Source organism: Bartonella sp. OT172YNZD (genome assembly GCF_042193725.1).
In the GTDB taxonomy this organism is placed as follows: domain Bacteria; phylum Pseudomonadota; class Alphaproteobacteria; order Rhizobiales; family Rhizobiaceae; genus Bartonella; species Bartonella grahamii_A.
In genome coordinates, this window is sequence record NZ_JBHILZ010000002.1 from 57,672 (window position 1) to 115,342 (window position 57,671).

The 57,671-nt window shown below is 37.6% G+C and carries 48 protein-coding genes and 2 pseudogenes (2 of these 50 cut by a window edge); 20 read left to right on the top strand and 30 right to left on the bottom strand.

From position 1 onward, the window contains the following. The 3 genes and pseudogenes from bafA (ACFIJS_RS01165) to bafA (ACFIJS_RS01175) all read right to left on the bottom strand — a co-directional run. Positions 1-1,554: the 5' portion of a BafA family autotransporter gene (gene bafA / locus ACFIJS_RS01165; protein WP_375649066.1), read on the bottom strand. Its footprint begins 1,017 nt before the window's first position; the window shows 1,554 of its 2,571 coding nt (coding positions 1-1,554); its start codon is at positions 1,552-1,554; its stop codon lies off the left edge, out of view. Positions 1,555-1,956: 402 nt separating this feature from the next. Continuing rightward, positions 1,957-4,524, bottom strand: coding sequence for a BafA family autotransporter (bafA, locus tag ACFIJS_RS01170; RefSeq protein WP_375649068.1), 2,568 nt, complete (start codon positions 4,522-4,524; stop codon positions 1,957-1,959). Positions 4,525-4,798: 274 nt separating this feature from the next. Continuing rightward, positions 4,799-9,899: pseudogene (gene bafA / locus ACFIJS_RS01175) on the bottom strand (BafA family autotransporter). 567 nt (positions 9,900-10,466) lie between these two features. Here bafA (ACFIJS_RS01175) and ACFIJS_RS01180 point away from each other — a divergent pair. Next, entirely contained in the window at positions 10,467-11,756 is a 1,290-nt protein-coding gene (locus ACFIJS_RS01180) for an MFS transporter (protein WP_375649070.1), read from the top strand. Here ACFIJS_RS01180 and ACFIJS_RS01185 read toward each other — a convergent pair. Beyond that, positions 11,753-12,016 (bottom strand): hypothetical protein, encoded by a 264-nt coding sequence (locus ACFIJS_RS01185; RefSeq protein WP_375649072.1) that lies wholly within the window; start codon positions 12,014-12,016, stop codon positions 11,753-11,755. The two genes, ACFIJS_RS01180 and ACFIJS_RS01185, sit on opposite strands and share 4 nt — an antisense overlap. Before the next feature lie 164 nt (positions 12,017-12,180). Beyond that, the gene (locus ACFIJS_RS01190; RefSeq protein ID WP_375649074.1) at positions 12,181-12,627 is read right to left on the bottom strand and encodes a DNA polymerase III subunit chi; all 447 of its coding nucleotides are present in this window, start codon (positions 12,625-12,627) and stop codon (positions 12,181-12,183) included. Positions 12,628-13,026: 399 nt separating this feature from the next. On the opposite strand from ACFIJS_RS01190, the gene lptF reads away from it, so the two are divergent. The 6 genes from lptF (at position 13,027) to rsmA (ending at position 20,563) form a co-directional block, all read left to right on the top strand. Then, entirely contained in the window at positions 13,027-14,217 is a 1,191-nt protein-coding gene (gene lptF / locus ACFIJS_RS01195) for an LPS export ABC transporter permease LptF (protein ID WP_375649077.1), read from the top strand. Then, on the top strand, positions 14,214-15,305 hold the full coding sequence (gene lptG, locus ACFIJS_RS01200) for an LPS export ABC transporter permease LptG (protein WP_375649079.1): 1,092 nt from the start codon (positions 14,214-14,216) through the stop codon (positions 15,303-15,305). Before lptF ends, lptG begins: the two co-directional genes overlap by 4 nt. Further along, complete coding sequence (locus ACFIJS_RS01205) at positions 15,306-17,663, top strand: LPS-assembly protein LptD (RefSeq protein ID WP_375649081.1); 2,358 nt, start codon at positions 15,306-15,308, stop codon at positions 17,661-17,663. Between the two features lie 109 nt (positions 17,664-17,772). Next, positions 17,773-18,729 (top strand): SurA N-terminal domain-containing protein, encoded by a 957-nt coding sequence (locus ACFIJS_RS01210; RefSeq protein ID WP_375649084.1) that lies wholly within the window; start codon positions 17,773-17,775, stop codon positions 18,727-18,729. Then, complete coding sequence (pdxA, locus tag ACFIJS_RS01215; protein ID WP_375649086.1) at positions 18,729-19,742, top strand: 4-hydroxythreonine-4-phosphate dehydrogenase PdxA; 1,014 nt, start codon at positions 18,729-18,731, stop codon at positions 19,740-19,742. Before ACFIJS_RS01210 ends, pdxA begins: the two co-directional genes overlap by 1 nt. After that, complete coding sequence (gene rsmA, locus ACFIJS_RS01220; RefSeq protein WP_375649088.1) at positions 19,733-20,563, top strand: 16S rRNA (adenine(1518)-N(6)/adenine(1519)-N(6))-dimethyltransferase RsmA; 831 nt, start codon at positions 19,733-19,735, stop codon at positions 20,561-20,563. Before pdxA ends, rsmA begins: the two co-directional genes overlap by 10 nt. Positions 20,564-20,592: 29 nt before the next feature. Here the strand turns inward: rsmA and gmk are convergent, their stop codons facing one another. The 7 genes from gmk to ACFIJS_RS01255 all read right to left on the bottom strand — a co-directional run bounded on the left by gmk (position 20,593) and on the right by ACFIJS_RS01255 (position 26,990). Beyond that, positions 20,593-21,270, bottom strand: a complete 678-nt coding sequence (gmk, locus tag ACFIJS_RS01225) for a guanylate kinase (protein ID WP_375649090.1) — start codon at positions 21,268-21,270, stop codon at positions 20,593-20,595. 288 nt (positions 21,271-21,558) lie between these two features. Continuing rightward, positions 21,559-22,668 (bottom strand): endolytic transglycosylase MltG, encoded by a 1,110-nt coding sequence (mltG, locus tag ACFIJS_RS01230; protein WP_375649302.1) that lies wholly within the window; start codon positions 22,666-22,668, stop codon positions 21,559-21,561. Between the two features lie 96 nt (positions 22,669-22,764). After that, entirely contained in the window at positions 22,765-24,027 is a 1,263-nt protein-coding gene (gene fabF, locus ACFIJS_RS01235) for a beta-ketoacyl-ACP synthase II (RefSeq protein WP_375649093.1), read from the bottom strand. A gap of 101 nt (positions 24,028-24,128) precedes the next feature. Then, complete coding sequence (locus ACFIJS_RS01240; RefSeq protein ID WP_004860281.1) at positions 24,129-24,365, bottom strand: acyl carrier protein; 237 nt, start codon at positions 24,363-24,365, stop codon at positions 24,129-24,131. A 261-nt stretch (positions 24,366-24,626) separates the two neighbouring features. Then, complete coding sequence (fabG, locus tag ACFIJS_RS01245; RefSeq protein WP_375649095.1) at positions 24,627-25,364, bottom strand: 3-oxoacyl-[acyl-carrier-protein] reductase; 738 nt, start codon at positions 25,362-25,364, stop codon at positions 24,627-24,629. Positions 25,365-25,380: 16 nt separating this feature from the next. Further along, the gene (gene fabD, locus ACFIJS_RS01250; RefSeq protein ID WP_375649097.1) at positions 25,381-26,325 is read right to left on the bottom strand and encodes an ACP S-malonyltransferase; all 945 of its coding nucleotides are present in this window, start codon (positions 26,323-26,325) and stop codon (positions 25,381-25,383) included. Between the two features lie 77 nt (positions 26,326-26,402). Continuing rightward, positions 26,403-26,990, bottom strand: coding sequence for an undecaprenyl-diphosphatase (locus ACFIJS_RS01255; RefSeq protein ID WP_375649099.1), 588 nt, complete (start codon positions 26,988-26,990; stop codon positions 26,403-26,405). A 324-nt stretch (positions 26,991-27,314) separates the two neighbouring features. Between ACFIJS_RS01255 and rpsF the strand changes: the two genes are divergently transcribed. From rpsF to ACFIJS_RS01300, 9 genes are all read left to right on the top strand, one after another. Beyond that, positions 27,315-27,722, top strand: a complete 408-nt coding sequence (gene rpsF / locus ACFIJS_RS01260; protein ID WP_375649102.1) for a 30S ribosomal protein S6 — start codon at positions 27,315-27,317, stop codon at positions 27,720-27,722. Further along, the gene (gene rpsR, locus ACFIJS_RS01265) at positions 27,722-27,970 is read left to right on the top strand and encodes a 30S ribosomal protein S18 (protein WP_012754957.1); all 249 of its coding nucleotides are present in this window, start codon (positions 27,722-27,724) and stop codon (positions 27,968-27,970) included. Before rpsF ends, rpsR begins: the two co-directional genes overlap by 1 nt. A 151-nt stretch (positions 27,971-28,121) precedes the next feature. Further along, on the top strand, positions 28,122-29,102 hold the full coding sequence (locus tag ACFIJS_RS01270) for a hypothetical protein (RefSeq protein ID WP_375649104.1): 981 nt from the start codon (positions 28,122-28,124) through the stop codon (positions 29,100-29,102). 25 nt (positions 29,103-29,127) lie between these two features. Continuing rightward, positions 29,128-29,724 (top strand): 50S ribosomal protein L9, encoded by a 597-nt coding sequence (gene rplI, locus ACFIJS_RS01275; protein ID WP_375649106.1) that lies wholly within the window; start codon positions 29,128-29,130, stop codon positions 29,722-29,724. A 612-nt stretch (positions 29,725-30,336) separates the two neighbouring features. Beyond that, on the top strand, positions 30,337-31,827 hold the full coding sequence (locus tag ACFIJS_RS01280) for a replicative DNA helicase (RefSeq protein ID WP_375649109.1): 1,491 nt from the start codon (positions 30,337-30,339) through the stop codon (positions 31,825-31,827). A gap of 6 nt (positions 31,828-31,833) precedes the next feature. Continuing rightward, positions 31,834-33,210, top strand: a complete 1,377-nt coding sequence (gene radA / locus ACFIJS_RS01285; protein WP_375649111.1) for a DNA repair protein RadA — start codon at positions 31,834-31,836, stop codon at positions 33,208-33,210. A gap of 142 nt (positions 33,211-33,352) precedes the next feature. After that, positions 33,353-33,934: a CvpA family protein gene (locus tag ACFIJS_RS01290; RefSeq protein WP_375649114.1), complete on the top strand. Its 582-nt coding sequence runs from the start codon at positions 33,353-33,355 to the stop codon at positions 33,932-33,934. A gap of 75 nt (positions 33,935-34,009) precedes the next feature. Further along, on the top strand, positions 34,010-35,503 hold the full coding sequence (purF, locus tag ACFIJS_RS01295; RefSeq protein ID WP_375622868.1) for an amidophosphoribosyltransferase: 1,494 nt from the start codon (positions 34,010-34,012) through the stop codon (positions 35,501-35,503). Positions 35,504-35,505: 2 nt separating this feature from the next. Further along, positions 35,506-36,255, top strand: a complete 750-nt coding sequence (locus tag ACFIJS_RS01300) for an SDR family NAD(P)-dependent oxidoreductase (RefSeq protein WP_375649305.1) — start codon at positions 35,506-35,508, stop codon at positions 36,253-36,255. A 71-nt stretch (positions 36,256-36,326) separates the two neighbouring features. Here ACFIJS_RS01300 and pssA read toward each other — a convergent pair whose 3' ends face one another. From pssA to cysS, 5 genes and pseudogenes are all read right to left on the bottom strand, one after another. Next, positions 36,327-37,166: a CDP-diacylglycerol--serine O-phosphatidyltransferase gene (gene pssA / locus ACFIJS_RS01305; protein WP_375649116.1), complete on the bottom strand. Its 840-nt coding sequence runs from the start codon at positions 37,164-37,166 to the stop codon at positions 36,327-36,329. 8 nt (positions 37,167-37,174) lie between these two features. Beyond that, entirely contained in the window at positions 37,175-37,873 is a 699-nt protein-coding gene (locus ACFIJS_RS01310) for a phosphatidylserine decarboxylase (protein WP_375649118.1), read from the bottom strand. A 115-nt stretch (positions 37,874-37,988) separates the two neighbouring features. Beyond that, a complete protein-coding gene (locus ACFIJS_RS01315) occupies positions 37,989-39,872 on the bottom strand; it encodes an ABCB family ABC transporter ATP-binding protein/permease (RefSeq protein ID WP_375649120.1) in 1,884 nt (627 codons plus the stop codon). 114 nt (positions 39,873-39,986) lie between these two features. After that, a pseudogene (locus ACFIJS_RS01320) lies at positions 39,987-40,657 on the bottom strand (DUF421 domain-containing protein). A gap of 45 nt (positions 40,658-40,702) precedes the next feature. Continuing rightward, on the bottom strand, positions 40,703-42,211 hold the full coding sequence (gene cysS, locus ACFIJS_RS01325) for a cysteine--tRNA ligase (RefSeq protein WP_375649123.1): 1,509 nt from the start codon (positions 42,209-42,211) through the stop codon (positions 40,703-40,705). 497 nt (positions 42,212-42,708) lie between these two features. Between cysS and ACFIJS_RS01330 the strand changes: the two genes are divergently transcribed. Continuing rightward, the gene (locus tag ACFIJS_RS01330; protein WP_375649125.1) at positions 42,709-43,077 is read left to right on the top strand and encodes a TIGR02301 family protein; all 369 of its coding nucleotides are present in this window, start codon (positions 42,709-42,711) and stop codon (positions 43,075-43,077) included. 418 nt (positions 43,078-43,495) lie between these two features. Here the strand turns inward: ACFIJS_RS01330 and ACFIJS_RS01335 are convergent, their stop codons facing one another. Then, positions 43,496-44,824: a dihydroorotase gene (locus ACFIJS_RS01335; RefSeq protein ID WP_375649128.1), complete on the bottom strand. Its 1,329-nt coding sequence runs from the start codon at positions 44,822-44,824 to the stop codon at positions 43,496-43,498. A 64-nt stretch (positions 44,825-44,888) separates the two neighbouring features. On the opposite strand from ACFIJS_RS01335, the gene ACFIJS_RS01340 reads away from it, so the two are divergent. After that, a complete protein-coding gene (locus ACFIJS_RS01340) occupies positions 44,889-45,761 on the top strand; it encodes a YgfZ/GcvT domain-containing protein (RefSeq protein WP_375649131.1) in 873 nt (290 codons plus the stop codon). Then, the gene (locus tag ACFIJS_RS01345) at positions 45,754-46,371 is read left to right on the top strand and encodes a YfbR-like 5'-deoxynucleotidase (RefSeq protein WP_375649133.1); all 618 of its coding nucleotides are present in this window, start codon (positions 45,754-45,756) and stop codon (positions 46,369-46,371) included. The genes ACFIJS_RS01340 and ACFIJS_RS01345 overlap by 8 nt, the downstream gene beginning before the upstream one ends. Positions 46,372-46,886: 515 nt before the next feature. On the opposite strand, the gene panB is transcribed toward ACFIJS_RS01345, so the two are convergent. The 11 genes from panB to rpoZ form a co-directional block, all read right to left on the bottom strand. Then, positions 46,887-47,702, bottom strand: coding sequence for a 3-methyl-2-oxobutanoate hydroxymethyltransferase (gene panB / locus ACFIJS_RS01350; protein WP_375649135.1), 816 nt, complete (start codon positions 47,700-47,702; stop codon positions 46,887-46,889). Further along, positions 47,699-48,559 (bottom strand): pantoate--beta-alanine ligase, encoded by an 861-nt coding sequence (gene panC / locus ACFIJS_RS01355; RefSeq protein ID WP_375649137.1) that lies wholly within the window; start codon positions 48,557-48,559, stop codon positions 47,699-47,701. The genes panB and panC overlap by 4 nt, the downstream gene beginning before the upstream one ends. Positions 48,560-48,582: 23 nt before the next feature. Continuing rightward, positions 48,583-49,329 (bottom strand): DNA repair protein RecO, encoded by a 747-nt coding sequence (gene recO, locus ACFIJS_RS01360; protein WP_375649139.1) that lies wholly within the window; start codon positions 49,327-49,329, stop codon positions 48,583-48,585. 25 nt (positions 49,330-49,354) lie between these two features. Beyond that, complete coding sequence (era, locus tag ACFIJS_RS01365) at positions 49,355-50,260, bottom strand: GTPase Era (protein WP_375649307.1); 906 nt, start codon at positions 50,258-50,260, stop codon at positions 49,355-49,357. After that, positions 50,253-50,960 carry a ribonuclease III gene (gene rnc / locus ACFIJS_RS01370; protein ID WP_375649141.1) on the bottom strand — a complete coding sequence of 236 codons (708 nt, stop codon included), beginning with the start codon at positions 50,958-50,960 and terminating at the stop codon, positions 50,253-50,255. Before rnc ends, era begins: the two co-directional genes overlap by 8 nt. Continuing rightward, positions 50,941-51,753 (bottom strand): signal peptidase I, encoded by an 813-nt coding sequence (gene lepB, locus ACFIJS_RS01375; protein ID WP_375649144.1) that lies wholly within the window; start codon positions 51,751-51,753, stop codon positions 50,941-50,943. Before lepB ends, rnc begins: the two co-directional genes overlap by 20 nt. A gap of 79 nt (positions 51,754-51,832) precedes the next feature. Then, the gene (gene acpS, locus ACFIJS_RS01380; protein WP_375649147.1) at positions 51,833-52,234 is read right to left on the bottom strand and encodes a holo-ACP synthase; all 402 of its coding nucleotides are present in this window, start codon (positions 52,232-52,234) and stop codon (positions 51,833-51,835) included. 20 nt (positions 52,235-52,254) lie between these two features. Beyond that, on the bottom strand, positions 52,255-52,845 hold the full coding sequence (locus ACFIJS_RS01385) for a DUF2062 domain-containing protein (RefSeq protein WP_375649149.1): 591 nt from the start codon (positions 52,843-52,845) through the stop codon (positions 52,255-52,257). Between the two features lie 94 nt (positions 52,846-52,939). Then, complete coding sequence (pyrE, locus tag ACFIJS_RS01390) at positions 52,940-53,518, bottom strand: orotate phosphoribosyltransferase (protein ID WP_375649309.1); 579 nt, start codon at positions 53,516-53,518, stop codon at positions 52,940-52,942. 16 nt (positions 53,519-53,534) lie between these two features. Continuing rightward, positions 53,535-55,760, bottom strand: coding sequence for a RelA/SpoT family protein (locus ACFIJS_RS01395; RefSeq protein WP_375649152.1), 2,226 nt, complete (start codon positions 55,758-55,760; stop codon positions 53,535-53,537). Positions 55,761-55,887: 127 nt separating this feature from the next. Next, positions 55,888-56,286, bottom strand: a complete 399-nt coding sequence (rpoZ, locus tag ACFIJS_RS01400; RefSeq protein WP_273791104.1) for a DNA-directed RNA polymerase subunit omega — start codon at positions 56,284-56,286, stop codon at positions 55,888-55,890. Between the two features lie 555 nt (positions 56,287-56,841). Here rpoZ and ACFIJS_RS01405 point away from each other — a divergent pair. Beyond that, complete coding sequence (locus tag ACFIJS_RS01405; protein ID WP_375649311.1) at positions 56,842-57,510, top strand: uracil-DNA glycosylase; 669 nt, start codon at positions 56,842-56,844, stop codon at positions 57,508-57,510. Positions 57,511-57,559: 49 nt separating this feature from the next. Here ACFIJS_RS01405 and smpB read toward each other — a convergent pair whose 3' ends face one another. Then, positions 57,560-57,671 carry the end of an SsrA-binding protein SmpB gene (smpB, locus tag ACFIJS_RS01410; protein ID WP_375649154.1) on the bottom strand. It continues 365 nt past the right edge of the window, so 112 of the gene's 477 nt are visible here — the last part of the coding sequence; the start codon falls outside the window, past its right edge — the gene reads right to left on this strand; its stop codon occupies positions 57,560-57,562.

A 57,671-nucleotide genomic window follows, 5' to 3' on the forward strand; every position in this document is an offset into this window, starting at 1 on the left:
AACAGCAGCCTGTTGCTTTCCATCAGAAAAATGAGGAAGACTTGCTAGAGGGAATACCACACGAGTCCGATTTTCTTGAGAAGGAGATCCCGAAACACTAGAAACATTCTGTGTTTCTCTTAAATGACGTGGAGGACGTGGTTTGGATTGCTCTTTTTTAGTAGATTTACGAGGACCGGTATTTTTTTCTCCAGAAGGAGAACTTTGATCAGATAATGCAACAGGGACCTTCGTTTTCTTGTTTACACACTGTGTTTCAGTATTAGAATGTTCTGCATTTTCAGAGGATCTACTTAAATACCAAATTGTAGCACTACCACTAGAACTAGCACATCTTTCTCTCTTCAGCAATTGATACTGATAGGTTCCACCATCAACAGCTACAATGTCCTTGCCCCAAAAATCTGCCAGAGTAAAATTAGCTCCTCCATCTTGGCTTCTATCGGTAATTAACGGAAGTTCAGTAACCAAACTATTCCTTTCTGAGAGAGGACCTGTAATTTCACGACCAGAATCTGCAATGCTTATTTTGTGATTACCTGCGCCCTCATCAATCGACAAGTAATCACTGAAATTCCCCATAGCACTAATATTGAATCGAAAATGTAAATCCCCTGAAAGTTTCTCAACATGAAGTGAAATATGTCGTGGATCATAGGGGATAGAAGTAAAAATAACAGTTCCTCTGTGCCCCCCTAAATCTTCAATTTCAATTTGAGTTTTTTCTCCTATATTCCGTTCACCAACCTCAAATATTATTTCATCCACTCTCCCTTCTATAGGAATTTTTTTCTTAGTAGTATGATTTGTCCTATCACCAGCGAATAAATAAAGTTCGCCTTTATTATTGATCCTTACTTCTCCAACAACTTTCTGAATACCAGAGTGAAACCATGACCTAGCAGAATCCGTAATTGTTAAAGTATCCACAAACCCTTCAGAATATACAACTTGAATAGCCTGCCCCTTCAAAGTAGTAGCATAAGACTCTGCATGCCCTAAGACGTGCTGTCTCCCATTCCCAGAGACCTCAGTATACATTGTTTTCCCCCCCTCTTTTCTTTGTCCTGCATAAAGATTTTGTTCTCCGTTATCTCCCACTTTCGTATACCAAACCCACGCTCCATCATACACATTCTGCTGTCCTACTGCTCCACCATCCCCCGAAACTGTAGAATTATATGCACTACTTTTTCTCTCCACGCTTGTAAGATCAAGATTTGGCTCTTCATGAATAAACTGTTTACCACCAAGGATTTTAGTATCTATTGCATTTCCTCCACGTGTAACTATTTGCATCCCTCCTTTTTTAATAGTGGAACCTACAGAAGTTGCTCTATTTTCAACAATCTCAACACTACCATCTCCAATTTTACTCTTACTCCTAGGAAAATTATTTGTAATCAGTGCTGAACCTTTTGGTATCTCTGCTCCATTTCCTACGTGTTCTACTATTGTTAGCTCTCCATTCCTGTTTTCAACTGCACTTGCAACTTGTACAAGACAACTGCTGATCATCAATACTGAAAAACTTAGCTTATGTTTATACTGCATTATCGACACTCCACTCTCAATTATTTAGAAAATATCCCACGGCTACGTAGGTAACTCATCTTAGATTGTATCGTAATGTGTTTTATTTATGTTTAAAAACACTTTTAGAGTGTATTTTTTAATACAAAAAACTTTAAGTTGTGTATCTATAAGCAGCTAAAAAGTTCTAACTTAAGGCAGAAAATCTGAATAAAACTCAAATTGTTCACTTGAGTTCAAGGAACAATTTTCAATATTTGAAATTAGATGAAAAAAATGCTCGTGCTTTTAAAGGAGAGTATAAAGATATCTTTACTGTTTGAGAAGATCTCTATACTCTCGAGAAACCAAAATCGAGCGTTATCTGTTTAAACTTGCAAAGCAATTACATCCATAAAGTTAATCAGCTGTGCACACATATATTTAGAAACTATAGCGTAATCCTAAAATACCTTGAAGAGCATTCTTAATCTTATGTCCTTTTAGATAATGTGCTTCCGCATAAAGTGTCAGTTTATCATTGACCGAACCGTTTAAACCAATTCCCAATTTACCTGCATTACCCGATAAGTCTGTGATAAATTTATGCTGGTTATTAATTGTCGTATAATTATTATTTATATTCTCACGCAACCAAGCTGCCATAATGTAAGCTGTTAATGAAGTTTCTGAATTCACAAAAAATTCATGTCCTGCAGTCAATCCAACCTCACTTCGGAATGAAATCAGTGGACTTAGATCACCTATCATTCCATTTGAAAGTTTTATTTTTTTACCTTCAACCTGCAAACCTGTTAGCTTGATATAAGGCTGCATCCAAGTATTCTGTGCCGGTACAAAATAACAACCAATCTCAAATGACCCACCTATCGCCCACTGATTATAATGACTTTGAATAGCTAGATCATTCGTTGAGATGGCTTTCAAGTTATCTCGGTAATAATTATATTTCAAAACACCATCCATATACCATCCACGATGATCAAAATAAGTTGCATAAGTTCCAATGCTATAAGAGCTCAGATCGCTGTCACCACCTCGTGCATGAGAAATACGTGCTTGATCATAACTACCGAAACCACCAACATACAACTCTCCATGCCTTAATCCACTCCACTGATCAGCACCAAAGACTAAACCTGTCTGCCCCAGCTTAAAGTGTGTATGGCCTGTCGCAATACGTCCTCTGCTCTTAATCCCATAAGTCCATAGTTCGATATCTTTCCTATTTCTGTCCCAAATTTTTCTAGCATTCCGTACAATTTGCAACTCATTGTTAAAAACAAGTCCAGGAACTACGGACAACGTTAACACTGCATCTGTAGAGGGGGTTGTTGATGTTTTACCAGGAACAAACGGATTTGTCGGATCTGGAATAGAGATTTCTGGTCCACTGAGGCGGTCTGCCGATAAAAACCAAACTTTTCCATTTTCATCCTTTCTTTCTTTCAAATCATACATATAAGTTCCACCATCAATGGCGTTAATTTTGTCACCCTTAAGATCTGTCAGCGTAAAATGTGCTCCACCACTTTGATCCATAATTAAATCACGCTTATTTGAAAAAGGATCCGTGATTTCAACTCCAGAATCAGCAACACTTATCGTATGATTCCCAGTACCTTTCTCAACCAAGAGATAATCACCACGGTTATGGGCAATCGTAGTATTGAACGCGAAATGTAAATTTCCTGAAAGATTATTCACATGAAGCTGAGAATAATATGGATCAGAACCTGTAAACGAAAAAATAACACTCCCTTCACCACTTAATTTTTGTATCAAAGAACTTTTTCCATCAAACTCATCAGTAATAGAGTACAGTTTTGTATCTTTTCCATTTAAAATAATATCTTCTACTATGGTACGATGTTGATCATTCCCAGCATAAAGATGAAGCTGTCCAGAATGATTTACCTGTGTCTTTCCTTCTAATGTTGCCCCAGCATGCACCCATGATTTTGTTTCATCATTCATTGTTAGATTTTTTACAGATCCATCAGCATATATTTCCTGAATAGCGCTCTCATTTAAAGTAACTCCAATAGCCTTACCGCCTTTTAAGATACGCTGTTTACCACCGCTAAAAACTTCTGTATCAAATGTAAAACCACCATTTTGAGCACTTTGAGATTTTTTTCCAACCTCTTGTACGCCCCCTCGCATAACTTTCGTATTCCAAACTTTTCCGCCATCATATACTTTTTGTTGACCTAGTGTTTTATCTTGACCATAAATGACAGTATGAGAAGCACTACTCCCTTTAACCTCTCCTCCAACATTCCCCTCCCCGAAAACAAGTTGCTCACCACCATAAATTTTAGTCCCCTCTACTTTTCCTCCATTTCCAACACTTTGTTGTCCACCTTCTTTAACGACAGCATTTTTCGAAAAGCCTTGTTTTCCCTTTAAAGCCTCAACATTTTCAGTCCCACCATGTTCAATTTTACTATTCTCACTGAGACCTCCTGCATACACATAAAGCTCTGCACCATTCCTTACAGTGTTATTAATGGATCGCCCTGGGCTATCACTTTCGCCATCATTTGAAATGTATGCTTTACCTTCATTATCAAGGACATAATTTTCTAACAGTGCCCCATCTTTAATGAAGATAAGTTCAGTTTTTTTAAGAAACGCAATATTTTGTTCTTGTACATTATATCCAACATTGTCACGATGACTGCTGTTAAGCTCCTGTTGACTTGCAAACACTCTAGCACCCTTATCCTCAGTAAAATCGCTAGGCTTTTTTAAAAAGTCTAATTCATTACTCGTCCTTATAATAACATCATTAGATGCTCCAAGTATGCATCTTCCTGTTTTCATATCCTCATTATATTGATCCTGAAATATTTTGCCATTTTCATAACTTGAAGATTGACAAAACAGTGGTATTCCCCCCTCATTTGCAGCAGCAGCAGCTTGCACAAAACAGCTGCTCAACATGAGTATCCAATAATATCGTTTCCATTTATATTGTAGAGCCATATCCTCCCCCTTCACGCCTGCATAGACAATAAACCTAATTAGCTCTACAAAACATATTTTCAACCTTAGATTGCAAACAATCCTTCTTAAAAATCTCCTTATCTCATAAAAAACTATTCTTTACAGTTTTTTAAATATTTTTTGATCAAGAAAGGGTATACAGTTTATTATGAAAAGCGAATCTGCATACTTTAAAAAATTGTTCTCTGAACCTTCATTAAAGACCTTTAAAAACAATCATACATTTAACGATAACTAAAAAATGACCATATAATTAGAAACTATAGCGTACACCTAAAATACCCTGAAGGGACTGTTTTGTTTTACGTCCTTTAACATAATGTGCCTCACCATATAACTTTAACTTCTCACCCACTAAACTGCTCAAACCTACACCTAACTTACCTGCATTCCCCGATAAGTCAGTGGTAAATAGATGCCGTTGATTAATCAATGTATGGTTGTCATCTTTATTCTCACGCAACCATGCTGCTGTAATATACGCAAGTGATGAGGAATCCATGCGAAAACCAAATTCATATCCTAAAGATAAGCCAACCTCACTGCGTAATGAAGTGAATGGACGCATGTCACCTATCATGTCATTCGATAACTTGATTTCTTTACCCTCAACTTGCAACCATGTAAATTGTCCATAAGGCTGCAACCAACTGCTCTTTGACGTCTTAAGTCGATAACCTACTTCAAAGGAGGTGCCCACCGCCCATTGTCTATAACTTCCTTCAATCCCTAAACCGTTCGTTGAAACTGCCTTTAGAGTATTCTGATAATGATTATATTTTAAAATACCATCTAAATACCATCCACTATGATCCAAATAAGTGACATAAGCGCCAATGCCATAAGTATTGATACCGCTCATACCACCCCGTGCATGTGCAATGCGTGCGCGGTCATAACTACCAAAACCCCCTATATAAAATTCTCCATTTTTCCACTCGCTTACACTATTGATCCCTAAAACAATACCTGTCTGATCCAACTTAAAATCTATATGCTCTGTAGCAATACTCTCTTTAGACTTGATCGCATAGGTCCATAAAGCTGCATTCTTTTTACTTTTATCTAGAATTCCTCTTCCCACACGCACGGTTTGCATTTCATTGTGAAAAACCATTGCTGGAGCCACAGACATAGACAATACCGCATCTGTAGAGGGAGTGGTTAAAAAGTGAGAAACTGAAAGCGTCTCATCTAATTGTGGAGAAGGTTGTTCTTCATGAACTGGACGCAAAATCATTTGATCGGCTAAAGATTGAGAAGATTCTGAAACAGCAGCCTGTTGCTTTCCATCAGAAAAATGAGGAAGACTTGCTAGATATGCTCCTCCAAAAACTTGACTTCCAAGAGTTGAAACAGCTAGAGATATGGAAGTCGGAGATTTTTGCCTTAAGTTTTGGCGGTTTTCTCTTCGATGTGGCAACTTAATAGCATGCTCTTTTGTAACTGTAATAGTTGAAAGAGAAGAAACTGATTGATTTTGATTTAAATGCCGCGCAGATCTGCTCCTATTACGTGGCAAACTGTTGAGAAATGAAACATTATCAATAAATACCGCAGATAAATACCAAACTGTTTCACCTCTATCCTCATCAATTCTCTTTTTTAAACCATACGTATAGGTTCCGCCATCAATAGTTTTAACACTTGCACCAGAAAAGCTTCTCAGGGTAAAATGTGCTCCTCCACTTTGATCAACAATTAAATCAAGTTCTGTTGAAGAAGGATCAACAATTTCAATACCAGAATCTACAATATTTATTGTGTAAGATCCACGGCCATTCTTGATAAAGAGATAATCACCCTCTCCTTCTGCAATGCTGATATTAAAATCGAAATGTAGACTTCCCTAAAGATTATCAATATAAAGCTTAGAGTAATGTAAATCGGATTCTGTAGAAGTAAAAATAATATTTCCCACACCGCTTAGCTTCTTAATATAGGTTTCTGTGTTTCCATATCCATTAGAAATAGAGTATAATTTAGCGTTTTCTCCCTCTAAATTAATATCGTCTACTGTTGTCTGATAATTTTTATCTTCAGTATAAAAGCTATTATTTCCAGTATAAAGATGGATTTGTCCTAAATCATGAATCTTTATTTTTCCTTCCAACATCGCACCAGCAAAAACCCATGAATTGGCTTCTTCTTTAATTGTTAGATTTTTTACAATGCTACCAGCATGAACTTCTTGAGCAGCATGGCGGTGTAAAGTCACAATATCCGCCTCTCCCGCTGTATCCCACCCGCGAAAACCTCAGTATTCACGGCTAACCCACTACTTTTTTGTACAAAATCATCATCTGCAAACCATTTAGCAAGAGTTTGGATTCCTCCACTCATTACTTTTGTTCTCACAGCCATCCCATCATCATATACATTCTGCTGTCCCGGCGTATCACCTTGACCATAAAGTGTCGTGTTATAAGTGCTGCTCACCACAATTTCACCATTTACAAGAACCATCTCCGACAACAAACTGCTCACCACCATAAATTTCAGCTCTCAATGCGGATCCTCCTCCCACCACTCTTTGTTTTCCACCCTCATAAATAATTGTAAATTCTGAGATATCCTGTTCCCCTACAATCTCTAAACCACCATTTTCAATTGTCGTATTCTTACTAAAACCACCAGTCTCAACATAGAGTGCTGCAGTTTCTTGGACCGTATTATTAATGGATAATTTAAAATCATCCGTTTCTCCATCACCAGTAATATAAACTATGCTATTGTCACCGAGTACAGAGCTTTGCAAAATTTTTTCACCTGTACCAGTAATAAAATCCTCTGCATAAAAACTAAAATCACCTATATAAGAATTGGCTATAGAATCTTCCGAAGAAGAAACAGAATTTTCTTGCTCAAAAGATTTATCTATAGGCAACTCCGTATGAGATAGAGGAAAAATAGGTGTAGCAATTTTTTCCGATGTAGATGGTGTCGATAAAAACCAAATCTTTCCACCGTTATGATCTTTTTTCTTTAGAGCGTACATGTAGACTCCATTATCAACAGTAGCTATCTCTTCACCCCAAAAATCTATCAGAGTAAAATGCGCATTTCCGCTTTGATTATGAATTAAATCAAGCTCCAAAACTAAGTTCTGATTTTGTAAAAGAGAATTGGTCATTTCAACACCAGAATCGATAACGCTTATGGTGTGATAACCTGCTCCTTTTTTTATAAGAAGATAATCACCGCGCTGTTCTGGAAAATTAGTATTAAACCTAAAATGTAAATTACCTGAAAGATTACCGACCTCAAGTTTAGAGTAATGTGGATTCAACGCGGTAGAAGTAAAAATAACGCATCCATTCCCGCTTAAATCCTCAATCAAAGAGCTTTCACCATCCATCTTAGAAGCAATAGAGTATAATGTGGTATCTCTGCCATTTAAAACAATTTTTTCTACTTCAGGATGAGATCGCTCAGCACCAGCATAAAGATAAATACGTCCAGAATCATGAATCATGGTGTTTCCTTCTAATGTTGCACCAGCATGTAACCACGATTGTGCTTGATCCTTAATCGTTAAATCTTTTACATAGCCTCCTAAATCTATTGCTTGAAAAGCATTCCCTTGTAAGAGAACACCAATCGCGATTCCTCCCGCTAAAACGTGTTGTTCTCCACCAGAAAAGATCTTCGTATCAAATGCAAAACTGCTATAATGGTCTAGATCTTCTTCTACAAAAAGATTTTGTACCCCTCCTTCCATAATCTTTGTGCTAAAAACCTCTCCATCATCATACACATTCTGATATCCTAGCACTCCATTTTTACCAGAAACAACAGTGTCATAAGCGCTACTCCTTATCATCTCACCTTTGATATCAGACTTTCCTGAAACAAACTGCTCACCACCGTAAATTTTAGCCCCTTCAGCTTTCCCTCCATCTTCAACCTTTTGTTTTCCCCCTCTCTTAACTGTACTATCCTGTGATGTTCTAATAAGCTCAGTACCACCTCTTTGAATTTTCGTATACAAGCTAAAACCACCGTTATAAATGGAAAGCTTTCCGCCATCTTTAACTATGTTACTAATTGAAATTTCTCCATTACTATCAACTTCCTCACTATTACTATCAAAGTAAGGATCAGCAATTGTAACAATCATTCCCTTTTCAATTCTGAGCTCTGTGAGATCATTCGATAATGAAGCCATAGCAGATGGTTGTAAGCTAAAATCAGAAAATAAAGAGTTATTTGCCTCATCAACAGCATAATTCGCATCTAAATACCAAATTTTACCATCGCTCTCATTTTTTCTATGTTTCAAACTGTACATGTAGGTTCGGCCATCAATAGCTCTGATTTTTTCACCAAAAGTGTTTGTCAGAGTAAAATGAGCGTTTCCACTATGATCAGAAATTAATTTAAGCTTTTTGTGGGAAGGGGTGGTGACCTCACCCCCAGAATCGATAATACTTATTGTATGATAACCTGAACCACTTTCTTTAATAACAAGATAATCACTAAGATGCTTGACAAAGTTTACATTAAAATCAAAATGTAAAGAACCTGATAGATCATCAATATTAAGCTAGAGTAATGCTTATCAAACCCAGAAGACGTAAAAATAACTCTGCCACTTCCAGTTAAATTCTGGATATTAACCTGAGAAAAGTATCGTTATTTTCAGGTGCAATAGAGTATAGCTTGGCATTTTCTCCATTTAAAATAAGATTTTCTACTTCCGTAACAGCTTCACCATTCTCAGCATAAAAATAATAGACACTTTGTAGTCCTAGGATTCCATCTTCAGCATAAATTTCGGTGTTATAAGCACTACTTTCCTTCTCTTTACGCGACAAACCAGTTCCAAGGACCTCCTTACCCAAAATAATCTGATCCCCACCATAAATTTTAGCCCCCTCAGCATTTGCACCACTCTCAATTGTCTGATCCCTGCTAACACTTACTGCATCAATGTAGAGTTTTCCATCTTCTTGAAACGTATTATTGATGGAATAGCCTGCATCTTTATATTTAAAGCTATTTATTTTAGAATCTTCAGAGTCACGGTTAGTAATATAGACAGTAGCACCATCACTTATTATTAAATTTGTGAGTACTTCAAAGAATAGGTTTTCTAATCTCTTCCTTTCCTTTTCTGAAGGCTTACTTCCTTCTACTGTTTGTTTATTCTCTATCCTTTTTGATCTCCCCCTTTTTTCTTTTAATCCCCTCACTTCCGATAACAACTTTCTTGTCTCTTCTAGATGTTCACTGATACTTACTGGTGGTAATAACTTTTCTTTTGGTATCGTTACTCCATCCGCACTCGCAATCTTGACAAAAAAACCACTGGTCATTAATGCACAAAAACTTAATTTCAATTTGCGTTGCATTATTCACATTCCATAATTTCAAATTTAAATTCCCCCATTTAGAAAAAAGTGCATAGACCAAAACAACACAATGCAATTGCTCAACTTCATCTTTTTTAAGACAACAAAGCATTCGATGGATTAAACTCTGACAGATCAAATATACACCCTGTGTTTTAAAATGCATGCACAACTAAAAGATTTAAATTTTTTAGATACCTTTAAAAAGTGTTATAATTACATCTATGAAAAATATTTTTGAGATACCAAAGACTGATCTATAAATAAGATTGATCCCTCAATAGATAAAAATGGCATTAAACATTAGAGGAAACAGTAATGCCGAATGAGAGCAGCCTTTATGTCCACATATTCCATTTTCATCCCTACAGTATTTAAAACAATGTCTTTATTCTATTTAACTTGGATAATCTAGAGAACACTTATTCATGCTCATCAGTCCATAACCATTGTTCTAATATATAAGAAACGTCATAATATCGACTCGACAGTGATTTGAAATTTTTATAATTATAGCCAGTTAATTCATCATTTGATTTGTCATATACTGAAAGGGACATTTTATTCATGTCTATAAACTTAGAAATGCAAGGTACAAGCAACAGAAATTCTCCTCGTCGCATTTTGTTTGCAAGCCTTATTGGCCCAACAATTGAATTCTTTGATTTCTATGTCTTTGCCACTGCCGCAGCTCTCATATTTCCTCATGTGTTTTTTCCAACACAAAATGATCAGATTGCCATTTTACAATCTTTTCTGATCTTTGGAGCGGCCTTTTTTGCCCGCCCCTTTGGATCAATTGTTTTTGGACATTTTGGAGATAAAATTGGAAGAAAAGCAACACTTATTGCTTCTCTTCTCACAATGGGTCTTTCAACAGTCATTATTGGTTTTCTTCCTACTTATGAAACCGCCGGGTGGTTTGCTCCTTTCCTCTTAACCTTGTGCCGTATTGGACAGGGAATGGGATTAGGAGGAGAATGGGGAGGAGCTGTTTTGCTCGCAACAGAAAATGCCCCTCCAGAAAAACGCGGCTGGTACGCGATGTTCCCTCAATTGGGCGTTCCAATCGGTTTATTTTTATCTATTGCTGTTTATTTAGGTCTGTTGTATTTCCTTGATCATAAGGAACTTTTAGCTTGGGGATGGCGCATTCCTTTTATTGCTTCAGTTGTTTTTATGATTATAGGATTATGGGTCCGTCTTTCAATCAATGAAACTGCTCAATTCAAAAAAACTCTTGAAAGTAAAGAACGTGTTAAAGTTCCTATCCTGGATGTCTTTTTAAAATGTCCTCGAATCCTATTTCTTGGCATATTTTCTGGTATGGCAACATTTGTTTTGTTTTACTTAGTCACTGCATATTTGTTAAGCTACTCAACAAACCATCTGCAATTGCCATTTTATCAAGCTCTTCAAGTCGAAATTGTTGGTGCTGTTTTCTGTGGAATTTTTACTGTCATCACTGGAAGACTCGCTGATCGTATTAGACGTAGGACTTTGATGATTTGGATTACAATCATCACCGGTATCTATTCTTTTGCAATTCCTTATTTCTTAAATTCTGGAGTTATAGGAGTTCTTGCAATGTCTGTTATCGGTTTGTCTATCATGGGGATGATATACAGTCCTCTTGGTGCTGTTTTGGCTTCACCATACCCAACAGCAATTCGATATACTGGTTCTTCTATTACTTTTAACTTATCAGGTATCGTAGGAGCCTCTCTTGCGCCTTATATTGCAGAATATCTGGTACAACATTTTGATACATCTTATATCGGTTATTATTTGCTTCTTGCTTCTTTTATTTCACTGATTTGCTTCGTCGGATTTACAGATGATGAAATATCCAACTAAAATATAATAAAGAAGCATAAAATAAGTACTGGCAGCAAAAATGCTGCCAGTTTCATTTTTAAAGACATGGGTTGCGGTATTTTCCACCATAATATTCCTGCAAACAAGGCACTCAAAAAGAAAAATAAAAAATCTGCAATATTGCTCATATAAGCAACAGTAAACATTCCTGATAGGATATGTGTTGTTCCCAACCACGAAACGCAAAAAAAAGCCAATATCACAGCCCATAAAACAAGCAAAATTCGATCAATTATCATGATGCCGTTTCATTTTTTAATTGTAGGCCATATCTTTAATATGCCTAAAAGAAAAATCACAATAAAAACCCAACGCCCTCCCCCTGATCCTTTCGCAATAAAAAGCGCTGGATTTACTATTCCTACCAATCCTATAAAAATCAGAACAACAGAGATGAAACGCATTAAACCTGTTTTTCCCAACAACGATCTTCAGTCTGTTGCCAATACGTTAAATTATGATTTTCCATTTTATATTTTTTCCACTGTGCACGAACGAGACTCAACTGCTCATCATTTTTACCATCAAATATCACAACAAGCCGTTGATAAGTATCAATATTCGAACATACGGCTCCCTCTATGAGAAAACGAAGCTTTGAATCATTCGGATTTTCTTGTCCTGTCGTCAGAAATACAGGCTGAAAGTTTGAATATCGATCACACTCAGTTCCGTGTCCAATAAATGATTCATCCGCATAAACCCATAAATGCATATCCATAGAATCGCGTTGTTCTTCACTTACACATTGTATTGTTACCTTACCAAAACGAGCCAATGCACGCTCTACAAGCGTTGGCAAAATATCTTTCAGCGTTGACTGCATCAAATGATAGAATAAAATATCCAACCTCTTAAGCCCTCATCACTCTTTAATAAAAATCTAACATCTTTTTTAAAGAAACTTTCATACCCCCAATATAAAAAGAAACCGTTCAAGATATAAACCCTCTTTTTTGATTAAAATACATTATCTTGTTGAACGTGTCTTTAAAAGACAAAAATTTTTATTTTCAACGTTAATAAAAAAGTTTTTTAAGTTATTTTCTAGATTCTTTGTAGACTATAGTTGAAAATAAAATATAATGTGCGGAAAGTTTAAAGAGGACCTCGTAGGCAATTTCATATTATTTATTCGGTAAAAATATCCAATTTATGGAAGGGTATTTTTTCATACTTTATTACATTTTAACCGAAAGCAGTAAAAATATTTGCTATCGAATTAACGACTGAGGATTTTCCCCAATTTATGCGTATTATTGAGTTCTACATCCTGAAACGTGTCCTTGTTTTGTTTAGTTCTGTCATGATTGCAGCAGTGAGCGTTAGTTGGACAATACAAATTCTTGCACGAATAAACTTTCTCACAACAAGTAAACAAACACTCCTCACAGTCTTACAATTTTCACTCTCATTGATTCCTTCTGTTATTTTTCTTGTCATTCCATTTGCATTAGTGATTGCAGTTACAACCACCCTTTCAGCAATGAATCAAGACTCAGAACTTGCTGTCATTAATGCCTCTGGTTTTCCTAAAAGTACTGTTTTGAAACCTATTCTTCTTCTTGCTATTGTTGCATCCTGTATCTCCTTTTCTATAGCTAATTTTGTTGTTCCTCAAGCGCGTCTTCATATGCGACAAATGCTAGCAAGCGCTCATTTTGATCTTATTAATCTATTCATCAGTGAAGGAAGCTTCCAAAAACTCGCCAATAACCTTTACATAGAAATTGGCGAACGAAATCCAAATGGAACACTTGAACGCCTTTTCATTGCTGACCAGCGTGATCCTAAGACTGATCTTTTTTATTATGCAACAGACGCATCCATTGTGAGCAATAAAAACGGCAGTTTTCTGGTTCTCAATAACGGTGAAATAGAAAGAGTTAACCATCAAAATAACAATGTTTCAATCGTTCAATTTAGCTCATATACTTTTAGCCTAGGGGAGTTTATCCCCAGTGATAAAGCACCTACTCTTTATCCAAAAGATCGGTCTCTTTCTTATTTACAAAACCCTGACCCAAAAGATCCCTACTATCAACGAAAACCACTCCAATATAAAGCTGAGTTTCATCGCAGATTAACACAATGGCTCTACCCTATTGTTTTTTCACTTATTGCATTAGCAACGGCAGGGGATGTATGCTCCCATCGACAAGCTCGTCATTCCGCAAATTTCTCGGCAATTGCCCTTTCTTTTCTAGTGTATTGGATAGGATATTTTTTTGCAGAAAAAGCAAAGAACGACCTTGCATACGTTCCTCTCCTTTATATTACGCCCATAGGGACAATTGCATTTGTCTTTTTTATGCTTTTAACGAATCATAAAATTGGACTCCCTACAAAAGTTAATGAGATTATTCAAATCGCTTTTCAAAAAGTAATGAACAAATTTGAACATCGAAAATCTCAAGATTCCTCGGATGAGATATCATGATTGGGTGGACACTTGGACGATATTTTTTTATACGTTATCTTAAAATAACTTGTTATTTCTGGGGAAGCATTTTTGTTCTTGCTCTCTTAATCGATTTCACAGAGAATTCCGGTAGGCTATCCTCCCTTCCACATTATACAGCAAAAGATGCATTTTTCCTCTCTGTTTTACGCATCCCTTTTATCATGCAACAACTTATCCCTTTCATTGCACTCTTTTCTGCAATGGCAACGCTTATCTCGCTCAATAAAAAACTTGAACTTGTGATGACTCGTTCAATCGGTGTTTCTGCATGGCAATTTCTTATGCCAGCTTGTTTGGGAGCTTTTCTTTTGGGATTGTTTTCAATTCTTCTCATTAATCCACTTGCTGCATGGGGATTTTCTCAAGCAGAAAAAAAGATGACTGAATGGCGCAATAACAATGTACTAACACCTCTTCATAATACAGGTATCCACTGGTTAACACAACGTACACATTTAGGCAGAACAACCATTGGTGCTAAATTTATCACCGACCAAGGACTTTCTCTTCTCGATGTAACCTTTGTACAATACAAGGACAACGCAACTGTCAAAAATTGGATTAACGCCCCAAAAGCAACCTTGACTAATGGATCTTGGCTATTAACAAATGGAACAATCTATAAAATAGGGCATCCTCCTGAAAAATTTACCGTGTTGCAAATAAAAACCAATCTAAAACCTGGGTTTTTAACGGAACGCTTAGTGAATCCTGCAACTATTCCATTTTATCAATTGCCAAAAAAAATTATGATTGCACGTTCATTTGGCTATTCTGCTAATAATTTTGATATGTATTTCCAATCTTTGATTGCATTACCGGCATTGCTTGTGGCAATGACCCTCATTGCAGCAACTGTATCTTTAAATTTTACACGTTTTGGGCAATCTAGAACGTTGATTCTTGGTGGCGTAATAGCTGGGTTCATGCTTTATGTTATTTCCGTACTCGTTCAAGCTTTTGGTAATGCTGGATATATTTCACCAATTATTGCAGCTTGGACACCCGTTGTTATTGCGTTATTCTTAGGAATCTCTTTTTTACTTCATAAAGAGGATGGCTAAGTGAAAGCATTAACGCTTAAAAACATTATTTTAACAAAATTAAGTGCTCTCGCTTTTAAAGGTGTTATGGGAGTTATTTTAGGGGGTGCTTTGTCTTATTGTGCGCACGCTCAAAGCCTTATGTCTCCTTCTCAAAGTCGCATTCAAAATCCGGAACGCCCTCTTTTGCTCTCTGCGGATGAACTCATCTACAATCGTGATGAAAATACTGTTTCTGCACAAGGTAATGTCCAAATCGAATATGATGATAATAAAGTTGTCGCTCAAAAAATTATTTACAATCAAAAAACAGGACGGCTTATAGCACAAGGGAACGTTGAAATTACTCAAAAGGATGGTAATAAAATTTATTCCAACCAAATTGATATGACCAAAGATCTTGGTGAGGGTTTTGTAAATGCCTTACGTATTGATACAGCTAACAATGTTCACTTTTCAGCCCAAAATGCTACACGCAAAAACAATCACATAACAGTCTTTGAAAATGCAACCTATACAGCTTGTGAACCTTGCTCTTATAAACCAGATAGAGACGTCCTATGGAAAATTAAAGCAAGAAAGATCATATGGAATAATAGCATTAAAAAAATTCGGTTTGAAAATAGCAGTTTTGAAGTTTTTGGTGTACCGATTCTAAAATTTCCAAATTTTGAGATCTATGATCCAACTGTCAGGCGTGCTAACGGTCTGCTTACTCCTCATTTTTTTTATACTGATTATCTTGGTATGGGGATAAAGAATTCTTATTTTTGGAATCTCGCCCCTCATTATGATTTTACCCTTTCTTCTACCGTTTATACCCAACAAGGGCTTTTAACCGAAGGGGAATGGCGTCAACGTTTAAAAATGGGCAGTTATACTATTCGCTTTGCTCATATATATCAAATGAAACAGCATAGATTTGATAATGATACGATTGATGCACAGCATAAAAACCGTTATATGCTGGCAACAAAGGGGGGCTTTCGTATTAATTCCCACTGGACTTATGGATGGGATATCCTTGCACAATCAGATCGACATTTTAGTCGTGCTTATAAACTTGAAAACTATAGCAATCCTATACAACTTTCTCAGTTCTATCTTAATGGTCTTGCAGGAAAAAATTATTTTGATATGCGTTTTTATCATTTTAAAGTTCAAGATTCAATATTGAATGATCCTCATTATGAACGTCATTCTCGGCAAGCGTGGGTCTTCCCACGCATCGATTATTTTTTTACACCAGATGAACCCATTTATAATGGAGAGCTTACCTTCCATAGTAATATGCAATCAATTTATCGTCGTCATGCTGACTTCAGTTCTACCGACCAGAATGGAAACCCTCTCAACATAAGACTTTCTGGTATGGCTGGAAATAGTTTGCGTTTAACAAACGAGCTACAGTGGAAAAAGCGCTTCAACACGTACAATGGACTCATCTTAACCCCCCTTCTCTCTCTACGAGCTGATATCCTTACAACCAATGCAAACGAAAATCATACAGCTTCTATAGAAAACAATGCCTTATCTGCAATTCATGGTACAACAATTCGTGGCATGGCAACAGCAGGGTTGGAACTACGCTATCCCTTCCTCATTACAGCTGATCATTCTACACATATTATAGAACCAACCGCACAAATTTTTATACGCAATAATGAACAATATATTGGACAAATTCCTAATGAAGATGCTCAAAGCTTTGTCTTTGATGCAATCACTCTCTTTCAACGAGACAAATTTTCTGGTTATGATCGTGTAGAAGGTGGCACAAGAGTCAATATAGGTCTAAGATATTCTGGAAGCTTTAATGACAATTGGTCTCTTTATGGTCTCATTGGACAATCCTTTCATCTAGCAGGAAAGAATTCTTTTGCAGAAAAGGACTTTGTCAATGTTGGTATTCATTCTAGCTTAGAGGCAAAACGTTCAGACTATGTTGCAATGTTTGGTGCGACCCATAAAAGTGGTTTTTCCTTAGAAACGCGTGGACGCTTTGACAAAAAAACAGGAAAAATACGCCGTAGTGAAATCGAAGCATCACAAAAATGGCAAAATTTTTGGGCGGCTCTACAATATGCCTATATCGCAAAGCAACCAGATTATGAATATCCTCAAGAGCGCCAAGAAATTTCTTTTCAAACAGGACTTAAACTGGCAGATTATTGGTCCATTAATAGCAACACCGGTTATGATTTAGTATCTGGTACATTTATAAAGCGAGGAATTAGCTTGAATTATACAGATGAATGTTTCGGGCTAACATTCGGTTATCAACAGGTAACGAATCCAGGCAGGAAAACACCTTTGCAAAACTTTAATTTCTCTCTTTCATTGCGTACGATTGCAGATATCAGAAAAAAGATAGATTAATTTATAAAGAGAATGTATCAGTCATTTAACTTATCATTGTTTTTATGAAAGAAAGCGTATATTTTAAGTTGTTGATGAGAATTAATAAACAATGCGAAAGCCTATTTACATGAATAAATTGAAAAAGTGTGTTCTTGCTTTATTTTATATCGCGTCTTTGAGTGTAAGCAACCTGCTAATAAGTGAATTTTTGATTCCGACAGTCTTTGCGCAGACTTCTATTGTGGTTACAGTTAATGGCAACCCCATCACAAATTACGATATACAAAAGCGCCTTGCTTTTCTCAGATTGCAACAAAAGCAAGGGAATTTGGTGGCACAGGCTAAAAAAGAACTTATCGATGAAAAGCTAAAAAATATTGAAATAAAGCGTCGTGATATTGAAGTAAGCAATGATGAAGTTGATAAAGCTTTTGAGAATTTTGCGACACAAAATAATATGACGATTGATCAGCTCAACCAGATTCTGATCCAAACTGAGATCACTGTGCAACACTTTAAAGATTACATCCGTGGACAAATAGGATGGGGGCGTCTTGTTAGCGCACGCTATCAAGCTGAAATAGGTATGATTAGCGAACAAGAAGCTGTACGCAGAATATTAAAAAATGGTGGTGTAAAACCTTCAACCAACGAATATACATTACAGCGAATTGTTTTTGTCATTCCTGCACATCGTCGTTCAGAAATCTTTGAAAGACGTCAAAGAGAAGCAAGCAATTTTCGTGCACATTTCCGTGGGTGTGCTAATGCTCACAATCAAGCAAGAGGTATTTTAGACGTTACTATCCGCCACTTAGGAAAGTTTCTAGAGCCCCAACTTCCCAATGCATGGGAACAAGCTATTCTTGCAACGCCTGCTGGAAAAATGACAAAATTACAAGAAACATCTGATGGAATCGAAGCAATTGCTGTCTGCAAAATAAAAAGAGTTTCTGATGATTATATCGCTCGACTGATATTTTCACTTCAAGATAGTAAAAAAAGAAGCCCACAAAAACTTGAAGAATTAAGCGACAAATATTTAGAAGAACTGCGGCGAGTAGCACGCATTCAAAATTCATAATGGCTGCTCTTATTGTTAGCGGTGGTGATCCTGCCGGAATTGGTCCTGAAATAGTACTAAAAGCGTGGAATTTGCGTGTTACGCGCCAAATTCCACCTTTTGTGCTTCTTGCTGATCCAGATGTTATTCGTTCGCGTGCTCGTTTTTTACAGATTGATGTTGAGGTGCAATCTGTTTTAATCAATAATTCCGCAAAAAATTTTCAAAACGCTCTTCCTATCATACCGTTAAAAAACAAACAAAGTGATCAATTAGGTATACCTTCATCGAATAATGCCGCTGGAATCATTGAAGCAATTAAACGCTGTGTTCAATTGATTAAAAATGGCCATGCATATGCACTTATCACTTGTCCTATTGCAAAAAAGAATCTTTATGATGCCGGTTTTCAATTTCCAGGTCATACAGAATTTTTAGCCGATTTAGCCCATAAAGCTTTTCATAAATGTTATCATCCAGTTATGATGTTAGCAGGACCTCGATTAAAAACAGTACCAATAACTGTTCATATTCCATTTAAAAATGTTCCTTCACAGCTTACCCGTGATTTAATTATTCAAACGATACTTATTACTGAATGTGACTTAAAAACACGGTTTAAAATAACGTCACCCCGACTAGCTGTTGCTGGTCTTAATCCTCATGCTGGAGAAGGAGGTGCAATGGGAAAAGAAGATATTGAAGTTATCACTCCCGCTATTGAATATCTTAAAAAGAAAGGACTCAATATTGCAGGCCCGCTGCCTGCCGACACAATGTTCCATGAATGCGCAAGAATGGCATATGACGTTGCCATTTGTATGTATCATGATCAAGCTCTTATCCCTGTTAAAACATTAGACTTTGATAGCACTGTTAATGTCACATTAGGTCTACCTTTTATTCGCACCTCTCCTGATCACGGAACTGCTTTTGATATTGCTGATAAAGGGATAGCCTCTCCCGAAAGCTTTATTGCTGCTCTTAAACTTGCAAATCAACTTGCCGAAAATAGTTTAATACCATGCCAATAGATAATCTCCCTCCTCTGCGTGAAGTCATTGATATATATGGATTACAAGCGCATAAATCTTTAGGGCAAAATTTTCTTTTTGATCTTAATTTAACATCTAAAATTGCTCATCACTCAGGCAATATAGAAGGAAAACCTGTTCTTGAAATTGGTCCTGGTCCTGGAGGTCTCACACGTGCCTTGCTAGCAAAGGGCGCCATTGTAACAGTAATAGAACGCGATGAGCGCTGCATACCAGCTCTCTTAGAAATAGAAAAACACTATCCTAAAAAATTAAAAATTATTTGTAATGATGCACTGAAGCAAGACTTCTCAAAACTCTTTGAAATAAGCCCAGAAAAACCTCGCATTATTGCAAATCTTCCCTATAATATTGGGACACAACTCTTATTAAATTGGCTTTTGACTGAACCATGGCCTCCTTTTTATGAATCAATGACATTGATGTTTCAAAGTGAAGTTGCCAAACGGATTACAGCTAAACCTCAATCTACTCATTATGGACGTCTTAGTGTCTTAACTGGCTGGCGTACTACTGCTAAAATTGCTTTTGATGTGCCCCCTCAAGCCTTCATACCAATACCTAAAGTAACTTCTTCCGTTGTTCATATTATTCCGCGAACACAACCTCTTGCCTGCTCTGCACAAAAACTAAGCCTCGTCACAAAAACCGCCTTTGGACAAAGACGAAAAATGCTTCGTCACAATCTCAAAACACTTGGAGGTGAAGTGCTGTTAGAAAAAGCTGGAATTGATGGAACGCGCCGCGCTGAAACGCTCTCAGTTTCCGAATTTGTCACTTTAGCGCATCTAGTGCTCTAAAAAATAGGCTTTTTGTTATGCAATCTTTTTTAATCAAGACATTTATCGATCTTTTCAGCAATAAGCCTATCAATAAAAGAGCCAAGATAAGAACAACGCTCACGTTTTGCGGTTTCAGCTAAATAAATTGATTTAATCAAAGATAAAGACTGATCTAAATCTTCGTTAATCACAACATAATCATAAGAAAGCCAATGCTTTAACTCCGTTCGTGCATTTTCCAATCGTAAATTGATGATATCCTCACTATCTTCTGCTCGACGATGTAAACGCGAAAAAAGCTCTTTCATTGATGGTGGAAGGATAAAAACAGATACAGTGTCTCCTAGCATATTTTTTTGCAGCTGCTCGGTACCTTGATAATCAATGTCAAATAACATATCCCGACCAGTACTCAATGCGTTTTCAACAGTTTCACGTAAAGTGCCATAATAATTTCCGTGAACTTCTGCCCATTCAATAAATTCATCTCTATCACGCTTATATTCAAACTCTTCCTTTGAAATAAAGTGATAATGTAGTCCATCTACTTCACTAGGACGCCTTTTCCTTGTGGTCATACTTACGGAAAGCTCTAATTGTCCATCTTTTAGAAGTAATCGAGAAATTGTTGATTTACCAGCACCTGAAGGTGAAGAGAGAATAAATAAAAAACCGCGGCGTTGATTTATTTTTATAGCACTCAATTTACTTTCAACGACTGTCATTACATCACTCTACTTTGTCCATAAATGTTTCTCTCAAATTTGAATTATACATTATCTCAACCTTACCCCTAATCAATGTGTTTTCTTACCAGTACTCAATGTTATTCTGCTCTTTTTTGAGATAAGTTATTAGCAGTACATTCACTTCTTTCTTAAATATTTTTATCCATACGCTAATCCCACTTGTGACAGACAAGAAAATGATTTTTTTAAAAGTTTAAATAGAAAAATTTTACTATATTCTGGATTCTCATTTACGATGCAAAAAGATGTATTACCATTATCAATTCAATGTTTTGCCTTTAATTCTCGCCACTTGCGAACATTCATATTATGTTCCTCTAAAGTTCGAGAAAAAACATGCCCTCCTGAACCATCAGCAACAAAATAAAGTGCATCACTGCTTGGTGGATGTGCCACCGCTTTCAAAGAATCTCGACCTGGATTTGCAATAGCTGTTGGAGGTAACCCATTAATTTTATAAGTATTATATGGTGTTTCCTTCTCAAGATCTGAACGATAAATTGCACGACCGGATGGTTTTCCTTTTCCTCCAAAGAGACCATAAATTACTGTTGGATCCGATTGAAGACGCATATGCTTTGTAAGGCGGTTATAAAATACCGCAGCAACCATTGGTCTTTCTGCTGCAATTCCCGTTTCTTTCTCAACAATTGAGGCTAATATAACAAATTCATCAATTGATTTAATGGGTAAATCAGGTGAACGCGTAGCCCATATAGCATGAATTAATTTTGTCTGTCCTTCACGTAATCTGTTTACAATCTCTTTACGCGTTGTCCCCCGAATAAAATGAACAGTATCCGTCATTAAACAGCCCTCTGGAGGCAAAATTTTTGGAAGGTCTCCAATCAAAATTTGATTCGCAGCTAATCGATCGAAAACTTGCTGAACCGTTAAACCTTCAGGTACTGTAAATGTATACTCAATAGATTTTCCTTTCACAAGAATATCCATAATATCCTGCATCGAAGCATGAGCCGGAATTAAATATTCACCAGCCTTCAGATGCGTTGTTTTTTGGTGATAACCAACCCCATAAACAAAAATATCTGAGGATCGAATGAAACCACGTTTTTCTAGCAATGAAGCAATTTCACGAATTCCTGTACCAGGATGGATAAGAATAATTTGTTCTTCCTCAATTTTTCCCTTTTCTTCAAAAATACTTTTTCCAATATAAAGAGGAATACTTATGGCGAAAAGAATAATCACAATCAGCATAAGAAAAAAATGACCGAGAACAACCAACGGATTACGGACGATAGATGATTTCTTTCGTTTTTGATGTATTAACATGTCATAACTATCTGCTAAATGATTCGAAGAGGAATCACTTACGTTCTTTAATGATTTTCTATTTTTCACATCGGATATAACCCCTCAATAGCGATTAAGGACAATATTATAATTTCTCATTCACCTTATAATAAGGTAGAAAACTCAAAAGCAGAAATTAAATAAAAGTACTTATTATCCCCTAAAACGTCGCATCACCAACGATGCATTTGTCCCACCAAATCCAAAAGAATTAGAAAGAATCGTATCAATCTTTCGTTCACGCGGTTTATGTGGTACAAGGTCGATTTTTGTTTCAATCGATGGATTGTCAAGATTAAGTGTCGCTGGGGCTATATTATCCCGTATAGCTAGAACAGAAAAAATAGCCTCAGCAGCACCGGCGGCACCAAGCAAATGCCCGATAGATGATTTCGTTGATGACATAGAAACTTGTGGTGCATAATTCCCTAAAACACGCTCAACAGCTGCTAGCTCTATGGAATCAGCCATCGTTGATGTACCATGAGCATTAATATAATCAAGTTCACTCACATTCACTTGTGCCCGCTTAAGAGCAGCCATCATACTACGCTGAGCCCCTTCACCCCTTTCTGAAGGCGCTGTAATGTGATAAGCGTCACCAGATAAACCATAGCCAATAACCTCAGCATAAATACGCGCTCCTCGTTTTCTGGCATGCTCAAGCTCTTCTAAAATAACAACTGCCGCTCCTTCTCCCATCACAAAACCATCACGATCAGTATCATAAGGACGCGATGCCCGTTCAGGATCATCATTGCGACAAGTAGAAAGAGCTCTACAAGCTGCAAAACCTGCAAGAGATATCCGATTTATCGGAGATTCGGTCCCTCCTGCCACCATGACATCTGCATCACCAAACATAATTAAACGTGCCGCATCACCAATCGCATGTGCCCCTGTCGAACAAGCCGTTACAACAGAATGATTAGGCCCCCGTAAACCATATTGAATAGACACATAACCAGAAGCAAGATTAATCAAACGACCTGGAATAAAAAAAGGAGAAACACGACGTGGGCCCTTATCACGAAGCGTATAACCAGCTTCAACAATGCCCTTAACCCCCCCAATTCCGGAACCAATTAACACACCTGTACAAATCTGATCTTCATCGCTCTTAGGAAACCATTCGGCATCTGCAAGCGCTTGGTTAGCAGCAGCCATCGCATAAACAATAAATGCATCAACTTTACGTTGCTCTTTAGGTTCCATATACAAATCAGCATTATAGGTCCCCTCTGTTCCATCCCCTAAGGGAATACGCGCAGCAATCTGACATGGCAAATCTGATACATCAAACTCAGTGATACGTCGGACACCACTTCTTCCTTCAAGAAGTCGTTTCCAACTATATTCAATATTACCAGCTAATGGAGATACCAATCCTAAACCAGTAACAACAACACGTCTCATAACTTCTAACCTTGAACTAAACTTCACCTCTCAAAGCTTTCTTTTCAAAAGAGCTCCGAAGAATATAGGCAAAAGCAATTTATGCCTTTGCCCTTTAGTAATCATGCAGAAGCTTTATCAATGAACTTGACTGCATCACCAACTGTGAAAATCGTTTCAGCAGCTTCATCTGGAATTTCTACCCCAAACTCTTCTTCAAAAGCCATAACGAGTTCAACCGTATCAAGGCTATCAGCCCCTAGATCATCGATAAAGCTTGCATTTTCTACAACTTTATCAGCATTAACCCCAAGATGTTCCACAATAATTTTCTTAACGCGCTCTACTGTATCACTCATGTTGAAATCCTCGAATTTATATTTTCCTATAACTTGGTTAACTATATCAGCTCATCTAATCAAGCAATAGATGGATTACTTTAAAAGATTTTAGCAATGATTTAAAACATCCTGTGGATATCCCCTACAAAATGAACCAATTTGACATTCTGACATCAATTGATCAACAACCATGTTAAAGAAATAGATGCATCTTTCTATTTCAATCGTTACTATCTAAAATAATACAACTCATAAATCAATGTGGAATAAAATAAATACTCAAATCATTGCCATTCCACCATTGATATGGAGTGTTTGACCTGTCGTATAGGCTGCTTCATCGCTTGCTAAATAAACAGAAGCAGCAGCTATTTCTTGCCCACTCCCCATACGCTTCATTGGAATCACAGCCATAATGGCTTCTTTTTGCTTTTCATTAAGCTTGTCTGTCATTGCAGATTTAATAAATCCTGGAGCAATACAATTGACAGTGATGTTTCGCGAAGCAATTTCTTGTGCCAATGCTTTAGAAAAACCTATCAAGCCTGCCTTTGCAGCACAATAATTCGTTTGTCCGGGATTTCCCACAACACCAACAACAGATGTAATATTAATAATCCTTCCATAACGGCGGCGCATCATAGAATGTATTAATTCACGCGTCAAAAGAGAAGCAGCTGTTAGGTTAACTTCTAAAACATCATCCCAGTCTTTATCTTGCATACGTACAAAAAGACCATCCCTAGTGATTCCCGCATTGTTAACCAAAATATCGACGCCATCCATTTCTCTTTCTGCAACTTTAGCCAATTGTTTAATCGATTGGCGTTCAGAAAGATTAGCGGGAAACACAAAAACATTCTGCCCTAATTCTGCCGCCACTTCTCTAAGCTTTTCTTCACGTGTTCCATGAAGTCCAACAATGGCTCCTTGTGCATGAAAGCAGCGTGCAATTGCCTCACCAATTCCTCCCGAAGCCCCCGTTACAAGAGCTTTACGTCCTATTAATCTAAACATTTTTTTTAACTCCTTATTAAACACCAAGCATGCCTAGCGCTGATTCTATTTCATCAACTGTTCCCAGTGTTACCCCCCTTATATCTTTGTTAATACGACGCGTTAAACCTGTTAATACTTTTCCAGAACCAACTTCAAAAAGCGTATCAACCCCATTAGCAGCAATCAATTCTATTGTTTCACGCCATCGCACCCTCCCAGTCACTTGTTGGACAAGAAGAGTAGCAATACGCTCTGGATTGCTCTCAGGTGCAACAGAAACATTGGCAATCAAAGGAACAATAGGGGGAATTTTGTTAACAGTCAAAAGTGCTTTCTTCATGGCATCAGCCGCAGGTTGCATTAAAGATGAATGAAAAGGTGCAGAAACTGGAAGAAGAAGTGCATGTTTTGCACCTTTTGTTGATGCGATCTCTACCGCTGTCTCAACTGCTTTTGCTTTACCTGAAATAACAATTTGCCCACCACCATTATCATTAGCAATCTGACATAGTCCTTCTCCAGAAACAGTTTCGCAAATTTCTTCCACAATGTGCTCTTCCAAACCAATCAGTGCTGCCATAGAACCTTCACCAACCGCGACAGCAGCCTGCATAGCATTGCCACGAACACGCAAAAGTCTTGCCGTATCTGTGAGAGTAAATGTACCAGCAGCACAAAGAGCCGAATATTCGCCTAAAGAATGACCAGCAACAAACCTTACCTTTTCTTCTATACGAAACCCTAATTGTTTCATCACACGAATGACAGCCATGGATACCGCCATTAATGCCGGTTGTGCATTTGCTGTTAACGTTAAAACATCTGCTGGTCCTTCAAAAATGATCTTTGATAATTTCTCACCCAAAGCATCATCAACTTCTTCGAAAACCATCCGTGCGGCAATAAATTGCTCTGTAAGCGCCTTCCCCATACCAACAACTTGACTCCCCTGCCCTGGAAAAATAAAAGCTGCACCCATTTATCAACTCCTAAAATTGTACAATTAAATTATTTTCTTTTGACCTTATTCATCCGCACAAATCAAGATAAAGCCCTTTATTTAAAACGAATACCACTCTTAAAATTATATTTTAAGGGCGGAATTTGATATAAAAACTTAGGAAAATAGGGTGCTATAAACTGAATAACACCCAAACTTATGAGACTTCCTAAAATTGCACCTGCTAAAATATCAAAGGGATAATGTACACCCACAAAGATGCGCGCCCAACCGATCAAGCACAAAAAAACCGTGGCAAATTTAAAAGCAACTTTATATCGATAAAAATAAAAGTTAGCTGCATAAGATGCAATGGTCAAGGCATGATTACTAGGAAAAGAAGCTGTTGCACGATGTTGAATAAGCGGTGTCGTCAACCCTACCACGAATGGGCGAGGATGAAAATAAAAAAGAGAAATGAGATAACCTATGAAAAGAGCCGTACAAATACTCATGCAAATGCTCAGCACGACACATCGTTCCCTCTCCCCACCACAAAACCACAACGCACAAAGATGGAAAGGAATAATATAAATTAAAAACTTTGCACAAAAAATACTAAACAAAATTACAATCGACCAAGCTTGATGATTGCCAACAAACATTTCAAAGAGTGTAACATCAATCTGGTTTAAAAAGTCCATTTTTCTCTCCTTATGTTACAGTACTATTTTTAGAAGAGAGAAATATATCAAAATTTAAAAAATCAATTTTTTTATGTGCATAAACTTGCTATTTTAAAAGATAACCTGTAGATATGAAATGTTCGTTGCCGGCGCTTTAGCTGGAGGTTGAACGGAGGGCTGTAAAATATCAGTAGGAAATACAATGTTTCCGGTCTCCCGTGTCTCCGCTCTCGGATGTCTCGAATCGTAAACGCGTCCTTTCTTCTTTGGATTTCCAAAAAAGACAAGTCGCAGAGGCTTTGCGCTAAAACCGGTGAGATTTAATTGAAGAAAGGCAAAACAATGGCTCTTTATGAACATATGTTCCTTGCCCGACAAGATATTGCACCGCAGCAAGTTGATGAACTTTTGAGTCTCTACAAAAGTGTCATTGAAGCACATGGTGGAAAAGTTGGGCGTATAGAAAATTGGGGACTTCGTCCTCTTGCTTACCGTATTCGTAAAAACCGTAAAGCTTATTATGTCTTGGTTAATATTGATGCACCAGCTTCAGTAATTGCTGAAGTGGAGCGTCAGATGCGCATTAATGAAGATATTTTGCGTTATATGACCATTCGCGTAGAAAAACACGAAAAAGAAAAATCTGCTATGCTCTCACACCTTGATCGCAATAGTCACATTGGACACGATGAAGAGCGTCCTCGTTTTCCACGTCGTCAACGTGAAAATGCTATAGAAGGAGTAGAATAATGACTGATACTAATCAAAACTCTGCACGTCGCCCCTTTCATCGTCGTCGTAAAACGTGTCCTTTTTCAGGAACCAATGCTCCAAAAATTGATTACAAAGACATCAAGTTGTTACAACGTTATATTTCTGAACGTGGAAAAATTGTTCCTTCACGGATTACTGCTGTTAGTCAGAAAAAACAGCGTGAATTAGCTAATGCTATCAAACGTGCTCGCTTTTTAGGCTTACTTCCGTACGTTATAAAGTAAAAGATCAATATGCTATGCAACTGGAGAGTTTCTCTAGTTGCTTTTCTTATATGGTTTTAAAAAACAGCTTGTTGTATCCTATGTTAGGCTATTAAATATCAAAGTTGGGGTATTGATACGCCCCTAACTGCAGAAAGCAGGACAGCAATAAATGAGAAAAAATCGTACCTATGAGATATTAACCGGTATTTTGGCAGGATTATTTGCTGTTGTGATAGGAATGGCAATCATCAGTGTTGCAAATATCGCACCCTCTTTTTCTCTTCTTCTTGGCTGCTTTCTTTCATTGCCAATTTTTATTGTTGCGTTCGGTCAAGGAACACTAGCCAGTCTCATCGCCCTTATAAGTGCCACTGTTGTTCTTATCATAACCACTAATACTTATATTGCTCTTGGCTTTATGTTCTTATTTTTCCTTCCTGCTGTCTATGCTTCTTGGCTTCTTGGCCTTGCACGACCAGCGCAAAAAGAAAATGAACTGATGTGGTATCCATTATCATCGGTTATTTTTCATTTAACTAATTTTATCGCTCTTATAGCAACTTTCATTGGGCTCTATATTCAAACCCGTCCTTCCACACCCGTCATTGCAAAAAAAATCACCGAAAACATAGCACAAACTCTGCAACAATCACAGTCAATAAAAGAAGTCGATATACGCGCTTTTAGTGAGCTTTTAATGACGCATACAGCAACTTTGACTGCTGTTTCTTTGACTATTTATAGTTTGGTTTTTCTCATTGGTAACCTTTATTTTTCGATGATAGCAGCACAATATATGAAATGGCTGAAAAGACCCCGTGATGATTGGAGCCAAACTCTCCGCCTTCCAATTTCTGGAATTGTTATTTTCATTATTGTTTGCATAGCATCAATGGTTGAGTTGAGCGCTTCTCTTAACTTGAGTACCCGTGTCTTTAGTACTGCATACACTGTTATCATATTAATTAGCGGTCTAGCATATCTTCACAATATTACAAAAGGGGTAAACGGTCGGATTATTATACTTTCTCTTGTTTATATTGCTATTTTAACAGTCGTTTTTGCTCCACCTATTTCTTTCATGATGCTTTTGATGGGAATTTGGGCCGCTATTCAATACAACTTTCAATCACGCAAAAAACTACACTAAATTTATTTGTTCGAAAGGAAAAACTATGGATATTATTCTACTGGAGCGCATTCCTCGTCTTGGTCAGATGGGTGATATTGTCTCAGTTAAAGATGGTTATGCACGTAATTTTCTCTTGCCTCAAGGTAAAGCTTTACGCGCAAATGAAGCTAATAAAAAACATTTTGAGATACAACGTGCACAACTTGAAGCACGAAATCTTGAACGCAAAAGTGAAGCGCAAAAAATTGCTGAAAAACTTGATGGCCAATCATTCATTGTTGTTCGTTCTGCTGGTGAAACAGGACAACTTTATGGTTCTGTGTCAACACGTGATATTGCTGAAATCATAACAGATGAAGGCTTTTCTATTGGGAGAAATCAAATCGAACTTAACCATCCAATAAAGATGATCGGTCTTCACACTATCACTCTTAGCTTACATCCCGAGGTTCAAATTTCTGTGATTATTAACGTTGCGCGTTCTACCAGTGAAGCACAACGCCAAGCAGAAGGTGAAACTCTCACTTCGGCTAAAGAAATATATAATATTCAAGAAGAATTTTTAGAAGAAAGTCAGGAAGAATTATTGGCAGAAGAAATTAATGACAACGATATAAGCAGCTCTCATCAAGAAGCTTAATTGCTATTTTTGCTTTCTGTTTGTTATTTTTTATCCATTTTAAGTATTTCTCATAAAATACTCACACTTTAAAATTGAGTATTTTATGGCTATCATACATAAAAAACCTAACTTTTATGAAAGAATTAGAAGTGTATTATTTAAAGGCATTACATGCCGAGCATGATAATATCACTAAGAGGAAATGTCTTTTGTTTTCCAGCAGAGAAAGCAAAAATAATTTAAAGTTCTACCCTTAAGGGCAAGGTGTGTATGAGCGGTACGTTGATTATATCCTCGCATGATCTGAAATAATTTCAGTTATAAAAAAGTAATTCTACTTACACAGATATTGGAATTTTAAGGTCACATAACTTCAAAAGACTTAAATTTAGAGTACCAAAACTTCTACTTTAAAATCACATATTATAAAATAAAATAGATATTATAAAATAAAATAGATAGATGTTATATAAATAATACACAAATGATAAATGAGCGACGAAAAGAGAGTTTTGAAAAATTATATAATTTTAACCTAAAATGAAGATTTGTAGCTCTATTCTTTTAATTATACGATTTTCAATTTATCGCCCAAAGTAGCTAGACTTGGAATTTTAGTGGAAAAATATTATGGAAGAAACTAACGTTGTTAATGTCAGCTCTTCAAAAAAAGAAGATTCTCCTTCTTTTCGGCAACTTCCGTATAATATTGAAGCTGAACAGGCATTGCTTGGTGCTATCTTTATCAACAATGATTCTCTTGACCGCGTTTCAGATTTTCTAAAACCAGAACATTTTTTTGAACCATTGCATCAAAAAATTTATCATGTTTTATCTCACCTTATTAAAACAGGAAAACGTGTAGATCCAGTTACAATCAAGCCCTATATCCAAATGGAAGACAAAATTGGAGATATTACTGTATACCAATATGTTGTTCGTTTAGCCACAGAGGCAGTCACTATTATTAACGCTGAAGATTATGGACGCGTCATTTACGATCTTTTTATCCGCCGATCTTTGATTAACCTTGGAACTCAAGTTGTCAATACAGCCTTTGATGCTCCTGTAGAGCTCACACCTACCCAACAAATTGAAACTGTTGAAAATCAGTTATTTGAGCTAGCAGAAAAAGGGAAATATGGAGGTGGATTTGAAAATTTTAATGAGGCTATCAAAAAAGCTATCGATATGGCAAGTGCTGCGAAAAAGCGCTCTTCACAATTATCAGGGATAGCCACCCATATTAAAACACTTGATGAAAAAATGGGAGGATTACAAGCATCTGACTTAATTATCCTTGCGGGACGCCCTGGTATGGGTAAAACCTCACTGGCTACCAATATTGCCTTTAATATTGCTAATGCTTATAATCGTAATGCCAATATCCAAGAAAATGAAGGCGGTATTGTAGGATTCTTCTCACTTGAAATGTCCTCAGAACAGCTTGCGACACGTATTATTTCTGAACAAACAGAAGTCTCTTCTTCTGATATTCGGCGTGGTAATATTTCAGATGAACAATTTTCAAAAATTATTCGTGCAGTGAACCAACTACAAAAGGCACCACTTTATATTGATCAAACTGGGGGAATATCAATTACGCAATTAGCTGCTCGTGCGCGGCGTCTCAAACGACAACATGGTTTAGATATCTTATTCATTGACTATATCCAACTCATGACAAGCAGTTCAAAGCGTTCATTAGAAAATCGTGTTCAAGAGATCACAGAAATTACCACAGGATTAAAAGCATTAGCGAAAGAATTGAATATTCCTATTATCGCTCTCTCTCAACTTTCACGTCAAGTAGAAAACAGAACAGATAAACGTCCACAACTCTCAGATTTACGTGAATCTGGTTCAATTGAGCAAGATGCCGACATCGTTCTGTTTGTCTATCGCGAAGAATATTATCTCAAAAATGAAGAACCAAAGTTAGGTAGCTTGGAACATACAAAATGGCAAGAAACAATGGACAAAGCTTTTGGAAAAGCTGATGTTATTATTGCAAAACAGCGCCATGGGCCGACAGGAATCGTGCCACTTGCCTTTCAATCCGATTTCACACGATTCAGTGATCTGGCTGATAGCAATTATCTTCCAGAGCAAATTGGTTAAATTAACATGGTGCGTAGTCGTATTCAATTTATCTGTCAAAATTGTGGAACTGTCCATTCTCGTTGGGCGGGAAAATGTAGTGCTTGTGGAGAATGGAATTCCCTTATCGAAGAAACTATAAATGGCGGCATAGGAAGTGGTCCTAAACAGAGTGCTCGTAAAGGACGCATCGTCACACTCACATCTCTTTCTGGAAATATCGAAGATGCTCCACGTATTCATTCTGGTATTGCTGAACTTGATCGTGTTACCGGTGGGGGCTTTGTCTGTGGATCGGCACTCCTTGTTGGTGGTGATCCAGGTATTGGTAAATCAACATTGCTGACACAAACAGCTGCTGCTTTATCACGCAAAGGATATAATATCATCTATGTTTCAGGTGAAGAGGCTATTGCGCAAATTTGTCTGCGCGCACAAAGGCTTGAAGCTAACAATACAGAAGTGAAACTTGCTGCTGAAACCAATGTTGAAGATATTCTGGCAACCTTAAGCGAACATAAAAACCTTGATATGGTGATTATCGATTCGATTCAAACCCTATGGTCAGATACAGCAGATTCATCACCAGGCACTGTCACACAGGTACGTATCGGTGCTCAAGCAATGATCCGCTTTGCCAAGAAAACAGGAGCCGCCGTTGTTCTTGTTGGTCATGTTACAAAAGATGGGCAAATTGCTGGTCCTCGAGTTGTTGAACATATGGTTGATGGCGTGCTCTATTTTGAGGGTGAAAGAGGACATCATTATCGCATTCTTAGAACTGTAAAAAATCGCTTCGGACCAACAGATGAAATTGGTGTCTTTGAAATGTCGGATAAAGGATTACGCGAAGTGATAAATCCATCCGAATTATTTTTAGGGGAACGTAATAAAAAAGCACCAGGCGCTGCTGTTTTTGCAGGAATGGAAGGGACACGCCCGATACTCGTAGAAATTCAAGCACTTGTTGCTCCTTCTTCCCTTGGGACACCAAGACGTGCGGTTGTCGGATGGGATGGAAATCGTCTTTCTATGATTCTTGCCGTTTTAGAAGCCCATTGTGGCATTCGTTTTGGACAGCATGATGTCTATCTGAACGTGGCAGGTGGATATCGCATATCAGAACCCGCTGCTGATTTAGCTGTAGCCGCTGCTTTGGTATCCTCTCTTACCAATATCGCATTGCCAACGGATTATGTATATTTTGGTGAAGTTAGTCTTTCAGGAGCTACCCGCGCTGTTGCACATTCAGCACAGCGCATCAATGAAGCAAAAAAACTCGGCTTTCAAGGAGCATTTCATCCCACAACAACAACTGAAATGATGAAGTCGCTCAATTTTCAACAAAAAACCTTCTCCGACCTTCCCGAACTCATTTCTACTCTTACCGCAAGTAAAAAATGATCTGCACCACAGATATGATAATATAGAAAAAACTCTATAAAATACAAAAGATTCTTGCTATAAGAACAAAAAATGGCATAACAAAAAATATATTTGCACACAGACTTAAAAGAACACAACTTTATGTATAAGGAACAAACAAATGATCATAACAATCCTTGATGGAATTGTCGTAGTAATCATCCTGTTGTCCGCTTTTCTTGCTATGCTTCGAGGATTTTCACGTGAAGTGTTATCGTTGATTTCTTGGGCAGTTGCAGCTGTTACGACACTGTTTTTATCCAAGCCTGTCTTACCTTTCTTTGAACAATATCTCTCTAATAAAATGATTGCATTGATCACAACATTGGTCACAATTTTTATTATTGTTCTCATTATTACTTCAATTATTACAATGAAGATCTCTGATTTTATTATTGATAGTCGAATTGGTATCCTTGACCGTGCTATTGGTTTTATTTTTGGAGCACTTCGCGGTTTACTTATCATGGTCATCGGTATATTGCTGATTAATGCACTGATTAAACCCGAACTTCAAGCGAATTGGTTAAAAAATGCAAAAACAAGGCCTATTTTAGATTCACTGGGACAAAAAGTTTGGGAAATACTCCCAAAAGATATTGGATCTGTTCTCGAAAAAGCGGAAAATTTGTTTAAAGACAGCAATAAACATACGTATAAGCAACACTCTCATGAAAAGATAATTTTCAAAAATAGAGAATAGTTTTTCATGAGGAAAAAGAACTAAATGATGTAAAATGTGATATTAATGATTTCTCCATATCACAACTGAAAGAATATGATGATAAAAAGCGATGTTTTCTGTCAAGAATTTTCATTAGATGATGATACCCTTCATGAAGAATGTGGAGTTTTTGGTATTCTTGGGCATGAAGATGCAGCAACATTAACAGCTCTTGGACTCCACGCACTTCAGCATCGTGGACAAGAAGCAGCTGGTATTGTTTCCTACCATAATAAAATGTTTCATCAAGAAAAGCATTTAGGTCTTGTTGGTGATCATTATACAAATCCTACAACACTTGCACGCTTACCAGGAAATCGCGCTATTGGACATACCCGTTATTCAACAACTGGAGAGGTAGCATTACGCAATGTTCAACCCCTTTTTGCTGAATTGAAAGCTGGAGGCATTGCTATTGCTCATAATGGTAATCTTACCAATGGTCTTACATTACGCCGTGAACTCATCGCTTCTGGAGCTATCTGCCAATCAACATCAGATTCAGAAGTTTTTCTTCATCTTATTGCCCGCTCACGTTATGAATCGTCCTCTGATCGTTTTGTTGATGCAATTCGAAAAGTAGAAGGTGGGTATGCTATGTTAGCGCTCACGCGTACAAAACTTATTGCTGCACGCGATCCAACAGGAATTAGACCCCTGGTGATGGGAGAACTTGATGGTAAGCCTATCTTTTGTTCTGAAACTTGTGCTCTTGATATTATTGGAGCAAAATATGTCCGTGATGTTAAAAATGGAGAAATCATCATATGTGAAATACAAAAAAATGGGGAAATTACTAAAAAAATTATAAAACCAAAAAATGCAAAACCAGAAAAACTTTGCTTGTTTGAATATGTTTACTTTGCTCGTCCGGACTCAATCGTTGGAGGGCGTAGTGTCTATACAACACGCAAAAATATGGGGATCCGTTTAGCACAGGAAGCCCCTTGTGAGGGCGATGTTGTGGTTCCTGTTCCTGATGGAGGAACCCCTGCCGCAATTGGCTATGCACAAGAAATTGGAATTCCCTTCGAGCTTGGTATTATTCGTAATCACTATGTTGGCCGTACTTTTATCGAACCAACACAACAAATTCGTGCTTTTGGTGTTAAGTTAAAACATTCTGCAAACCGTCCTGTGATTGAAGGAAAACGTGTTATTCTTGTTGATGACTCTATTGTACGTGGAACAACATCCCTTAAAATTGTGCGAATGCTGCGTGATGCAGGAGCAAAAGAAGTTCATATGCGTATTTCTAGCCCTATGATTTTCTATCCTGACTTTTATGGTATTGATACACCTAAAGTTGAAAGCCTTTTAGCAAATCAATACCCGGATTTAAAATCTATGTGTGATTTTATTGGAGCGGATTCATTAGAATTTCTTTCAACGGATGGATTATATCTTGCTGTAGCAGGGGAAAAACGGAATAACGCCGATCCACAATTTACTGATCATTATTTTACTGGATATTATCCTACGCATCTGGTTGATCAAGAAAATCTCTCCAAAATTCATCAATTATCTGTTCTTAAAACAAGAGATTAATGATGACAAAACGTAACTTTAGTCTCCGTGGGCGTGTTGCACTTGTTACTGGCGCATCAAGAGGAATTGGCTATTATTTGGCACTTGAGCTTGCTGCACGCGGCGCTCATATTATTGCTCTTGCACGAACAGTCAGTGGACTTACTGAATTAGATAATCAAATCCAAGAAAAAGGGGCTCATGCAACCCTTGTTCCTTTTGACTTGCATCATATGGAAAACATCGATACTCTAGTTCTTTCAATTGCCAAACGCTGGAAAAAACTTGATATTATCGTTGCAAACGCAGGAATCCTCGGAACACTCTCACCAATAGCGCATATAGAAAACACGGTATTTGAAGATGTTTTTCAAATAAATCTTTTCAGTCAATGGCGTTTAATGAAAGCAGTTGAGCCTTTATTACGTGAATCTGATGCTGGACGAGCCATTCTGTTATCCTCAAGCGTTGCGCACGCTACGCGCCCTTTCTGGGGAGCTTATGCAGCCTCTAAAGCGGCTTTAGAGGTGATTGCCCGCTGTTGGGCAGAAGAACTCAAACAAACCCCTATTAAGATTAATTGTGTCAACCCTGGTGCCACACGTACTGCCATGCGCGCTGAAGCTATGCCCGGTGAAGATCCACAAACTCTTCCTTCACCACAAGAGGTTGCAAAAAAGATAGTACATTTGTTATCACCTGATTTAAAGGAAACTGGAAAACTCTTTAATGTCCATAAAAATCGGTTTGTAGATTATCATGTACCTGATTGATCATCATCTAAGAAGTAAATCGTTTGACTCTCTCTTTTTCCTGTGCTTCTCAACAGAAGAATGAAGCCGCTTTATGATTCTTGGATAGCTTTAGCCTCAGCCTTTTTCTCTTCTAAAGTAATACGTTTATTATAAGCAATAAAACTACAGGGGAGAAAAATCATATAGCTAACAGCTGTAATCAATAAAGTTTTCCATGTGTACGTCGCAAGAAAACCTACATAAATAACAATGACCAACATGCACGGTATAACGATATCGCGCCTTAAATTTTGATCAATTGTTTTTGCATTCCATACTGGTAAACGACTAATCAAAAGAAAAGCTATAATTACAGTATAAAGACTAAAAAATAATGCCCACCCCCAATTGGGGACCAAACCAAGAGCGCCTAAATAGGTAGGCAATAAAAGTAATAATGCTCCTGCTGGTGCTGGAACACCAACAAAATAACTTTTCTGCCACGTAGGTATATTGTTGTTATCCAACATCACATTAAAACGTGCTAATCGCAAACAACAAGCAACACAATAAACAAGGGCTGCAACCCAACCAATGTGATTTGCTTGATTCAAGATAAAGGAATAAACAATAAGTGCAGGGGTAACACCAAAATTTATAACATCAGCAAGAGAATCCATCTGTGCCCCAAAAGATGAACTACCATCTATTAAACGGGCAATGCGACCATCAGCACCATCTAAAACTGCGGCCAAAAGCACCATTAAAATAGCAGCTTCATAGCGATGTTCAAAAGCCAAACGAATGCTGCTCATCCCTGCGCAAATTGCTAAAATAGTAATGATATTGGGAATGACATACCGCATTGATGTAGGTGAACGCCGCCGACTTGCGACATCATCATGCTGCCCCTCAGGATTGAATGAAGAAAATGGCGAAAAATTTTTCATTGTGAGTCCTAATCGTATCTGAAGTCCGTTGTAGCACTCTTATCATCAAAAGAACCCAAAACTGTTTCTCCAGCAATTGCTGTCTGTCCAACTGCAACACGCACTTTCATTTCGGTTGGTATATAAATATCAAGGCGAGAACCAAAACGAATCAATCCAAATCGCTCACCAGTCATAACGGCATCGTTTTCTTTTGACCAACAAACAATCCTGCGTGCAACCATTCCCGCTATTTGTACCATACCAATTTTACCATGTTTGCTATCAATTACCACCCCATTACGCTCATTAAACTGGCTAGCTTTATCAAACTCAGCATTGGTAAATCGACCTGGATGATAAACGATAGACTCTACTGTACCACTGATAGGAATACGATTAATATGGCATGAAAAAATATCCATAAAAATGGAAATACGGATCATTTCATCTTTCCCTAATCCTAATTCTTCAGGTGGAACACATGATTCTACAAATGAAATACGCCCATCTGCAGGCGACATAACCCAATCTGAATTCAAAGGGATCACACGATCTGGATCACGGAAAAAGTATATACACCACACTGTGAGAACGAGACCAAACCAAAACAACGGGCTCCATATCCAACTAAGAATGAGCGAAATAACAAAAAACGCTACAATAAAAGGATAACCTTCTTTATGAACCGGTACAAAGCTATTATGAAAAGATTGCAGAATACTCATATAATTTCCTATTCATCGTAAACTTAAACAAGCAACAAATCTTTTTGTTCCCCTTGTGTCTTTTTATGTATTTAATCAATCACTCCATATAAAGATATAGAACATTTTGCCCTATTTATTTTTTACGATTAACAACACTCATCTCATCTTCTTCACGCATTTTACGTAATTTTTCTTCAGCTTTCGATGCTTCAAGCTGCTTATTCCACATTGAAGCATATAAACCTTTCTTGCGTAACAGCTCTGTATGCGCCCCATTTTCAATAATACGACCACTTTTAAGAACCAAAATTTCATCAGCGTTAATAACAGTAGAAAGACGATGAGCAATAATTAATGTTGTACGTCCACGGCTTACAATATCCAATGCTTGTTGAATTTCCTGTTCCGTCGCCGTATCAAGAGCCGCTGTTGCTTCATCTAGAATAAGAAGTGGGGGGGCTTTTAAAAGTGTCCGTGCAATAGCCACACGTTGTTTCTCTCCACCTGATAATTTGAGACCTCGCTCTCCTACCATAGACTGAAAACCTTCCGGTAAAATTTCAATAAATTTTGATATTTGTGCCATTTCAGCAGCTTTACGCATCTCTTCATCTGTAGCACTTGGACGCCCATAGCAAATATTATAGGCAATTGTATCATTAAATAACACCGTATCTTGTGGAACCATGCCAATCGCTTCACGCAAACTCTTTTGTGTTACATCACGAATATCCTGCCCGTCAATTGTGATAGAGCCCGCATCAACATCATAAAACCGAAAAAGCAATCGAGAAATAGTGGATTTACCTGCACCCGATGGACCGACAATGGCGACTGTTTTTCCTCCAGGAACTTCAAAATCAATATCTCTGAGAATCTGACGTGTCGAATCATAGGAAAACTTTACCTGATGAAAACGAATGGTCCCATCACTTATCTTTAACGGTTTAGCATCCGATTTATCAACGATCTCCTGCTGAACATCTAAAAGATCAAACATTGCTTCAATATCCGTTAAACCTTGTCGAATATCACGATAAATTGAACCAATAAAATTCAGCGGAATGGAAAGTTGCATTAAAAGAGCATTAATAAAAACAAAATCTCCCAAAGTTTGTGTCCTATAAAAAACTTCATAAGCTGACATCAGCATCATGATCGTCATTCCAATACCAAAGATAAGGGCCTGACCAAAATTAAGCCAGCTTAACGATGTCCAAATCTTTGTTGCGGCTTTTTCATAACCTACCATAGAAGCATCAAATCGATCGGCTTCTAGAGTTTCATTACCAAAATATTTCACCGTTTCAAAATTCAAAAGAGAATCAACAGCACGCGTATTGGCCTCAGTATCTGCCGTATTCATTTGTTGCCGAATACGAATGCGCCAATCACTCGCCTTAATGGTAAACAAGATATATAATCCAACCGTTACAACAACGATGAAAAGATAATGCCACCCATAACTTATGTAAAATACAAGTGCCGTTAATATAAATTCTAAAACTGTCGGTACTGTATTAAGAATTGAAAATCTTACGATCGTTTCAATTCCTTTTGTACCACGCTCAATCACACGAGAAAGCCCACCAGTTCGTCGTTCCAAATGAAATCGCAAGGATAACTCATGCATATGTACAAAGGTTTTATAAGCTAATTGACGAACAGCGTATTGACCAACAGTGGCAAAAAGGGAATCGCGTAATTGATTTAATCCAGCCTGCATAATACGTGCGACATTGTATGCCAAAACGAGCATGATGGGAATAATCCAGCTGGGTGAGAACCATTCAGGTAGCTGAAAGCTTGAATCAAGCATATTCGTAGAATATTTAAAGAAATACGGTACAGATATAAGAACGAGCTTAGCCAAAACAAGATAAAATATTGCCCATAGCACACGCATTTTTAGATCACGCCGACCTACTGGCCACATATAGGGCCATAAATTGTAAAGTGTGTGCAGAGTTTTCCCTGTATCTGATGATACAGTTTTTGTCATTTCATTGCGTTTCATAAAGTCCTTACTTCTCTATCATCCACACAAAAAGGCAAAATACCCCCTGTGGTTGTCTATAGGTTCATCTCTTCATTACGCTTTCAATAAGCTATACTTAATCGTTGTTTAAAGTTAGACTGTTTTTGAAAAAGGAACAAGAAATAATCCACTATACAATTTATTATTTTGATCTGTGTTTTCATACCACTCTGCTGCAAATAAATTTTCAACTTTTACATGTTTTTTTTTCAATTCTGCATGAAGCCACTTTTTTGTTTTACAATCTCTTTAAGTCCATCATCAATAACTTCACCATTTTCTATTAAAATCGTCGATTTCTTCCCCTCTTCCTTTTTAGTGACAGTGCAATCACCATTGGTTTCCAAACGAACAAAAGCAGCTTCATGTAAGTGACACCCTTTAAGACGTAACATCGTAATGAGATCATTAACATTGATCCCTAAGTTCTTAATCTTATCCATTTGGAAAACCCCATCTAAAACTAATGTGACATTCCGCCCTGCAATAAGACGACGAAAAAAAACTGAATAGCGTGCAAAAAAATTAAAAGATGTAATCAAGGTTTGCCAGATGAGTAAAACAAGCAATAATTGAATGCTACTAATATTCTGATTATAAATAACTCCTCCAATAATACCTCCCATGACAAAATTACTGACCAAATCAACTGGTGTCATCTGACTCAGACTCCCCCGCCCCGTCGTCCTTAAAATAAATAAGAAGGCAACAAGACCTACAGCTAGCTTAAGCGTGATATATCCATAATGATATAAAAATTCCATCAAACTTTCCTCCCTTTATTTATGTAAGCTGCTGGAATAGGAAAATTAGAACCGTTTTATTTCCCACACCGTTATGCGCTTACCATTCTGCGGGTCCTTACTATCTTTTAAAAGAACCCCCTCGGCTGCAAGCTCATCACGAATTGTATCCGCTGCTTCCCACTCTTTATTATGGATAAGTTGTAGTCTTTCAGCAATGCGTTGATCAATAAATTTTGAATCAAGAAAATTTTTTTTTATAAATAATGGACAGTCTATTTCTTTAATCCATTCTTGTCGTAACAGTCCTAATAAATTCATCCCATTAGCAAGAGCCAAAGCATTCCCTTCTTTATAAAACTTTCGCAAAAGAGTCAGTGCTTTTGGAGTATTAAGATCATCACTGAGTGCATCTATCAAAGTATCATCAATTGCTTCATTATTTTCCATCTCACTTTTTTTGCTGCGAAGCAATTCATACCAACGATACAGTTCGCCGCTCGATTGTATTAAACGCTGCGCTGTCCAATTTAATGGTTCACGATAATGCGTTTGCAATATCGAAAAACGTGCAGACAAACCAACCCAATTTTGCTTCATTTCATCGGTTAAAATACCATTAAACTCCAAAAAATTATTCTCTAAAACAGAACGAATAGTTATGAAATTGCCAAAGCTTTTCGACATCTTTTTACCTTCAACTTGTAAAAAACCATTATGCATCCAAAAATTCGCCATTCGCTCCGTCCCAAAAGCGGAACAACTTTGTGCAATCTCATTTTCATGATGAGGAAAAATTAAATCAAGTCCACCACCATGGATATCAAAAACATTCGCGGTCGGATCATCACAGGTTAAACCACCGCCATAGGGCGCTAATAACTTTGCCATTGACATCGCAGAACATTCAATATGCCAACCTGGACGACCTAAAACAGGAATTCCGGCCGGCGATTCCCAACCTGGCTCCCCTTCCACAGAAGGCTTCCATAAAACAAAATCCATCTCCTCCTTTTTATAAGTAGCAACATCAATACGCGTTCCCGCCCTCATTTCATCTAAAGAACGATTTGCAAATGCTCCATAATGGGGAGGATTTTTTATGCTACTTACAGAAAACAATATATGATTTTCCGCTTTATAAGCATGCCCCTTTTCAAGCAATCTTTCAATTAAAGAACGCATCTCCTCTAAATGCTCGGTGGCGCGCGGCTGGCTGGTTGGTAATAGACAACCAAGTGCTATTGTATCTTGTTGAAACTGGAAATATGTACGTTCTGTTAATTGACGAATAGCGTCATTCAGTGACAAGTTTGGATATTCGCAAGCTGCTCGTGCATTAATTTTATCATCAACATCTGTAATATTACGCGCATATAGAACATGCTCATTGCCATAAACATGACGTAATAAACGAAATAAAATATCAAAAACAATGACAGGGCGTGCATTTCCTATATGCGCATAATCATAAACTGTCGGGCCACAAACATAAAGACGTACTCTTGTCGCATCTATTGGTGTAAAATTTTCTTTTTTACGTGTCAACGTATTATAAAATCGCAACTCTTTCATTATTGACTCCATGGACGGTATTATGCACCACTCCTTTTAGATGTATCTTATCTCAAATTATCGTATTACGCGGTTTAAGCTAAAAAATTTTATCTTATAGTAAATTCTCCGTACCATTTTCCCATTGTATTGAGGCTGTATCCATCATTTATCATAAAAACAATCTATTTTATTTGATTGAACAAAGGCATTCTATGCATTAGAGATGCTTTCCCTCCTTAAAGAAAACGAGCTTAGAAAAAATTTTATAGGCAATACAATATAAATCTATGCGAAAAATAGATAGCTTGCAGGAAGAAAATTTTAAATTTTTAACCACACAAAGCTTCATCAGTATTTTCAATATTCCACAATGGGTTCCTTACTGCCTCTTACGCCCTATATTTATAATCAATAATTGAGAATAATGTAGCAATTAACTCTATTTTTTTACACCATTCTCATGACAAAAATATTTTATCTGTACAAAGTTTTATTCAAAGAAAGCAATAAAAATAATGCGTAATAGATTGATGAACATCATTATTTTAATATTTCTTGTCATTGCAACGCCAACCTTTGCGCAACAATCTCCACCTTATGAAAAAAAATTGCTTCGGCTAGCAGAAATTTTGGGATCACTGCATTCTCTCCAAAATCTTTGCGAGCCTCTAACAAATCAATGGTATGATTATATGAATGCACTGCTTGAAGCAGAACACCCCATTCCACAAAGACGTGCTTATTTTTATGAAGCGTTTAATGAAGCGTATCGTGCTTTCTCAGAAAATTATCATCATTGTACACAATCAGCCATTGAAGCCAATAAAAGATACATTGAGGAAGGAAGAATTTTATCTGAAAACCTCCTCATGCATTATAAATAATTAATCTATACAAAAAGTATCTCTCTTAATTTTAGCGATATCAATGATACTCCTCTCACAAATGCGGGGAGCAATAGACAAGCTTTGAAAATAGAGAGGCTTTTAAAGAATAATATCTTGATACGCTTTTATTCGTATGAGCGCCTTTTCCCCCATACAAAATCGTTCTTTGGCTTCCGCTCCACACCTCAAAGGACGAAGATTTTTAACTAAATTTGCTCTGTAAATAATCTAGGTTCTTTTTGAACAAGGTTCTTCTTGGCTTTCCACTCATGTAATTTGCTTCATAGCTTCTACAAACAAGCCTAAGCATATTCACCACGCATAAAAAAACACTTACGCGCCAAAGAGGCTGACATACCCTATATTACCATTCTAAAAGATGGTATTTTACAGCATATTTATAATTTTAATCTGTTTATACCAAAGTTTCCATAAATTTAACGGGCTCTCCTTGTGAAGGTGTGACAATTTCACCTTCCCACATAACGCGCATACCACGGATAATAGTCCCAACAGGCCAACCTTTAACTTTTTGACCATCATAAGGTGTCCAACCGGCACGCGAACCAATTAAGCTATTCGTAATAATTTCTTCTCTCTTGAGATCAACAATGGTTAAATCAGCATCGTACCCAACAGCAATGCGCCCTTTACAGCTTATACCAAAAATACGACTAGGGCCATGTGAAGTGAGATCAACAAAACGTTCAAGAGATATTTTTCCTGCATTTACATGTGTCAACATAATTGCTGCTGTTGTTTGCACCCCTGTCATTCCTGAAGGTGAAGAGGGATAAGGTTGAAGTTTTTCTTCAAGAGTATGAGGCGCATGATCTGAGCCTAAGACATCAATAACTCCTTGTTGAACACCGTACCAAAGAGCTTCACGGTGTCGCGACTCACGAATAGGCGGATTCATCTGAATTAATGTACCAAACCTCTTATAATCATCAGCCGTGAGAGTCAAATGATGTTGTGTCACTTCAATTGTTGCAACATCCTTATGTTTTTTTAGAAAATCGATTTCTTCTTCTGTCGAAAGATGTAACACATGAATCCGTGCCTTCGTCTCATGAGCAATTTTTACCAAACGCTGCGTACATTTTAATGCCGCAACTTCATCACGCCAAATCGGATGTGATGATGCATCCCCTTCAATACGCAATATTTTACGCTCTTTGAGCCTCGCCTCATCTTCAGAATGAAAAGCTGCACGACGGCGTGTATTCTTCAAAATAAGGCGTACACTTTCATCATCATCAACCAAAAGATCACCGGTAGAGGACCCCATAAAGACTTTAATTCCAGCCGCACCAGGAAGTCTTTCTAACTCAAAGAGTTCATGGGCATTTTCACGCGTTCCTCCAACCCAAAATGCAAAATCACAATGCATTCGATGAAATCCGCGTTTAACCTTATCGCTTAATGTTTCTTCTGATGTTGTCAAGGGATGGGTATTAGGCATTTCGAAAACTGCCGTAATACCCCCTAACACAGCAGAACACGAGCCACTTTCCAAATCCTCCTTATATTCATGTCCTGGCTCACGAAAATGCACTTGGCTATCAATAATTCCTGGTAAAATATGAAGCCCCGTACAATCAATGACCTCACTAGCCGATGCACATGTAAGGTCGCCTATTTCAGCAATACGACCATTTGTAATACCAATATCACGCTTGCTTCTTCCATCATGATTCACAAGTGTTGCACCTTTAAAAATTGTATCAAATGTTTTAAACATAGCCACGCTCCTTACATATTGCTCACTTATCGATTATGTAACTTTGAGCAGAAAGGCAAGAACCATGATTGAAAAACAAAATGCCATTTGCTTAAAAAACCGCGGGCTTATTCAAATTACAGGCGAAGAAGCAACAGATTTTCTACAATCCCTGATTACGACAGATGTAAAAAAAATCAGCCCACAGGCACTTTTCCCTGGAGCCCTTTTATCCCCACAAGGAAAGGTTCTTGCTGATTTTCTTATCGGAAAAAAAGAAGATGGTTACCTGATTGATATCAGGATGCCTTTAGCTGATACTCTTCACCAACATCTATTGTTCTATAAGCTGCGTAAAAAAGTAGAAATTACACAACCATTACAACAGCTTGTTACAGTTTCTTTGAATAATGAATCAGATACTTTAAATTTTGATTCAAGTTTTGTTGATAAACGCTTCCCAGAACAAGAAAAAATAATACGAATCTATGGCAAAAAACCTTTTTTGACTTCAAAATATCATGACACATGGAATCAATTGCGTATCCGTTATGCAATTGCGGAAAGTGGTCAAGACTATGAAGTTGGCAAAGTCTTTCCTCATGATATTAATTACGATCAAATCAATGGACTTGCATTCAATAAAGGATGTTATATTGGACAAGAAATTGTTGCACGAATGCACCACCGCCGTGCAGCACGTCGTCGTATTTTTATTGTAAAAGGCCAGTGTGAATTAACCCCTCAATCTAGCATTGAAGCAGGAACAAAAGTGCTTGGCTACTTGGGAACATGTGTAGAAAATGAGGCTCTCGCTTTAATGCGTATTGACCACATCAAAGATTCTATGGACCGTAACATCCCCTTTACTGTAAAAAACATTCCTGTCACTATAAACGTTGCTGAAAATATGAATTTTACCTTTCCTGAAAATACTATAGAAAATACGTATGGCTAAAGCTGAATTATTAAAAAATGGAGAAGCACGCGCTTGGCAAAGAATGCTCTCTGGACGCAGACTTGATCTTCTCAACCCTTCTCCTTTTGATGTTGAAATTAAAGATATTGCCCATGGACTTTCTCGCGTGGCACGTTGGAACGGTCAAACACGAGGAGAGCATGCCTATTCTGTTGCACAACATTCACTTTTGGTTGAACAAATATTTCAAAAACTTTTTCCACAATTGGGAAGCAACGAATGTCTTTATGCTCTTCTTCATGATGCTCCAGAATATGTCATCGGCGATATGATTTCCCCCTTTAAAGCTGTCATAGGAAAACAATATGAACGCATTGAAAAGGGCATCCAAGATGCTATCCACATACGCTTTTCTCTTCCCGTTGATCTTTCTCAAAAACTTTTAAAAAAAATCAAACAAGCCGACCGTATCGCTGCCTATTATGAAGCGATTACGCTTGCTGGATTTAATCCAGAAGAAGCTCTTCACTATTTTGGCTCTCCCAATAATATTTTACCCGATGATCTTAATTTATACCCCTATTCTACCCAGCAAATTGAAAACGCATTTTTAACTCGCTTTAATGACCTGGATGCCCAAAGATTATAAACTCTTCGCATTGTTGATTCTTTGTCATTATAGACTCATCACACTGATTTATAATAATAATTCATTGTTTTTTCATGTTGAATGAGAGCCTCTAATATCGTAAGATTCACTGTTTTCAAATCTGTTTATATTGAATCAATCAAAATCATTCTCTTGCACGTCATAAGCGGGGCCGGTATATGGGTAAAAATTTTTAAAGAAAGAATTTAAAATGCCTCTTATGAACCATCTCAAGTGCCAAGTGCTGTCGCAAAATTGAAAATTAGCAAAGTGCATGATGGTGCCTGCTCTCTTATGAAGCGTAAAGATGGTAGTGCTCTATAAATCGTACACTTCATAGGAGCTTTACCATTATACCATTCACGGACACCGCTATGAAATGGGATTGAGTGACTTAAGAGATGTTTCTTAAAAAAAGCACAGCTCAAATTGCATACAAAATATGTGAAATAATGCACATTCATTATCAAAACAACAAATGTTCTCTTGTTAAAATTTTTATCTTAAACTGAAGTTTATTTTAGTTTATAAACTTCATTATCCGCTGGGAAAGCATGAGATGTGACATCCTCTGCATAATTCTTTATTGCAGTTTCCATGGCTTGTTCAAGGTCTCCATAACGGCGTACAAATTTTGGCACATGAGCACCATAACCCAACATATCTTCCATAACCAATACTTGTCCATCACACCGATTGGATGCACCAATACCGATCGTAGGGATAGAAAGCTTTTCTGTCAGTTTTACTGCTAAAGGTTCGACAATCCCTTCTAAAACAGTAGCAAAAGCACCTGCCTCCTCAATTGCAGCCCCATCGGCTTCAATTCTTTGCCAATCACTCTGTTTTCGTCCTTGTGTTTTGAAGCCACCAAAACGATTCACTGCCTGGGGTGTAAGACCAATGTGCCCCATCACTGGAATGCCACGTTTACACAAAAAATCAATTGTTTCCGCTATATAAACACCACCTTCAAGCTTAACTGCACCACACCCCGTTTGAGCAAGAATACGCGATGCATTTAAAAAAGCTTGCTCTGGACTTTCCTCATAAGAGCCAAAAGGCATATCAATAACTACAAGAGCTTTTTGAGATCCACGCACAACGGCTTGCCCGTGTAAAATCATCATATCTAAATTAACAGGAAGCGTTGTCTCAAACCCATACACAACCATACCAACGCTATCACCAACCAAAAGGATATCGCAATATGGATCAGCAATCCGCGCAGTATAAGCTTGATAAGCTGTTAAAGAAACAATTGGCTGTTGTCCCTTTCTTGCACGTATTTCGGAAGATGTTATACGCTTTACGGTTTTATGTACACTCATTTTCCGCCCTTCTCTTGCAATATATATTGATCAATCAGCCTTACCTCACCAAAGCGAACAGTAAGAAGTAAAACTGCTGGTTTATTCAATGTTTCTCTAACCACGCATAAGGTTTCCATATCCCGTAAATCTATTGCTTCAATGATTGCACGCGTTTCTTGTTGTAAAATATCACGAACAGTTTTGCATAATTTATCAACCGACCGTTCACCTTCATGGTAAAGCTTTTCAGCAGCTTTCCCACTTTCAGGAATAATTTTGGCAGCTTTACGATCTTCTAATGTTAAAAACTGATTGCGTGAAGAACAAGCTACACCATCTGACTCCCGTAGAATAGGAACTCCAACAATTTCAATAGGAAAAGCCAAGTCTTCAACCATACGCCGAATAATTAAAATTTGTTGAAAATCCTTTTCTCCAAAAAAAGCCTTATCTGGTTGGACAATGTTAAAAAGTTTAGCAACAACGCTTGTTACACCATAAAAGTGTCCTGGACGTAATTTTCCTATCAAAATACGTGATAATTTTTTCACTTGCACAATTGTATCATTTCCTGGTGGCCACATTTCATCTACAGAAGGAGCAAAAACACATTCAACCCCTCCTTTTTTCAATAAAGCACAATCACCCTTCAAATCTCTTGGATATTGAAAAAAATCTTCATCAGGTCCAAATTGCTTTGGATTGACAAAAATAGAAACCAATACGCGATCACACATTGCTCTTGCATACTGTACTAATGCAAGATGACCATCATGCAATGCTCCCATTGTTGGAACAAAACCAATCGAAAAACCTAAACGTCGTTCCTCTGAAGTATATTGGCGAACTTCAGCAATTGTCTTTAAAACTTTCATTTTCCTATTCAATTATCATCAGATCAATAAATTAATGCTTGTATACCAAATTGGCGCTCAAACAATTGTATCAAATTCATGCGCACTGACGGCTGCTTTATATCTCGTGGCTCCCATACATGACGCATAAGAAAAAAACCCGTCAGTATAAAACCACTTATTATGTCACTAGAATCAGCAGGACGAGTCGTTCTTTGCACAAGAAACTGTGGTAGAATGAGAAGCTTTTTTTTCCAAGGTTCCCCTGCCTCTTCACAAACAGCCCGTCCAGATTTTGGTGATACGTAATGAAGCCTTTCCTGACGACCTGTTGCAGCACAACAAGATAAATCAAGACCAAAACCAAGTTCTTCAAGAAGCCGCATTTCAAAACGTACAAGCAACTCTGCATTTACAAATGGTTCATCAAAATTCTGCATAAAAAGGTGTAAAATATCATATAAAACGGGGTGCGGATCACGTTCGGGAAGAAGCCGCAAATGAAAAGCTATCAATTGCAAAGCATAAAGTGCTTCTGGTAAACAGATTAATCGTGCCGCATGTAAATCAAGAGCTTCAAGCCGAAAAAGTCCTAAATGTTCTTCTAAACGAGCCCACCATTCAGCCTCCACAAAATTTCCAGGTTGAAGAAGAGCTGCCATCCGACGCGACCGCCCTCCTTTTACCACTCCCATATAACGACCATGTTCACGTGTCATAACCTCAAGAATAACACTTGTTTCACCATATTGGCGTGTACCAAGAATAACAGCTTGTTCTTTCCACTTCATTTTACTTTAATTATTTTTAAAAATCTTATTTTAAAAAATCCAATCCCATTTCGCGATAACGTTCTGGATCGGTATCCCAATTATCACGCACTTTCACAAAGAGGAAAAGATGAACCTTTTGATCCATAATTTCCATAAGTTCTTTACGTGCTGCTTGACCAATCGCTTTAATTGTACCGCCTTTTGCTCCTAAGACAATTTTTTTCTGACTCTCCCGCTCGACATAAATAACTTGATTAATTTTAACGGAACCATCTGAACGCTCTTCCCAGCTTTCTGTTTCAACCGTTGAGGAATAAGGAAGTTCATCATGAAGACGAAGAAAAAGTTTTTCACGCGTAATTTCAGCAGCAAGATGACGCATGGGCATATCGGAAATTTGATCTTCCGGATAATACCATGGCCCCTCCTGCATCATGTTACTCAACGCATGAAGTAAATCCTTGCAACCAGAACCGGTTAGAGCAGAAATCATAAATGTTTGCGCAAACTTTACACGTTCATTTATTTTGGTGGTTAACGCTAGAAGAGATGATTTAACAACTGTATCAATCTTATTAAGAACAAGAACTTTTTCTTGTTTCATATTGTTTACAATATCTAACATCATATCAACTTCATCCGAAAGACCACTTTGAGCGTCAATTAAAACGAGCAGAACATCAGCGCTCTTAGCCCCTCCCCAAGCAGCAGCGACCATGGCACGTTCTAAGCGCTTATGGGGACGAAAAACACCCGGTGTATCGACCAACACAATTTGCACATCATCATGAATGACAATACCGCGGATTAAAGTTCGTGTTGTTTGTACCTTATGTGTTACAATTGAAACCTTTGTTCCAACCAATTGATTAACCAATGTCGATTTACCGGCATTAGGCATCCCAATAAGCACAACAAACCCAGAACGCGTTTTCATAACGTCACTCATGATCATTTTTTCTCACTGTTTTCCATACACCCTCTCGTCGCAAAATTTTTTCAGCTGCCATTCTTTCAGCATATCTTTTGGAACTTCCCTGCCCAATCTCTGAAGCAAACCCAGAAATACTTGCCTCTACCATAAAAACAGGATCGTGATCTGGACCTGAACGCTTTATAACCTGATAATGTGGTTGTGCATTGCCTTGGATATGCGCCCATTCCTGTAATTCTGTCTTGGCATCACGTCGACCAGCATCCATTTTCTTTGCCCGACTTTGCCAATATTTTTGAATAAAAGGGCGAACGCTTTCCAATCCTCCATCGAGATATATCACGGCAATCAAAGCTTCCACGACATCTGCATGCATATTGATGAGTCGACGCCCCTCGAAATTTTTCATCTCAAAACCAACACGGATCATATCAGGCAACCTCATTTCACGCGCAATATCAGCACATGTCTGTGCATTGACCAGATGATTCAAACGGACTGATAATTCACCTTCACTTGCCTGAGGAAAAAGTTGATACAGCATTTCTGCAATCAAAAGCCCTAAAACCCGATCCCCTAGAAACTCTAGTCGTTCATAATTCCCCTGTTCCGAATCTTGTACACTCGAGTGTGTTAATGCCCTCTTTAACCTCTCTTCATCTTTAAAACGATGTCCCGTCAGCTTGAAAAGCTGATCAATCATTAGTCGTTTCATCGTTGTTTCCTTGATTGATAAGCGGCAAATCATGAACCGTATTTATGAAAGAAAACAAACGCTTCCAACGCACATCAAATGGCCAGCGCCAAATCTGCCAAGCACTTGAACCGTTACTGATAGAAAAGAAAATCACGCTCGCGCGACCAATAAGATTTTCTTCTGGAACATAGCCTACATCTAAACGACTATCATCTGAATTGTCCCGGTTATCTCCCATCATAAAGTAATGACCTTGAGGAACTTCAAAGACTTTTGTATCATCAACTTTCGGGATGAAAGCTAAATCAAGTGTATCATAACTAACACCGTTAGGCATTGTCTCACGATAAACCTCAACAGGATAGTTAACCTCTGTTATATCAGAATTATCAATCTCCCCCATAAAGTAACGTGAAACAGCCTCATCATTAATATAAAGAACACTTTGACGGACTTGTATACGATCACCTGGTAGCCCAACAACGCGTTTTATATAATCAATCTTCGGATTACTTGGTAAGCGAAAAACGACTACATCTCCACGTTGAGGTTGAGATGCCCAAATCCGTCCAGAAAAAAGAGGAGGAGAAAAGGGGATGGAAAAACGAGAATACCCGTATGCATACTTAGAAACAAACAGATAATCTCCCACCAACAAAGTAGGACGCATTGAACCGGAAGGAATACTAAAAGGCTGGAAAAAAAGTGTCCGAATAAATGCTGCTAAAAGCAGAGCCTGTATTAAAACAGAAATAAATTCACGAAGCCCACCTTTTTTTTCTTTTTTATGCACTTTATCTTTTTGGATCATCACCAACTGCCTTCTCATCACAGATATAATTTTTTTCATCATAATATTCAAATAACAAAAGCACAATCTCTCACACTATCTATCCACGTGGAAGTGCTTCGATAATAATAAATGCTTGTGCCCAAGGAAAATCATCTGTTATGCTAAGATGAATAACTGCCTCATGATGAGGAGGTAATAACTTTTGAAGTTGCACTTGCGCACGATTTGTTAATTGCATTATTGGTTTACCAGATGGCAAATTAACTACCCCCATGTCTTTCCAATTGATACCACAAGCGATTCCCGTTCCTAAGGCTTTAGCACATGCTTCTTTAGCAGCGAATCTTTTTGCATAGGAAGAGGAGCTTTTTTTGAGATTTTCGGATCTATTTCTTTCAATATCCGTAAAAATACGTTGGATAAAACGCTCACCATAACGAACCAACATTTTCTCAATACGTTGTATATCAACCAGATCATTTCCAAGACCAACAATCATAAAATATTACCCGATCTTTCTTACGATAAACGCTTCTTTAAACGCCTTTTTTTTATAATCTTTTGATATCGCTTTTGTTTAAAACGAACCGTTGCTCTGTAAACACCTATATAAGATAAACCACCAAAAACAATACCTAAAAGAGTTCCACCTAAAATCATAGGACTCATAATTGTGTCCCATGCGCCTTTAAAGAGGAGAGAGAGATTTGACAATGTCAAACCATTAAATAGAGCACGAATTTGCGAAAGAGAAATCTCTTTGACATCGCTAAAAAGTGATAAACAAAAATACCCTACTTTATAATCAGCCATGACAATCAATAAAAATGTGAGGGGATTAGAAAAAATCGTCCCAATAATTGCGGCAGCAAAGTTTGCACGTAAAAGCCAAGAAAAAAATATTGCCAAAATAATATGCAACCCAAAGAAAGGGGAACAAGCTAAAAAAATGCCAATAGCAACCCCTAATGCTACTTCATGGGATGTTGCTGATATACGCAAAATACGTTTATGTATGTAGCAAAATGAGCGAGAAAATGAACGACGTGGCCATAACCAAAGTCGAATACGCGTTACAAAATCTATTGGTTCTCGACGACGAAAAAGCATATGACTCTCAATACACATCTTTTGATGATGAAATCATCTATATCATCCAAATTAATCTTTTTAAGCTTTTGCACAAAAAAAAATAGAAAGACAATTAAATATTTCGACTGCCTGGTTTAATCGCTGGAAGAACAGAAAGCTCTGCAGGAAGTGCATCACTAGTATAAGAGGTTATCTCATATCCAGCAAGCGCAATCAATGGAACTCCAACATTGACCTTACCACCAGAACGATCAAGGATACATGCACTGGCCAATACCTCTGCTCCTGCTGCAACGAGCGCCTCAACCGTCTCACGAATGGAAAGACCCGTTGTCACAATATCTTCGACAATAACAACCCGTGCACCCTTCTTGATTTCAAAACGACGCAATTCAAAGATGCCATTTACACGCTCTACCCAAAGAGAAGGAACACCAAGGTGACGTGAAGTTTCATAGGAAGGAATAAGACCGCCAATTGCGGGACCAACAACATAATCAATTTTTCCCTCAATAGATTTTTTGATTTTTTCAGCCAATCCACGACATAACTTTTCCGTCAAGTCAGCATGCATGAATACTTTCGCTTTTTGCATATAAGTCGCACTATGGCGCCCCGATGTTAAAATAAAATGCCCTTCTAGAATAGCATCTGCTTGTTTAAAAATATCAATGACATCTTGTGTATTCATTGCAAAATCTTTCTTTTTATCCATGAACCCGCCGTACTGTACTTACTGAACCTACCTCTTTTAACTGAGAAAAAATACGATTCAAATGTTTTAAATCCCACACTTCCAAATCAATCATAATTTCTGTAAAATCTGGGGCTGTACGGATAAAAGATAAATTTTGGATATTGGCATCATTAGCAGAAATTATTTGTGTAATTTCAGCCAAAGAACCAGGACTATTTACAACCAAAACATTCATCCGTGCAGGAAAACGTTCATTCATTTGGGCATCAATATCCCAGCGGACATCAATCCAGCGTTCTGGCTGATCATCATACGCCATCAAAGCTGAAGACTGTATTGGATAAATAACGATCCCAGCCCCTGGCTGCAGAATACCAACAATCCGATCTCCAGGTACTGCTCCTTCCGGTGAAAAACGTACGGGTATATCTCCACGGGTTCCTCTAATAGGCAATGCTTTAGATTGATGATTTTCGACCATTGCATTCTTTTCATTTTCTGGAACTTTAAAAATCATACCTTGAGCATTTTCAATATTAAACCAACCTTCTTCCCCAGGCTTAAAAGATGACTTTTGTACCACACGGTGATCTTGATAATCAGGATAAACCGCTTTAATCACATCAGCGGAAAACAGCTCTCCACGCCCAACAGCAGCCAATACATCCTCTACATCTTTACGTGCTAAACGTGGCAAAACTTTCTTCAACACGTCTTTTGAAAATTGTTTTCCCATATATTCAAATGAACGCTCGAGAATACGATATCCTAAACCCGAATATTGTTTACGTACCGCGGCACGGCTTGCTCGTCGAATAGCTGAACGTGCTTTACCTGTGACAACAAGAAACTCCCATGCAGCTGGCGGAATTTGAGCGTGTGAACGAATAATATCAACCTCATCACCATTTTTTAATTTGGTCATTAAAGGCATAATACGACCATTGATTTTTACACCCACACAAGAATCACCGATGTCTGTATGAACGGCATAAGCAAAATCAATAGGCGTAGCTCCTTTAGGAAAAGCAATTAATCGACCTTTCGGCGTAAAACAAAAAACTTGGTCTTGAAAAAGCTCAAGTTTTGTATGTTCTAAAAACTCTTCTGGATTATCTCCATCAGACAAAGATTGTACCGTTTGACGCAACCATGCATAGGCATTCGTTTCGCTTGATAACTTCAAAGTCGAATAATTGGAACCGTGCTCTTTATATATAGAATGAGCAGCAACCCCATATTCAGCAACTTCATCCATAGCTGCCGTTCTAATTTGCAACTCAACACGTTGTCTTGAAGGACCCACAATTGTTGTATGAATAGAACGGTAATCATTTTGCTTTGGTATAGAGATATAATCTTTAAAACGACCGGGAACCATTGGCCATGTCGTATGAATGACACCAAGAGCACGATAGCAATCATGTACTGTTTCAACAATCACACGAAATCCAAAAATATCCGATAACTGTTCAAAAGATAATGCTTTACTTTCCATTTTGCGAAAGACTGAATAAGATTTTTTCTGACGGCTTTTAACATTCGCTTTAATGCCATGCTCGAAAAAAAGTTTTGTCAATTCATTTTCAATTGTGGAAAGCAAATCACGGTTGTGTTTCAATAATTCAGAAAGTCGATTGGTAATCGTACGATAACCTTCTGGATTTAAATAAAAGAAAGAAAGATCCTCTAATTCCTCGCGCATATCCTGCATACCCATACGTCCTGCAAGTGGCGCATAAATATCCATCGTCTCCTCAGCAATTCGCCGACGTTTATCATCACGCATAACACCCAAGGTACGCATATTATGAAGGCGGTCAGCAAGTTTGACTAAAAGAACACGAACATCATCAGAAATGGCAATAAGAAGTTTACGAAGATTTTCTGCCTGTACGGCTTTTTTTGATACAAGATCAAGCTTATTAAGCTTTGTAAGTCCTTCAACCAACTTCCCAATTTCAGAACCAAAAAGCTGATCAATTTCTGCTCGTGTAGCGCTTGTATCTTCAATTGTATCATGCAAAAGAGCAACAGCAATCGTTGCCTCATCCAACCGCATATCTGTCAAAATAGCAGCAACTTCCAAAGGATGAGAAAAATAAAGATCACCCGAAGCACGCTTTTGATGTCCATGCTTTCTCATCGCATAATCATAGGCCCTGTTTAAAAGAGCCTCATCTACGTCAGACTTGTAACGTTGAACACGTCCAACAAGCTCACACTGACGCATCATAAGAGCATATCCTTTATCTTTTCACACCCCTAATGCTTATTGAACACGTCTTATCAATAAAAGACAAGAAAAATAACTGCCCCTTACAGACAAGATATCTTTACTCCTGTAATATAAATTGCCGCAATTAATAATCGTCACTTTTTTCTGGAACAACCAAACCTTCAATACCCGCTAAAAGCTCTTCTTCTGACATATGATCAAATGAAGTACCTTCTTCTTGCGACGACGTATTAAAAACACTTTCAGCTTCACCTGAATGGGTAATAAATTCACTTGCCATTTCTGGTTCATCTACTTCCACATGCTTTTGCAGTGAATGAATAAGGTCCTCCTTTAAATCAGCAGGCGACAATGTTTCTTCTGCTATTTCACGCAAAGCAACAACTGGATTTTTATCATTATCACGATCAACCGTAATCTGCGCTCCTTGTGAAATCTGACGCGCCCGATGACCTGCTAAAAGCACCAATTCAAAGCGGTTATCAACTTTATCAATACAATCTTCTACCGTTACGCGGGCCATTTATGCCTCTTTCTCAAATAAAAAATTTAATAGCGGATAGAGAAGTATATACAATAATCAAAATAAAACACAAGAAAAACAACACAAACTTTTATATTTTTTGATTAAAGAACTTATTTAAGAAAATTCTTGGAAAATTTATAAAAAGGTATAACCTATTTATGCTCGTTATCAAAGCTGCTCTTAAAAGCATTCCAATAGATTGCCTTCAAACAAAGGAAGGTCTTTCTTGACAAAATGCTTGTTTGGAGTCTTCATCCTTTTAAAAAGAATACCAGCTGTTTAAAATCCTTTGCAATAACGGCAGCCTTATGCATACTTTTTATGATAATATCTTGATTTAAAGAGAGAACTTTTTTCCTTGAACATCATGTGTATTGCACTCTTATTCATCAAATAAATTACTGAAAGATTACCTCTCTTTACATAATAATGAGCAATAAATTTACATTAAATTTTATTTATATTCATTATAGATTGTTTCTCAAAACATAATCCATCATATACGCTATAAAAGACTCAAAAAAATAGAAAAAACGATTGATGCCTAACACCATGAATAGCCAATTAACATCACTTTGCCCAGAACCACCCCAAAATTGCAATTTATGTCCTAGGCTCCATCAGTTTATCGCTGACTGGCGTATAAAAGAACCAAGTTGGTATAACGCACCGGTGCGCCCATTCTTTCCTTATAAAGGAGCAAACACAACGCGCCTTCTTATTGTTGGGCTTGCTCCTGGATTACGCGGAGCAAATCGAACTGGACGTCCATTCACTGGTGATTACGCTGGGCACTTACTTTATTCAACTTTAAAAAAATTTGGTTTTGCCCAAGGAACCTTTGAAGAAAAAGCAGACGATACTCTTGAATTGATTGATGCAGCAATCGTTAACTCTGTTCGTTGTGTTCCCCCAGAAAATAAACCCACCGGTGCAGAAATTAACACGTGTCGCTATTTCTTCTCACCTCTTTTAACAAATCTTCCTAAACTTAAAGCCGTTATTACCTTAGGTACCATTGCGCACCATTCAACGATACGTGCCCTTAATGCAAAAGTTTTAGCTCACCCTTTTGGACACGGCGAAATCAATAACATCGGCAGATTACGCATCTTTTCGAGCTATCACTGTTCTCGTTATAATACAAATACTGGACGCTTGACAGACGCCATGTTTCACCAAATTTTTCAAGCAGCAAAAACATACTTAGATCAATGCTAAAACTGTTTTAAACCAGCGCTATAAATAAAGGATATCTAAATAGCATCCGTCATCCATATCTTTTTAAAAGTCTTGCTTTTTCACGTCCCCAATCGCGTTTTTTTTCTGTTTCGCGCTTATCATGAAGCTTTTTTCCCCGCGCTAGAGCAATCTCCAACTTA

Excerpts from the sequence above, each read along its gene's own strand:
- bafA (WP_375649068.1), bottom strand. The coding sequence starts at position 4,524 with ATGGCTCTACAATATAAATGGAAACGATATTATTGGATACTCATGTTG.
- ACFIJS_RS01180 (WP_375649070.1), top strand. The coding sequence starts at position 10,467 with ATGTCTATAAACTTAGAAATGCAAGGTACAAGCAACAGAAATTCTCCT.
- ACFIJS_RS01185 (WP_375649072.1), bottom strand. The coding sequence starts at position 12,016 with ATGATAATTGATCGAATTTTGCTTGTTTTATGGGCTGTGATATTGGCT.
- lptF (WP_375649077.1), top strand. The coding sequence starts at position 13,027 with ATGCGTATTATTGAGTTCTACATCCTGAAACGTGTCCTTGTTTTGTTT.
- lptG (WP_375649079.1), top strand. The coding sequence starts at position 14,214 with ATGATTGGGTGGACACTTGGACGATATTTTTTTATACGTTATCTTAAA.
- ACFIJS_RS01210 (WP_375649084.1), top strand. The coding sequence starts at position 17,773 with ATGAATAAATTGAAAAAGTGTGTTCTTGCTTTATTTTATATCGCGTCT.
- pdxA (WP_375649086.1), top strand. The coding sequence starts at position 18,729 with ATGGCTGCTCTTATTGTTAGCGGTGGTGATCCTGCCGGAATTGGTCCT.
- rsmA (WP_375649088.1), top strand. The coding sequence starts at position 19,733 with ATGCCAATAGATAATCTCCCTCCTCTGCGTGAAGTCATTGATATATAT.
- gmk (WP_375649090.1), bottom strand. The coding sequence starts at position 21,270 with ATGACAGTCGTTGAAAGTAAATTGAGTGCTATAAAAATAAATCAACGC.
- fabF (WP_375649093.1), bottom strand. The coding sequence starts at position 24,027 with ATGAGACGTGTTGTTGTTACTGGTTTAGGATTGGTATCTCCATTAGCT.
- ACFIJS_RS01240 (WP_004860281.1), bottom strand. The coding sequence starts at position 24,365 with ATGAGTGATACAGTAGAGCGCGTTAAGAAAATTATTGTGGAACATCTT.
- fabG (WP_375649095.1), bottom strand. The coding sequence starts at position 25,364 with ATGTTTAGATTAATAGGACGTAAAGCTCTTGTAACGGGGGCTTCGGGA.
- fabD (WP_375649097.1), bottom strand. The coding sequence starts at position 26,325 with ATGGGTGCAGCTTTTATTTTTCCAGGGCAGGGGAGTCAAGTTGTTGGT.
- ACFIJS_RS01255 (WP_375649099.1), bottom strand. The coding sequence starts at position 26,990 with ATGGACTTTTTAAACCAGATTGATGTTACACTCTTTGAAATGTTTGTT.
- rpsF (WP_375649102.1), top strand. The coding sequence starts at position 27,315 with ATGGCTCTTTATGAACATATGTTCCTTGCCCGACAAGATATTGCACCG.
- rpsR (WP_012754957.1), top strand. The coding sequence starts at position 27,722 with ATGACTGATACTAATCAAAACTCTGCACGTCGCCCCTTTCATCGTCGT.
- ACFIJS_RS01270 (WP_375649104.1), top strand. The coding sequence starts at position 28,122 with ATGAGAAAAAATCGTACCTATGAGATATTAACCGGTATTTTGGCAGGA.
- rplI (WP_375649106.1), top strand. The coding sequence starts at position 29,128 with ATGGATATTATTCTACTGGAGCGCATTCCTCGTCTTGGTCAGATGGGT.
- ACFIJS_RS01280 (WP_375649109.1), top strand. The coding sequence starts at position 30,337 with ATGGAAGAAACTAACGTTGTTAATGTCAGCTCTTCAAAAAAAGAAGAT.
- radA (WP_375649111.1), top strand. The coding sequence starts at position 31,834 with ATGGTGCGTAGTCGTATTCAATTTATCTGTCAAAATTGTGGAACTGTC.
- ACFIJS_RS01290 (WP_375649114.1), top strand. The coding sequence starts at position 33,353 with ATGATCATAACAATCCTTGATGGAATTGTCGTAGTAATCATCCTGTTG.
- purF (WP_375622868.1), top strand. The coding sequence starts at position 34,010 with ATGATGATAAAAAGCGATGTTTTCTGTCAAGAATTTTCATTAGATGAT.
- ACFIJS_RS01300 (WP_375649305.1), top strand. The coding sequence starts at position 35,506 with ATGACAAAACGTAACTTTAGTCTCCGTGGGCGTGTTGCACTTGTTACT.
- pssA (WP_375649116.1), bottom strand. The coding sequence starts at position 37,166 with ATGAAAAATTTTTCGCCATTTTCTTCATTCAATCCTGAGGGGCAGCAT.
- ACFIJS_RS01310 (WP_375649118.1), bottom strand. The coding sequence starts at position 37,873 with ATGAGTATTCTGCAATCTTTTCATAATAGCTTTGTACCGGTTCATAAA.
- ACFIJS_RS01315 (WP_375649120.1), bottom strand. The coding sequence starts at position 39,872 with ATGAAACGCAATGAAATGACAAAAACTGTATCATCAGATACAGGGAAA.
- cysS (WP_375649123.1), bottom strand. The coding sequence starts at position 42,211 with ATGAAAGAGTTGCGATTTTATAATACGTTGACACGTAAAAAAGAAAAT.
- ACFIJS_RS01330 (WP_375649125.1), top strand. The coding sequence starts at position 42,709 with ATGCGTAATAGATTGATGAACATCATTATTTTAATATTTCTTGTCATT.
- ACFIJS_RS01335 (WP_375649128.1), bottom strand. The coding sequence starts at position 44,824 with ATGTTTAAAACATTTGATACAATTTTTAAAGGTGCAACACTTGTGAAT.
- ACFIJS_RS01340 (WP_375649131.1), top strand. The coding sequence starts at position 44,889 with ATGATTGAAAAACAAAATGCCATTTGCTTAAAAAACCGCGGGCTTATT.
- ACFIJS_RS01345 (WP_375649133.1), top strand. The coding sequence starts at position 45,754 with ATGGCTAAAGCTGAATTATTAAAAAATGGAGAAGCACGCGCTTGGCAA.
- panB (WP_375649135.1), bottom strand. The coding sequence starts at position 47,702 with ATGAGTGTACATAAAACCGTAAAGCGTATAACATCTTCCGAAATACGT.
- panC (WP_375649137.1), bottom strand. The coding sequence starts at position 48,559 with ATGAAAGTTTTAAAGACAATTGCTGAAGTTCGCCAATATACTTCAGAG.
- recO (WP_375649139.1), bottom strand. The coding sequence starts at position 49,329 with ATGAAGTGGAAAGAACAAGCTGTTATTCTTGGTACACGCCAATATGGT.
- era (WP_375649307.1), bottom strand. The coding sequence starts at position 50,260 with ATGAGTGACGTTATGAAAACGCGTTCTGGGTTTGTTGTGCTTATTGGG.
- rnc (WP_375649141.1), bottom strand. The coding sequence starts at position 50,960 with ATGAAACGACTAATGATTGATCAGCTTTTCAAGCTGACGGGACATCGT.
- lepB (WP_375649144.1), bottom strand. The coding sequence starts at position 51,753 with ATGATCCAAAAAGATAAAGTGCATAAAAAAGAAAAAAAAGGTGGGCTT.
- acpS (WP_375649147.1), bottom strand. The coding sequence starts at position 52,234 with ATGATTGTTGGTCTTGGAAATGATCTGGTTGATATACAACGTATTGAG.
- ACFIJS_RS01385 (WP_375649149.1), bottom strand. The coding sequence starts at position 52,845 with ATGCTTTTTCGTCGTCGAGAACCAATAGATTTTGTAACGCGTATTCGA.
- pyrE (WP_375649309.1), bottom strand. The coding sequence starts at position 53,518 with ATGAATACACAAGATGTCATTGATATTTTTAAACAAGCAGATGCTATT.
- ACFIJS_RS01395 (WP_375649152.1), bottom strand. The coding sequence starts at position 55,760 with ATGATGCGTCAGTGTGAGCTTGTTGGACGTGTTCAACGTTACAAGTCT.
- rpoZ (WP_273791104.1), bottom strand. The coding sequence starts at position 56,286 with ATGGCCCGCGTAACGGTAGAAGATTGTATTGATAAAGTTGATAACCGC.
- ACFIJS_RS01405 (WP_375649311.1), top strand. The coding sequence starts at position 56,842 with ATGAATAGCCAATTAACATCACTTTGCCCAGAACCACCCCAAAATTGC.